General features: G+C 62.1%; 45 protein-coding genes and 1 riboswitch (2 of these 46 running past the window's edge). Of the genes, 32 read left to right on the top strand and 13 right to left on the bottom strand.

The genetic code is table 11. The features are described from left to right. On the top strand, nt 1–24 hold the final stretch of the coding sequence (locus J3P96_RS25530; RefSeq protein ID WP_434626420.1) for a 23S rRNA (adenine(2030)-N(6))-methyltransferase RlmJ. The gene continues 816 nt to the left of window position 1, outside the view; 24 of the gene's 840 nt are visible here — the last part of the coding sequence; the start codon falls outside the window, past its left edge; its stop codon occupies nt 22–24. 87 nt (nt 25–111) lie between these two features. Here J3P96_RS25530 and J3P96_RS25525 read toward each other — a convergent pair whose 3' ends face one another. The 6 genes from J3P96_RS25525 to aceE form a co-directional block, all read right to left on the bottom strand. Then, a complete protein-coding gene (locus J3P96_RS25525; RefSeq protein WP_434658371.1) occupies nt 112–336 on the bottom strand; it encodes a nucleoid-structuring protein H-NS in 225 nt (74 codons plus the stop codon). A 265-nt stretch (nt 337–601) separates the two neighbouring features. Then, nucleotides 602–1,249 carry a peptide-methionine (S)-S-oxide reductase MsrA gene (msrA, locus tag J3P96_RS25520; RefSeq protein WP_434658328.1) on the bottom strand — a complete coding sequence of 216 codons (648 nt, stop codon included), beginning with the start codon at nt 1,247–1,249 and terminating at the stop codon, nt 602–604. A gap of 84 nt (nt 1,250–1,333) precedes the next feature. Beyond that, nucleotides 1,334–4,027, bottom strand: coding sequence for a putative bifunctional diguanylate cyclase/phosphodiesterase (locus J3P96_RS25515; RefSeq protein WP_434653888.1), 2,694 nt, complete (start codon nt 4,025–4,027; stop codon nt 1,334–1,336). A gap of 194 nt (nt 4,028–4,221) precedes the next feature. After that, nucleotides 4,222–5,613 (bottom strand): alkaline phosphatase D family protein, encoded by a 1,392-nt coding sequence (locus J3P96_RS25510; RefSeq protein WP_434653886.1) that lies wholly within the window; start codon nt 5,611–5,613, stop codon nt 4,222–4,224. A 417-nt stretch (nt 5,614–6,030) separates the two neighbouring features. Further along, a complete protein-coding gene (gene aceF, locus J3P96_RS25505; RefSeq protein WP_434653884.1) occupies nt 6,031–7,668 on the bottom strand; it encodes a dihydrolipoyllysine-residue acetyltransferase in 1,638 nt (545 codons plus the stop codon). Between the two features lie 11 nt (nt 7,669–7,679). Beyond that, a complete protein-coding gene (gene aceE, locus J3P96_RS25500; protein WP_434626416.1) occupies nt 7,680–10,325 on the bottom strand; it encodes a pyruvate dehydrogenase (acetyl-transferring), homodimeric type in 2,646 nt (881 codons plus the stop codon). 382 nt (nt 10,326–10,707) lie between these two features. Between aceE and glnE the strand changes: the two genes are divergently transcribed. From glnE to J3P96_RS25440, 12 genes are all read left to right on the top strand, one after another. Continuing rightward, entirely contained in the window at nt 10,708–13,647 is a 2,940-nt protein-coding gene (glnE, locus tag J3P96_RS25495) for a bifunctional [glutamate--ammonia ligase]-adenylyl-L-tyrosine phosphorylase/[glutamate--ammonia-ligase] adenylyltransferase (protein WP_434653882.1), read from the top strand. Between the two features lie 628 nt (nt 13,648–14,275). Next, on the top strand, nt 14,276–15,310 hold the full coding sequence (waaF, locus tag J3P96_RS25490) for a lipopolysaccharide heptosyltransferase II (protein ID WP_434653880.1): 1,035 nt from the start codon (nt 14,276–14,278) through the stop codon (nt 15,308–15,310). Between the two features lies 1 nt (nt 15,311). Next, entirely contained in the window at nt 15,312–16,370 is a 1,059-nt protein-coding gene (gene waaC, locus J3P96_RS25485) for a lipopolysaccharide heptosyltransferase I (protein WP_434602619.1), read from the top strand. Beyond that, nucleotides 16,370–17,491: a glycosyltransferase family 4 protein gene (locus tag J3P96_RS25480; RefSeq protein ID WP_434653878.1), complete on the top strand. Its 1,122-nt coding sequence runs from the start codon at nt 16,370–16,372 to the stop codon at nt 17,489–17,491. The genes waaC and J3P96_RS25480 overlap by 1 nt, the downstream gene beginning before the upstream one ends. Next, nucleotides 17,491–18,297 carry a lipopolysaccharide core heptose(I) kinase RfaP gene (gene rfaP, locus J3P96_RS25475; protein WP_434602621.1) on the top strand — a complete coding sequence of 269 codons (807 nt, stop codon included), beginning with the start codon at nt 17,491–17,493 and terminating at the stop codon, nt 18,295–18,297. The genes J3P96_RS25480 and rfaP overlap by 1 nt, the downstream gene beginning before the upstream one ends. Further along, a complete protein-coding gene (locus J3P96_RS25470; protein ID WP_434653876.1) occupies nt 18,297–19,031 on the top strand; it encodes a lipopolysaccharide kinase InaA family protein in 735 nt (244 codons plus the stop codon). Before rfaP ends, J3P96_RS25470 begins: the two co-directional genes overlap by 1 nt. Next, nucleotides 19,028–19,780 carry a lipopolysaccharide kinase InaA family protein gene (locus J3P96_RS25465; protein WP_434653874.1) on the top strand — a complete coding sequence of 251 codons (753 nt, stop codon included), beginning with the start codon at nt 19,028–19,030 and terminating at the stop codon, nt 19,778–19,780. Before J3P96_RS25470 ends, J3P96_RS25465 begins: the two co-directional genes overlap by 4 nt. Beyond that, on the top strand, nt 19,780–21,237 hold the full coding sequence (locus J3P96_RS25460) for a lipopolysaccharide kinase InaA family protein (protein ID WP_434653872.1): 1,458 nt from the start codon (nt 19,780–19,782) through the stop codon (nt 21,235–21,237). Before J3P96_RS25465 ends, J3P96_RS25460 begins: the two co-directional genes overlap by 1 nt. Nucleotides 21,238–21,314: 77 nt before the next feature. Next, nucleotides 21,315–22,187 (top strand): DUF3800 domain-containing protein, encoded by an 873-nt coding sequence (locus J3P96_RS25455; RefSeq protein ID WP_434653870.1) that lies wholly within the window; start codon nt 21,315–21,317, stop codon nt 22,185–22,187. Between the two features lie 242 nt (nt 22,188–22,429). Next, on the top strand, nt 22,430–24,178 hold the full coding sequence (locus J3P96_RS25450) for a carbamoyltransferase family protein (protein ID WP_434653868.1): 1,749 nt from the start codon (nt 22,430–22,432) through the stop codon (nt 24,176–24,178). Continuing rightward, a complete protein-coding gene (locus tag J3P96_RS25445; protein WP_434653866.1) occupies nt 24,171–25,076 on the top strand; it encodes a glycosyltransferase family 2 protein in 906 nt (301 codons plus the stop codon). The genes J3P96_RS25450 and J3P96_RS25445 overlap by 8 nt, the downstream gene beginning before the upstream one ends. Before the next feature lie 23 nt (nt 25,077–25,099). Then, nucleotides 25,100–26,359 carry a capsule biosynthesis protein gene (locus tag J3P96_RS25440; protein ID WP_434653864.1) on the top strand — a complete coding sequence of 420 codons (1,260 nt, stop codon included), beginning with the start codon at nt 25,100–25,102 and terminating at the stop codon, nt 26,357–26,359. A gap of 16 nt (nt 26,360–26,375) precedes the next feature. Here J3P96_RS25440 and J3P96_RS25435 read toward each other — a convergent pair whose 3' ends face one another. Continuing rightward, on the bottom strand, nt 26,376–27,008 hold the full coding sequence (locus J3P96_RS25435) for a toluene tolerance protein (protein ID WP_434626404.1): 633 nt from the start codon (nt 27,006–27,008) through the stop codon (nt 26,376–26,378). 153 nt (nt 27,009–27,161) lie between these two features. Here J3P96_RS25435 and J3P96_RS25430 point away from each other — a divergent pair, with 153 nt between their 5' ends. From J3P96_RS25430 to hldE, 6 genes are all read left to right on the top strand, one after another. Next, on the top strand, nt 27,162–28,283 hold the full coding sequence (locus tag J3P96_RS25430) for a capsular polysaccharide export protein, LipB/KpsS family (RefSeq protein ID WP_434653862.1): 1,122 nt from the start codon (nt 27,162–27,164) through the stop codon (nt 28,281–28,283). Between the two features lie 77 nt (nt 28,284–28,360). Then, entirely contained in the window at nt 28,361–29,443 is a 1,083-nt protein-coding gene (locus J3P96_RS25425) for an O-antigen ligase family protein (protein WP_434653860.1), read from the top strand. A 73-nt stretch (nt 29,444–29,516) separates the two neighbouring features. Then, a complete protein-coding gene (gene msbA / locus J3P96_RS25420) occupies nt 29,517–31,307 on the top strand; it encodes a lipid A export permease/ATP-binding protein MsbA (RefSeq protein WP_434602631.1) in 1,791 nt (596 codons plus the stop codon). Continuing rightward, nucleotides 31,307–32,203: a GNAT family N-acetyltransferase gene (locus J3P96_RS25415; RefSeq protein WP_434631519.1), complete on the top strand. Its 897-nt coding sequence runs from the start codon at nt 31,307–31,309 to the stop codon at nt 32,201–32,203. Before msbA ends, J3P96_RS25415 begins: the two co-directional genes overlap by 1 nt. Before the next feature lie 37 nt (nt 32,204–32,240). Continuing rightward, nucleotides 32,241–33,674 carry a PIG-L deacetylase family protein gene (locus J3P96_RS25410; RefSeq protein ID WP_434653858.1) on the top strand — a complete coding sequence of 478 codons (1,434 nt, stop codon included), beginning with the start codon at nt 32,241–32,243 and terminating at the stop codon, nt 33,672–33,674. Between the two features lie 115 nt (nt 33,675–33,789). After that, complete coding sequence (gene hldE, locus J3P96_RS25405) at nt 33,790–35,211, top strand: bifunctional D-glycero-beta-D-manno-heptose-7-phosphate kinase/D-glycero-beta-D-manno-heptose 1-phosphate adenylyltransferase HldE (protein ID WP_434570040.1); 1,422 nt, start codon at nt 33,790–33,792, stop codon at nt 35,209–35,211. A gap of 166 nt (nt 35,212–35,377) precedes the next feature. Here the strand turns inward: hldE and J3P96_RS25400 are convergent, their stop codons facing one another. The 4 genes from J3P96_RS25400 to J3P96_RS25385 form a co-directional block, all read right to left on the bottom strand. Next, a complete protein-coding gene (locus J3P96_RS25400) occupies nt 35,378–36,343 on the bottom strand; it encodes a metal ABC transporter ATPase (protein WP_305497250.1) in 966 nt (321 codons plus the stop codon). Between the two features lie 33 nt (nt 36,344–36,376). After that, on the bottom strand, nt 36,377–37,189 hold the full coding sequence (locus J3P96_RS25395; protein WP_434653857.1) for an aldo/keto reductase: 813 nt from the start codon (nt 37,187–37,189) through the stop codon (nt 36,377–36,379). Continuing rightward, nucleotides 37,186–38,361 carry an NAD(P)/FAD-dependent oxidoreductase gene (locus J3P96_RS25390; protein ID WP_305497248.1) on the bottom strand — a complete coding sequence of 392 codons (1,176 nt, stop codon included), beginning with the start codon at nt 38,359–38,361 and terminating at the stop codon, nt 37,186–37,188. The genes J3P96_RS25395 and J3P96_RS25390 overlap by 4 nt, the downstream gene beginning before the upstream one ends. A 217-nt stretch (nt 38,362–38,578) precedes the next feature. Beyond that, complete coding sequence (locus J3P96_RS25385; protein WP_305497247.1) at nt 38,579–38,911, bottom strand: DMT family transporter; 333 nt, start codon at nt 38,909–38,911, stop codon at nt 38,579–38,581. A gap of 103 nt (nt 38,912–39,014) precedes the next feature. On the opposite strand from J3P96_RS25385, the gene J3P96_RS25380 reads away from it, so the two are divergent. Continuing rightward, entirely contained in the window at nt 39,015–39,905 is an 891-nt protein-coding gene (locus J3P96_RS25380; protein ID WP_434653855.1) for a LysR family transcriptional regulator, read from the top strand. A gap of 22 nt (nt 39,906–39,927) precedes the next feature. Continuing rightward, the gene (gene waaA, locus J3P96_RS25375; RefSeq protein ID WP_434653853.1) at nt 39,928–41,202 is read left to right on the top strand and encodes a lipid IV(A) 3-deoxy-D-manno-octulosonic acid transferase; all 1,275 of its coding nucleotides are present in this window, start codon (nt 39,928–39,930) and stop codon (nt 41,200–41,202) included. A gap of 159 nt (nt 41,203–41,361) precedes the next feature. Here the strand turns inward: waaA and J3P96_RS25370 are convergent, their stop codons facing one another. Beyond that, complete coding sequence (locus J3P96_RS25370; RefSeq protein WP_305497244.1) at nt 41,362–42,801, bottom strand: TolC family outer membrane protein; 1,440 nt, start codon at nt 42,799–42,801, stop codon at nt 41,362–41,364. A 157-nt stretch (nt 42,802–42,958) separates the two neighbouring features. Beyond that, nucleotides 42,959–43,064, top strand: a riboswitch (TPP riboswitch). Nucleotides 43,065–43,239: 175 nt separating this feature from the next. Here J3P96_RS25370 and thiC point away from each other — a divergent pair. Further along, a complete protein-coding gene (thiC, locus tag J3P96_RS25365; RefSeq protein WP_434653851.1) occupies nt 43,240–45,129 on the top strand; it encodes a phosphomethylpyrimidine synthase ThiC in 1,890 nt (629 codons plus the stop codon). Nucleotides 45,130–45,320: 191 nt separating this feature from the next. Beyond that, entirely contained in the window at nt 45,321–46,613 is a 1,293-nt protein-coding gene (gene cytX, locus J3P96_RS25360; protein ID WP_434626393.1) for a putative hydroxymethylpyrimidine transporter CytX, read from the top strand. Here the strand turns inward: cytX and J3P96_RS25355 are convergent. Beyond that, nucleotides 46,582–47,328 carry a DUF3298 domain-containing protein gene (locus J3P96_RS25355; RefSeq protein WP_434570027.1) on the bottom strand — a complete coding sequence of 249 codons (747 nt, stop codon included), beginning with the start codon at nt 47,326–47,328 and terminating at the stop codon, nt 46,582–46,584. The two genes, cytX and J3P96_RS25355, sit on opposite strands and share 32 nt — an antisense overlap. Nucleotides 47,329–47,542: 214 nt before the next feature. Between J3P96_RS25355 and J3P96_RS25350 the strand changes: the two genes are divergently transcribed. The 9 genes from J3P96_RS25350 to J3P96_RS25310 all read left to right on the top strand — a co-directional run. Beyond that, on the top strand, nt 47,543–48,160 hold the full coding sequence (locus tag J3P96_RS25350; RefSeq protein WP_434626392.1) for an NUDIX domain-containing protein: 618 nt from the start codon (nt 47,543–47,545) through the stop codon (nt 48,158–48,160). Next, nucleotides 48,151–48,603 carry a DUF1249 domain-containing protein gene (locus J3P96_RS25345; RefSeq protein ID WP_003186471.1) on the top strand — a complete coding sequence of 151 codons (453 nt, stop codon included), beginning with the start codon at nt 48,151–48,153 and terminating at the stop codon, nt 48,601–48,603. The genes J3P96_RS25350 and J3P96_RS25345 overlap by 10 nt, the downstream gene beginning before the upstream one ends. Nucleotides 48,604–48,702: 99 nt before the next feature. Further along, a complete protein-coding gene (cpdA, locus tag J3P96_RS25340) occupies nt 48,703–49,518 on the top strand; it encodes a 3',5'-cyclic-AMP phosphodiesterase (RefSeq protein ID WP_434653848.1) in 816 nt (271 codons plus the stop codon). A gap of 1,242 nt (nt 49,519–50,760) precedes the next feature. After that, the gene (locus J3P96_RS25335) at nt 50,761–51,369 is read left to right on the top strand and encodes a YqiA/YcfP family alpha/beta fold hydrolase (protein WP_305497232.1); all 609 of its coding nucleotides are present in this window, start codon (nt 50,761–50,763) and stop codon (nt 51,367–51,369) included. 41 nt (nt 51,370–51,410) lie between these two features. Continuing rightward, complete coding sequence (gene parE, locus J3P96_RS25330; RefSeq protein ID WP_434653846.1) at nt 51,411–53,315, top strand: DNA topoisomerase IV subunit B; 1,905 nt, start codon at nt 51,411–51,413, stop codon at nt 53,313–53,315. Then, complete coding sequence (locus J3P96_RS25325) at nt 53,315–54,301, top strand: esterase-like activity of phytase family protein (protein WP_434653844.1); 987 nt, start codon at nt 53,315–53,317, stop codon at nt 54,299–54,301. The genes parE and J3P96_RS25325 overlap by 1 nt, the downstream gene beginning before the upstream one ends. Continuing rightward, nucleotides 54,298–54,819 carry a retropepsin-like aspartic protease family protein gene (locus tag J3P96_RS25320; protein ID WP_434653842.1) on the top strand — a complete coding sequence of 174 codons (522 nt, stop codon included), beginning with the start codon at nt 54,298–54,300 and terminating at the stop codon, nt 54,817–54,819. The genes J3P96_RS25325 and J3P96_RS25320 overlap by 4 nt, the downstream gene beginning before the upstream one ends. 10 nt (nt 54,820–54,829) lie before the next feature. Further along, nucleotides 54,830–57,094, top strand: a complete 2,265-nt coding sequence (gene parC / locus J3P96_RS25315) for a DNA topoisomerase IV subunit A (protein ID WP_305497226.1) — start codon at nt 54,830–54,832, stop codon at nt 57,092–57,094. Nucleotides 57,095–57,271: 177 nt separating this feature from the next. Beyond that, nucleotides 57,272–57,671: the 5' portion of a PqiC family protein gene (locus J3P96_RS25310; protein ID WP_305497225.1), read on the top strand. It continues 305 nt past the right edge of the window; the window shows 400 of its 705 coding nt (coding positions 1–400); the start codon lies at nt 57,272–57,274; its stop codon lies beyond the right edge, outside the window.

Below are 57,671 nucleotides of genomic sequence, written 5' to 3'. Positions count from 1 at the left end.
GATTGGTTGATTGCCGAAAGCTGATTGATGGCGCCTGATAGGCCGCCTTCGTCGGATCGCCGCCCGGAGCAGGCTCGCTCCCACAATGAAACCGGGGTACCCCCGCGAGAATCAGGCCGCCTTGCTTTTGATCTTGATCTTGATCTTGATCTTGATCTTGATCTTGATCTTGATCTGAGGCGCCCCGTTAACCACGCTGGCCGAACGCAGGCATTGTGGAGTGGGCATCCCGGCATGGATGCCGGGATAGCCGCGCTGGGCCAGGGATGGCCCTTCGCGGCGGGCCCACGGAGCAATGCCGGAGTGAGGGCACACCGAGCCTGGGCGAGGTGCCAAGTGGTGGGGCAGAGCGTTTTTGGTTACTTTTGGCTGGTCCGGCTCCCGGCTCTTTCCAAAAGTGACCCGCCGTAAGGGCGGAACCCTAGGCAGCCGTTACCGCAGCAACGGATATGTACCCAGTCAACCGCCCCCCTGGCCGACTGTCAGGCCGCATTCGCGAGCAAGCTCGCTCCCACAGGGCTTGGGGTGTACTCACTATATGGGTTCGACCCCGGCCATTGTGGGAGCGAGCTTGCTCGCGATGCTTTTCAGGGCCTGACGATCAGATCGGGCAGGTCACGCCCGTACCGCCAATCCCGCAATAACCTTCAGGGTTTTTCGCCAGGTATTGCTGGTGATACGCCTCGGCAAAGTAGAAGGTCGGCGCTTCGTCGATTTCGGTGGTGATTTCTCCTAGGCCGGCCTTGGTCAGTTCAGCCTGGAATACTTCCTTGCTCTTTTTCGCCGCTTCCAGCTGCTCGGGCGTGGTGCAGTAGACCACCGAGCGGTACTGGGTGCCGATGTCGTTGCCCTGGCGCATGCCCTGGGTCGGGTTGTGCAGTTCCCAGAACATCGCCAGCAGTTCGTTGTAGCTGACTTTCTCCGGCTCGTAGACCACCAGCACCACTTCGCTGTGGCCGGTCAGGCCCGAGCAGACTTCTTCGTAAGTCGGGTTTGGCGTAAAGCCGCCCGCGTAACCCACCGCCGTGCTGACCACGCCTTCACGTTGCCAGAACTTGCGCTCCGCGCCCCAGAAGCAACCCAGGCCGAAGATCGCGAAATCCACATTGGTCACGAATGGGCCCAGCAGTGGTGCGTCGAGGACGAAGTGTTTTTCCGGCACGGTCATCGGGGTTTCACGGCCAGGTAGAGCTTGATCAGGAGTAGGAAGCACGTTTTTGTTCACCAGGATTTCCGAGCGCAAGACCATCATCAGTCCTCTCAGTCAGGTTGAATTGAGCGAAATAGACCGTCAGTGTGCCTCAGAAAAGCCGCTGCTCGCTATAAGCGGCTGTCAGACAAGAGGGCCGCGCGGGTAGCGCTTGAGCTTCTCGACAAGCTCTGCCCCGGGAATTGGCCGGTCGAACAGGTAGCCCTGGCCGACGTCGCAGCGGTGGCGCCGCAGGAACGCCAGCTGCTGGGCGGTCTCGATGCCTTCGGCGACGACCTTGAGTTTCAGGTTGTGGGCCATGGCGATCACGGCGGAGGTGATTTCCATGTCGTCCTGGTTGTCCGGGATTTCATGGATGAAGCTGCGATCGATCTTGATGATGTCGATCGGGAATTTCTTCAGATAGCTCAGGGATGAATAACCGGTACCGAAATCGTCCATGGCCAGGGTCAGGCCCAGGCGCTTGAGCTGGTCGAGTTGCAGGTGCGTGTCTTCGGTGGCTTCGAGCAGCAAGCCTTCGGTCAGCTCCAGTTCCAGCAAGCGGGCCGGCAGTTGCTCTTCCTTGAGGATGCTGGCGATCGAGGCCACCAGGTCCGGGTCGGAGAACTGCTTGGGCGACAGGTTGATCGCCACCTGCAGGTTGCCCAGGCCGGCTGCGGTCAATTGCTTGCTCATGCGGCAAGCCTGGCGGGCGATCCATTTGCCGATGGGGATGATCAGGCCGGTTTCCTCGGCCACGCTGATGAACTGGTCCGGACGGATCATGCCTTTTTCCGGGTGGTTCCAGCGCAGCAGCGCCTCCATGCCCAGCAGGCGACCGCTGCGCAGGCACAGCTTGGGCTGGTAGAAAACGTCCAGTTCATTCTGGGTCAGGGCGCGGCGCAGGTTGTTTTCCACGAACAGCTTGTAGCTGGCCTCGGCGTTCAGCGCCTCGGTGAACACCTGGACCTGATGCTTGCCGTTGGCCTTGGCCTTGTGCAGGGCGAGGCCGGCGTTGCGCATCAGCGTCTGCGGGTCACGCCCATGCAACGGTGCGCAGGCCAGGCCGACCGAACCGGTCACGCTGATCAGTTGGTTGTCGACGAACATCGGCTTGTCGAGCGTCATCAGCAATTGGCTGGCGATCTGCTGGCCGGCTTCCAGGCCGGTGTCATCCAGCAGCACGGCGAACTCGTTACTGGCGAACCGCGCCAGGCTGCCGCTTGGGCTCAGGCTGTTGCGCAAGCGTCGGGCCAGGCTGATCAGCAGCTTGTCGCCGGTCTGGTGGCCGAGGCTGTCGTTGATGCGCTTGAAGTTGTCGATGTCCACCAGCAACAGGCTGATGGGCGAGTCGCTGTCCCGGGCGAAGCGTTCATCGAGATTGCGAATGAACGCCGGGCGGTTGCCCAGGTTGGTCAGGTTGTCGGTGTAGGCCAGGCGTTCGATGCGCTGCTGGGCCAGTTTGGTCTGGGTGATGTCTTCGTAGATGCCGATGTAGTGGGTCAGTTCGCGGTTGTCGCCATAGACCTTGGAAATCGACAGCTGGCCCCAGTAGGGCTCGAGATTTTTGCGCCGGCTCTTGAATTCGCCCTGCCAGCTGTTGCTCTGGGCCAGGGCCGACGGCGCGTCGAAGAGCAGTTCGCTGAGATTCTCCAGGGCCGGCAGCTCGGACAGGCGCTGACCGTGGACTTCTTCAGTGGTGTACTGAGTGATGGCGGTGAAGCTCGGGTTGACGTATTCCACCACGCCGTCGCAGTTGACCAGCAGGAACGCGTTGGCGCTCTGTTCCACCGCGCGCTGGAACAAGTGCAGGGCGCTGGTGGCGGTGCGCCGGTTGTGGTTGTTGATGACCTGGGCGAACTGGTCCGCCAGTTCGCCGGCAAAGGCGATTTCATCCGATTGCCAGGCGCGGGTGGCGCCCACTTGCTCCAGGCACAGGACGCCTACCACCTGGCCGTCGATACGGATACTGGCGTCGAGAATCGCGTTGACGTCGCGGATGCGCAAGTTCTCGGCCATCTCGCGGGTGCGCGGGTCGCGCATCGCGTTGTGGGCATCAATGGCGCGGCAGGTCTGCAACGCTTCCATGTAAGTTGGAAACTCGCTGGCATTGATCACTTCCGGCAGGAAATATCCCTGGGAGGCGCGGTTATAGGCCGAGATCGGCAGCAGTTTGCCGTCCTCCAGATTCCAGATGCTGGCGCTGTCGATCTGGTAGATATCGCAGGCGCTGCGGGTAATCAGCTCGGCGGCTTCCTGCAAGGAATTGTTGGCGCTATAGCGCTGGCGGGTCAGCAGCAGGATCAGGTCTTGTTGGGCGCGCACCCGGTCCAGGTGCTGGAGCTGCTCCTGCTGGGCGCGCTGGTTCAGTTCCAGGGCGATCTGCAGGCGCGAGTTCTGGGTTTCCAGATCGAGCGCCGGCACGGAGGGCTCGGTCGGCAGCAGGCTGTCCACCACCAGCAGATAGCCGCGCAGCAAATGGCGGTTGTGCTGTTTGTAGGTTTCACCTGTTTCCAGGAGGTTCAACGGGCCCCTGGCGGTGTGCAGCGTGTAGCGGATCTGGTAATGAGGGGCCTGGGTCAACTGCTGCTGGATCGCGTCGTGCAACTGGTAGCGTGCTTCCGGCTCCATGAGGCTGGCGTAGGGTGAGCTCACCAGCGAGCACAGCTCGACGGCCGGCAGGCCAAAGTAACGTTCGCAGTTGGGATCGAGAAACAGTAGCGCCCAGCTTGCTTCATTCAGCCGTTCGAAACGCAGCATACCGAGCCGCGAGGGCACCGGTAACTGCGTCACTACCTCGGCCGCCATACGGCTGGCGGCATCGGGTTGGCTTTTCATGAGGGAAACTCGCTTCGAAGATGCTGATCGCGCCGGGCTGACGCCCTCGTTATTACGGATTGCCGCAAGGTTGCATCATTGCGGCACTGGCTGACAAGAGACATGAAGGCCAAGTGCTATAAACCTTTTATCGGCCGATCAGCGGATTTCTCCAGTGGCCAGCCGATCAGAGGCATTCGTGGTGCCACCGCAGGTCAGCGCAACGGTATATCGACGACCTCCAAGGGGCCGCCGTCACGGTCATGAAAGGTCACTTGAATGCTCTGGGTCGTTACTCGCAGCTGAGCGAAATTGTCCTGGCTGATGACCTTGCTGGTCAGTTCATATCGATACTCGCCGTCCGCTGCCTTGGCCATGGGCTCGCCGATAATGAAACTCGAGGCTGTGGCGTAGGGCAGCAGCAGGCTGTTGCACAGTGGCGAGGAAACGATGGTGTGGACTGCGAAATCAGGATCCTGGCTATGAACCAGGCGGCTGGTCAGGGAGCCGTGCACGTCGCCGGACACAAAAATCACGTTTTTGATCCGGTGCGTGCGGATGGCTTCGATCAGGCGCAGGCGTTGGTTCGGGAAAGCTTGCCAGGCGTCTCCGTCATCCAGTTTGCGATCGGGATAGAACATGACGCTCGTTACGACAAGCTTGACCCGGGCAGTGCTACCGATGAGCCATTCAAGCAGCGCCTGCTCCTGTTCCTGATCAAGAATGCGCCGGTCAGCCGCCGACAGGTTGCGTCGGGTCCGGCTGTCGGTGACGAACCATTGGATATCGCCGTGAGCGAACAGGTACCAAAATCGTTGCGGCGATCGGCCTGGGCTTGCGTCGTCCAGGTCTTCGCCAGCCGGGCCATGGCTGGCCTGATACAGCGCATAGGCATCCAGGGCGTTGGCGTATAGACGCTCATCGTCCGGTTCTTTATTGGCGGGCCAGTTGTCCTCGATTTCATGGTCATCGAGGATCATGTAGGTCGGTACGCTGGACATCAACCGCCTGATGTGCGGCAGGGAAAAGGCCGTGCGGTACTTGAACAGAATGTCCCGGGCGCTGCGGTCCGGGGCGACCCTGTTCAGGTCATCGAGGTAGACCTGGTCACCGGTCATCAATACGGCACTGATCGGCGGATCAGCCCGCTTCACGAGGTGGTTGATGCTCGCGAAGATGCGGTCACCGAGCCCGGGCAGCAACGGCACGTCGCCGACGATCTGCAAATAGCGACAGGAGCCTACGATATAACTGCGAGCAGTGTTGTCGGTGCCGGACGGCGTATGCAGGTGGTAAACCTCCCCGGGCCATGGCAATAGCAATTGACCCACGGTCGCCGCGGTATGGGTCGGGCGCATGGGGCTGAACCAGCCCGCCTGGTATTCGTAGGCGGTATCGGCGCGAAGACCTTTGAGCACGATGACAGCGGTCATGTCGCGGTAAGCCTTCAATTGCACGAATTGGCCTTGCGACCAGCGGGTGTCACCTTGGCGCCTGTGGCGAATCCCGGCGAAGACCCTGTTGTTGGCGTGGTCGCCGCGCAGGAATATCCGCGCATGGTGAGTCGTGGTGTGGCCGACGATAGGGCCAACGGTAGGTTTGAACATATTCGAATCCATTCGAAGTTTAATGGGGCACGCATCAAGATGCCTTGGCGGTTCGATGCTAAGGCTTGGCGTGTCGTAAATATCCATAGGGAAGGGGGCGCACGTTGTAGGCAATGACTACAGGGGGTGTAGTTATTTGAATCTTGCGCAGTAGGGAATTACCGCGTCGCCTGACCTGCCGCTATCGCGAGCAGGCTCGCTCCCACAGGGGTCCTCATCAGTTTCAAATGCTGGGCAGCGCCGCAAATCCATTGTGGGAGCGAGCTTGCTCGCGATGAGGTCGGCACATCCTGCACCGATGTACCTGACTTGAATTGCAGACAAAAAAAGCCCCGCCAGACGGGCGGGGTTGAGGTACGAGCGTGGCGCTCGGAAAACGAATCCCAAAGGGCCCTCCGCGAGGAGGGCCATTCGGTGTCACAGCAGGATGGTGCGGATGTCGCCCAGCAGGTCGCTCAAGCGCTTGGTGAAGCGTGCAGCGGCCGCACCATTGATCACACGGTGATCGTAGGACAGCGACAGCGGCAGCATCAGCTTGGGCTGGAAGGCTTTACCATCCCAGACTGGCTGGATGGTGGCCTTGGAGACACCCAGGATCGCCACTTCCGGCGCGTTGACGATCGGCGTGAAGCCGGTGCCGCCAATGTGCCCGAGGCTGGAGATGGTGAAGCAGGCGCCCTGCATGTCGTCGGCGGTGAGCTTCTTGTTCCGGGCTTTTTCGGCCAGGGCAGCGGCTTCGCCAGCCAGTTGCAGCAGGCTCTTCTGGTCGACGTTACGGATGACCGGTACCAGCAGGCCTTCCGGGGTGTCGACGGCAAAGCCGATGTGCACGTACTTCTTGCGGATCACAGCCTTGCCGCTTGGGGCCAGGGAACTGTTGAAGTCCGGCAATTCCTTGAGCAGGTGCGCGCAAGCCTTGAGCAGCAGCGGCAACACGGTCAGCTTCACGCCGGCCTTTTCGGCCACGGCTTTCTGTGCGACGCGGAAGGCTTCCAGTTCGGTGATGTCAGCCTGGTCGAACTGAGTCACGTGTGGAATGTTCAGCCAGCTGCGATGCAGGCTCGACGCGCCGATCTGCATCAGGCGGGTCATCGCGACTTCTTCGGTTTCACCGAAGCGGCTGAAGTCCACTGCCGGAATCGGCGGGATACCCGCGCCGCCAGTGGCGCCTTCGGCCGGTGCGTTCTTGGCCTTCTGCATCATGGCCTTGACGTAGGCCTGCACGTCTTCCTTCAGCACGCGGCCATGAGGACCGCTTGGACCGACGGCCGACAGCTCGACGCCGAATTCACGGGCCAGCTGACGCACGGCTGGGCCGGCGTGCACCTTGGCACCGCTTGGCGCAGGCGCAGCGGCGACAGGGGCGGGAGCCGCTTCGGCCTTGGCGGCAGGCGCGGCGGCTGGAGCCGGAGCCGGGGCCGACTCAGCCTTGGCAGCAGGCGCAGCAGCAGGGGCAGGTGCCGAGGCACCGGCCACTTTCAGCTTGAGGATCAAGTCACCGGTGCCGACTTCGTCGTCCAGCTTGACCTCGACGCTTTCCACCACGCCGGCAGCCGGCGAAGGGATCTCCATGCTGGCCTTGTCGGACTCCAGGGTGATCAGCGACTGGTCGGCTTCGACGGTGTCGCCGGCCTTGACCAGCACTTCGATGATCTTGGCCTTGCCCGAGGAACCGATGTCCGGGACATGAATATCCTGGACGCTGGCAGCGGCAGGCGCCGCAGCGGGCGCGGGAGCCGCTTCGGCAGCCGGCGCGGCGGCAGGCTTTTCAGCCGCTGCCGGGGCAGCAGCGGGCGCTGGCGCTTCAGGTGCCGCAGCGGCGCCTTCGACTTCCAGCTCCAGCAGCTCGTCGCCCTCTTTCAGGCGATCGCCCAGCTTCACTTTCAGGCTCTTGATGACACCGGCCTTCGGCGCGGGCACTTCCATGCTGGCCTTGTCCGATTCAAGCGTCAGGATGCTCTGGTCGGCTTCGATACGGTCGCCGACCTTCACAAACAGTTCAATTACTTCACCTTCACCGCTGCCGATGTCAGGTACGCGAATGAGTTCGCTCACGAAAATTCTCCTCAGCAGTCCAGTGGGTTGCGTTTTTCCGGATCGATGCCGAACTTGACGATGGCCTCGGCCACCACCTTGGGTTCGATATCGCCGCGGTCAGCCAGTGCTTCCAGGGCTGCCAACACAACGAACTTACGGTCGACTTCGAAGAAGTGACGCAGCTTCTTGCGGCTGTCGCTACGGCCGAAACCGTCGGTGCCCAGCACCTTGAACTCCTTGGAAGGAACCCACTGGCGGATCTGCTCGGCGAACAGCTTCATGTAGTCGGTAGAGGCGATGACCGGCCCTTTGCGACCGTTCAGGCATTCTTCGACGTAGCTCAGTTTCGGTTTCTGGCCAGGGTGCAGGCGGTTGCTGCGCTCTACAGCGAGGCCGTCGCGACGCAATTCGTTGAAGCTGGTGACGCTCCAGACGTCGGCGCCGACGTTGAATTCTTCGCGCAGGATCTTCGCCGCTTCACGCACTTCGCGCAGGATGGTGCCGGAGCCCATCAGCTGGACGTGGTGCGCCGCTTCGCGGGTGTCCTCCTCGAGCAGGTACATGCCCTTGACGATACCTGCCTCGACACCGGCCGGCATGGCTGGCTGCTGGTAGGACTCGTTCATCACGGTGATGTAGTAGAAGACGTCCTGTTGCTCTTCGATCATCTTCTTCATGCCGTCCTGGATGATCACCGCCAGCTCGTAGCCGTAGGTCGGATCATAGGTGCGGCAGTTCGGGATGGTCCCGGCCAGCATGTGGCTGTGGCCATCTTCGTGCTGCAGGCCTTCGCCGTTCAGCGTGGTCCGGCCGGCGGTACCGCCGATCAGGAAGCCACGGGTACGGCTGTCGCCAGCGGCCCAGGCCAGGTCGCCGATACGCTGGAAGCCGAACATCGAATAGAAGATGTAGAACGGCAGCATCGGCTGGTTGTGGCTGGAGTACGAAGTACCGGCGGCAATGAACGAGCTCATGGCGCCCGCTTCGTTGATGCCTTCTTCGAGGATCTGGCCCTTCTTGTCCTCGCGGTAGAACATCACCTGGTCTTTATCGACTGGCTCGTAGAGCTGGCCGACGGACGAGTAGATGCCCAACTGGCGGAACATGCCTTCCATACCGAAGGTACGGGCTTCGTCCGGGATGATCGGAACGATGCGCTGGCCGATCTCCTTGTCCTTGACCAGTTGCGCGAGGATCCGCACGAAGGCCATGGTGGTGGAGATTTCACGGTCGCCCGAGCCGTCCAGGATCGCCTTGAGGGTTTCCAGTGGCGGGGTCGGGATGCTGAAGCTCTTGGCGCGGCGCTGTGGCACGAAACCGCCCAATGCGGCACGGCGCTCGGCCAGGTAACGGGCTTCGGCGCTGCCTTCTTCCGGCTTGAAGAACGGCAGGTTTTCCAGCTCGCTGTCCTTGACCGGAATGTCGAAGCGATCGCGGAACAGCTTCAGGCTGTCGACATCGACCTTCTTGGTGTTGTGCGCGGTGTTCTTCGCTTCGCCTGCACCGGTGCCATAACCCTTGATGGTCTTGGCCAGGATAACGGTTGGCTGCTCTTTGTGATTGACCGCCTGGTGGTACGCCGCGTAGACCTTGTACGGGTCGTGGCCGCCACGGTTGAGCTTCCAGATCTCGTCGTCGGACAGGTCGGCAACCATCGCCTTGAGTTCAGGCGAGTTGAAGAAGTGCTCGCGGACGAACGCGCCGTCCTTGGCCTTGTAGTTCTGGTATTCGCCGTCGATGACTTCGTCCATGCGACGCTGCAGGATGCCGTCGACGTCCTTGGCCAGCAGTGGGTCCCAGAAACGGCCCCAGATGACTTTGTTGACGTTCCACTGGGCGCCACGGAACACGCCTTCGAGTTCCTGGATGATCTTGGCGTTGCCGCGAACCGGGCCGTCGAGGCGCTGCAGGTTGCAGTTGATGACGAAGATCAGGTTGTCGAGCTTCTCGCGGCCGGCCAGGGAGATTGCGCCCAGGGATTCCGGCTCGTCGCACTCGCCGTCACCCATGAAGCACCAGACTTTCTGCTTGCCGGCCGGGATGAAGCCACGGGCTTCCAGGTACTTCATGAAGCGCGCCTGGTAGATCGCCTGGATCGGGCCCAGGCCCATGGATACGGTCGGGAACTGCCAGAAGTCCGGCATCAGCCAAGGGTGCGGATACGAGGACAGGCCGTTGCCGTCCACTTCCTGGCGGAAATTGTTCATCTGGTCTTCGGTGATGCGGCCTTCCATGAACGCACGGGCGTAGACGCCTGGCGATGCGTGACCCTGGAAGTAGATCAGGTCGCCGCCGTGTTCGTCGGTCGGGGCCTGGAAGAAGTAGTTGAAGCCGATGTCATACAGCGTCGCGCTGGAGGCGAAGCTGGAGATGTGACCGCCCAGGTCAGAATCTTTCAGGTTGGTTCGCACGACCATGGCCAACGCGTTCCAACGCACCAGCGAGCGAATGCGGCGTTCCATGAACAGGTCGCCAGGCATGCGTGCTTCGTGGGTGACGGGGATCGTGTTGCGGTACGGCGTGGTGATGGCGTAGGGCAGTTGCGAACCGCTGCGGGTTGCGAGTTCGCCCATACGGGTCATCAGGTAATGAGCACGGTCTTCGCCTTCTTTGTCGAGAACCGATTCCAGGGCGTCCAGCCATTCCTGGGTTTCGACGGGATCGAGGTCTTGCATGGCTTGCTCCAGGGCGGAAAGGCTACCAGAATCGGTTGCCTGAGTTTGCGACTGGCCTTGTGGGCAGACGATATAAATTCTTGGATTGCCGAAGGTTGTTTCGGCGGCGTGTAGTTTTACTACAAATCGTTGGCCGTTTCAGCCTTTCGAATGTATAGACGAGTAGTAAAACTACACATGAGCGGCTTATGGCCCCTCGTTTCGTTGTGAGAATAATCGTTACTGTTGGTCTTTAGCCAACTCGAACAGGTAAAAACTTGATGCCGGCTGCCAATAAAATCAGAAAATCAGCTATTTATCATCTTTGTTCGACAGTCGATCAGGTAGTGGCTTTGCAAAAAACACTACATCCAGCCTTTCCCGCGCCGATCAAGGATAGACCATGAGCCTGCCCTCGCTTGCCGAAATTCCGGCAATTCTCCAGTCATTGGTCAGTCGCGCCGAGCAGTCGTTCCGCGCGGCGGTTGCTTCGCTGGACGACGATCACGGGCTGTCCGCCTGGACGCCGCAGCGTTGGGCCGAGTTCAACCGCGTCGCCGCTGCCAGTGACTTTGTCATCGAACAAAGTGTACGGGATCCTGCGATGCTGCTGGAACTGGTGCGCAGCGGTGAGCTGGACCGCAGCCTGGCGGCGGGTGAAATGTGCGGGCAGATCGCCGCTGCCGTACGAGCCGCCGAGAGCGAGGACGAACTGGGTCGCGTGCTGCGTCGCCAGCGCACTCGTCAGCAGGTACGGATCATCTGGCGCGACCTGACCCGCCAGGCCGATCTGGTACAGACCTGTCGTGATCTCTCGGACATGGCCGACACCTGCATCGACCAGGCGTATCAGTGGTTGTACCAGCGCCTGAGCCAGCAATTCGGCACCCCCACCGGCCGGCGCAGTGGCGAGCCGCAGCAGATGGTCATCCTGGGCATGGGCAAGCTGGGGGCGGTGGAACTGAACCTGTCGTCGGACATCGACCTGATCTTCGCCTACCCCGAAGGCGGCGAAACCGTTGGCGCAAAGCGGCCGCTGGATAACCAGGAGTTTTTCATCCGCATCGGCCAGCGCCTGATCAAGGCCCTCGACCCGATGACCGTCGACGGGTTCGTGTTCCGCGTCGACATGCGCTTGCGGCCCTACGGCTCGGCCGGTGCGCTGGTATTGAGCTTCAATGCCCTGGAGCAGTATTACCAGGACCAGGGGCGCGACTGGGAACGCTACGCCATGATCAAGGCGCGGGTGGTGGCCGGCGATCAGGTGGCCGGCGCGCAATTGCTCGACATGCTGCGCCCGTTCGTCTATCGCCGTTACCTGGATTTCTCTGCCATCGAAGCGCTGCGCACCATGAAGCAGCTGATCCAGCAGGAGGTGCGGCGCAAAGGCATGGCCGACAACATCAAGCTGGGCTCGGGCGGCATTCGCGAGGTGGAGTTCATTGCCCAGGCGTTCCAGCTGATCCATGGCGGTCGTGACCTGAGCTTACAGCAACGGCCGTTGTTGAAGGTGTTGGCTACCCTGGAAGGCCAGGGCTATCTGCCGGCCAAGGTCATTGAGGAATTGCGCCAGGGGTATGAGTTCCTGCGATACACCGAGCACGCGATCCAGGCCATTGCCGATCGCCAGACCCAGATGCTGCCGGATAACTCGCAAGACCAGGCGCGCATTGCGTTCATGCTGGGCTTCGTCGATTGGGCGACGTTCCACGAGCAGTTGATGTACTGGCGCGGTCGGGTGGCGTGGCATTTTGGCCAGGTCATTGCTGACCCGGATGAGGACGAGGGCGGCGAAGGCGAAGTGGTGGTTGGCGGCGAATGGTTGCCATTGTGGGAAGACAGTCAGGACGAGGAAGCGGCGTGTCGTCAGTTGGAAGAGGCCGGTTTTGCCGATGCACCCAAGGCGCTCAAGGCCCTCGCTGTCCTGCGAGCCAGCCCGCAGCTGCGCGCCATGCAGCGCCTGGGGCGCGAGCGCCTGGATGCGTTCATTCCGCGCCTGCTCGCCCAGGCGGTGGAACATGCCGACCCGGACCTGGTGCTCGAACGAGTATTGCCGCTGGTAGAGGCCGTCGCCCGCCGTTCGGCCTATCTGGTGTTGTTGACCGAGAACCCCGGCGCCCTGCGGCGGTTGTTGACGCTGTGCGCGGCGAGTCCGTGGATCGCCGAGCAGATCACCCGGTTCCCGCTGTTGCTCGATGAATTGCTCAATGAAGGCCGTTTGTTCAAGCCGCCCCTGGCGCCTGAGCTCGCGGCGGAGTTGCGCGAGCGTCTGACACGAATTCCCGAGGACGATCTCGAGCAGCAGATGGAAGCCTTGCGGCATTTCAAACTGGCGCACCGCTTGCGGGTGGCCGCCTCGGAAATCGCCGGCAGCCTGCCGCTGATGAAAGTCAGCGATTACCTGACCTGGCTGGCCGAAGCGATTCTCGAACAGGTACTGGCCCTGGCCTGGCGCCAGACGACGGCCAAGCATGGGGTGCCACTGCGCACCGACGGCAGCCTGTGTGATCCGGGCTTCATTATTGTCGGTTATGGAAAAGTCGGGGGGCTGGAACTGGGGCATGGTTCCGACCTGGACCTGGTGTTTATCCACGACGGTGACCCGCAGGCCGAAACCGACGGTCCGAAACCCATCGATGGCGCACAGTTTTTCACCCGGCTTGGTCAGCGGATCATTCATTTGCTGACGGCCCAGACCAACTCCGGGCAGCTTTATGAGGTGGACATGCGCCTGCGACCTTCCGGGGCCTCGGGCTTGCTGGTCAGTTCCCTGGGGGCGTTTGCCCGTTACCAGGAAAACGAAGCCTGGACCTGGGAACATCAGGCGCTGGTACGTGCCCGGGTGCTGGTGGGCAGCCAGGATGTGGGCCAGGCGTTCGAAAAAGTCCGCGTTCAGGTATTGGGACGTTCGCGTGACTTGCCGACTTTGCGCCAGGAGGTCAGCGAGATGCGCGCCAAGATGCGCGATAATCTCGGCAGCAAGGCCACCGCCGCCGGAACCGCGCCAAATGCCTTCGAAGCCACGGCACCCTTCGATCTCAAGCAGGATGCCGGAGGTATCGTCGATATTGAATTTATGGTGCAATACGCGGCCCTGGCGTGGTCCGAGGAACATCCATCGCTGGTCCGCTATACCGACAACATCCGCATCCTGGACGGGTTGCAGGAGGTCGGGTTGCTGCCCGCCGAGGACGCCACGCTGTTGCGCGAAGCCTACAAGGCCTTCCGCTCCGCCGCCCACCGCCAGGCTCTGCAGAAAGACGCCGGGGTGATCGCAGGCGATCAGTTCGTCGAGGAGCGTCGACAAGTGATGCGGATCTGGCGGGAGTTGGGGCTGAGCTGAAGGTATATGAGCTGAAGATATAAATGTGGGAGCGAGCCTGCTCGCGAAGGCGGAGTGTCAGGCGCCGTGGATGTTGGATGTGCCGGCCTCTTCGCGAGCAGGCTCGCTCCCACACTGGATGTGTGGTGCTGCGCAGTAATTGAAACGTGTGCAGGACCCTGTGGGAGCGAGCTTGCTCGCGATGGCGGAGTGTCAGGCGATATTGATATTGGATGTGCCGGCCTCTTCGCGAGCAAGCTCGCTCCCACACTGGATGTGTGGTGCTGCGCAGTAATTGAAACGTATGCAGGACCCCTGTGGGAGCGAGCTTGCTCGCGATGGCGGAGTATCAGGCGACATTGTTATTGGATGTGCCGGCCTCTTCGCGAGCAAGCTCGCTCCCACACTGGATGTGTGGTGCTGCGCAGTACTTGAAACGTGTGCAGGACCCCTGTGGGAGCGAGCCTGCTCGCGAAGGCGGAGTGTCAGGCGACATGGATGCTGGATGTGCCGGCCTCTTCGCGAGCAGGCTCGCTCCCACAACAGATCGGTGGTGTGTTGTAGATTAGGGCAACAGGCAGCGACCTAAGCCACAGTGATTCTCGAGGCGGGGAGGCATAGGCCTCCCCGTAGCGTTTTTGGAAAGCTCATGAATATTCTGATCGTTGGACCCAGTTGGGTCGGTGACATGGTGATGGCGCAGACACTGTTCCAGTGCCTCAAGCAGCGTCATCCGCAATGCGAAATCGATGTCCTGGCCCCCGAGTGGAGCCGGCCGATTCTTGAGCGCATGCCGCAAGTGCGCAAGGCCTTGAGCTTCCCGCTCGGTCATGGCGTGCTTGAGCTGGCTACCCGCCGGCGCATCGGCAAATCCCTGGCCGGTCAGTACGACCAGGCGATCCTGCTGCCCAATTCGCTGAAATCGGCGTTGGTGCCGTTTTTCGCCGGCATCCCCAAGCGCACCGGTTGGCGTGGCGAATTTCGCTATGGCTTGCTCAACGATGTGCGCACGCTGGATAAAGATCGTTATCCGCTGATGATCGAGCGCTTCATGGCCCTGGCCTACGAGCCGGGCGCCGAGTTGCCCAAGCCTTATCCGCGACCGAGCCTTCAGATCGACCCGGTGACGCGCGAAACGGCCCTGGCCAAGTTCGGCTTGACCCTGGACCGGCCGGTATTGGCGCTGTGCCCGGGTGCCGAATTTGGTGAGTCCAAGCGCTGGCCGGCCGAGCATTACGCCCAGGTGGCCGAGGCGAAGATTCGCGAAGGCTGGCAAGTCTGGCTGTTCGGTTCGAAAAACGATCACTCCGTGGGCGAGGACATCCGCTCGCGGCTGATCCCGGGCCTGCGGGAGGAGTCGACCAATCTGAGCGGCGACACGTCCCTGGCCGAAGCCATTGATCTGTTGTCCTGCGCTGATTCCGTGGTGTCCAACGACTCCGGCCTGATGCACGTCGCGGCGGCGTTGAACCGCCCGCTGGTGGCGGTCTACGGTTCCACCTCGCCGGGCTTCACGCCGCCTTTGGCCGACAAAGTCGAAGTCGTGCGCCTGGGCATCGAATGCAGCCCGTGCTTCGATCGCACCTGCCGCTTCGGCCACTACAATTGCCTGCGCCAGCTCATGCCGCCGTCGGTGAACGAGGCCCTGGATCGATTGCAGGGCTCACCCGTGGAGGTCCGGTAACTTGCGGGTATTGCTGATCAAGACCTCCTCCCTGGGGGATGTGGTCCACACCCTGCCGGCGCTGACCGATGCGGCGCGGGCGATTCCCGGCATCCGCTTCGATTGGGTGGTGGAAGAGGGGTTCGCCGAAATCCCTACCTGGCACCCCGCGGTGGGCAAAGTCATCCCGGTGGCGATCCGGCGCTGGCGCAAGAATATCTGGCAAACCATCAAGAGCGGCGAGTGGCGGCGATTCAAGCAGAGCATGCGGGCCGAGAAGTATGACTTGGTGATTGACGCCCAGGGCTTGCTGAAAAGCGCCTGGCTGACTCGCTACGTCAAGGCCCCGGTGGCTGGCCTGGATAAGGATTCGGCACGCGAGCCCCTGGCGGCGCGGTTTTACTCCCGGCGCCTGGCGGTGGCCCGTGGTCAGCATGCGGTCGAGCGCGTGCGCCAGCTGTTTGCCGTGGCGCTGGGCTACGACTTGCCGCAGACCCAGGGCAACTATGGCCTCGACATCGACCGCCTGGTGGAACTGCCGCGCCCCTATCCCTATGTGGTTTTCCTGCATGGCACGACCTGGGACTCCAAGCACTGGCCCGAGCTTTACTGGCGCCAGCTCACCGAGCGCATGGGCCAGTACGGCGTGGTGGTGAAACTGCCGTGGGGCAACCCTGCCGAAAAGGCCCGCGCCGAGCGCATCGCCAGCGGGCTGCGCAACGCCCTGGTACTGCCGAAACTGAACCTCGGCGGCATGGGCAAGGTGCTCGCCGGTGCCCAGGCCTGCGTGGCCGTGGACACTGGCCTCGGACACCTGGCTGCGGCCCTGGACGTGCCGACCGTTTCGCTGCTCGGCCCGACCAACCCGGTACTGACCGGTGCCTACGGCAAGGGGCAGATTCACCTCGCCAGTGATTTCCCCTGCGCGCCCTGCATGCAGAAACAGTGTACTTATCCACCGACCGCCGAAGATGCCCGTCGGTTTGACCTTAAACGCGAGCAGCCCCTGTGCTTCACGCGTGTAAACCCCGAGCGTGTTGCCAGCCACCTGAGCACGTTATTGGCTGAGGAGCCGCGCTGATGCAATTGGCTTTTGTCCTTTACAAATACTTTCCCTTCGGTGGCCTGCAGCGTGACTTCATGCGCATCGCCCTGGAATGCCAGCGGCGTGGCCACCGGATCCGCGTCTACACGCTGATCTGGGAGGGCGACGTGCCGCCCGGCTTCGAGGTGCTGGTGGCGCCGGTCAAGGCCCTGTTCAATCACCGTCGCAATGAGAAGCTCAGCGCCTGGATGGAGGCCGACCTGGCCCAGCGCCCGGTGGATCGTCTGATCGGTTTCAACAAGATGCCTGGCCTGGACGTGTATTACGCCGCCGACGGCTGTTTCGAGGACAAGGCACAGAATCTGCGCAATTCGCTGTACCGGCGCTGGGGCCGCTATCGGCATTTCGCCGAGTACGAGCGGGCGGTGTTCGCCAAGGATGCCAAGACCGAAGTCCTGATGATTTCCGAAGTCCAGCAGCCGCTGTTCATCAAGCACTACGACACGCCGCTGGAACGCTTCCATCTGCTGCCGCCGGGCATCGCCCAGGACCGTCGCCGGCCCGCCGACGCCGACGAGATCCGCGCCGCGTTCCGGGCCGAATTCCAGTTGGCCGACGATGACCTGCTACTGGTACAGATCGGCTCCGGCTTCAAGACCAAGGGTGTGGATCGCAGCCTCAAGGCCCTGGCCGCGCTGCCGGCCGAATTGAGAAAACGCACCCGGCTGTTTGTAATCGGCCAGGACGACCCCAAGGTATTCCAACTGCAGAGTGCCGCGCTGGGCCTGGGCGACAATGTGCGGTTCCTCAAGGGCCGCAGCGATATCCCGCGTTTCCTGCTGGGCGCCGACCTGTTGATCCACCCTGCCTACAACGAAAACACCGGCACGGTACTGCTCGAAGCGCTGGTGGCCGGGTTGCCGGTGCTGGTCAGCGCGGTGTGCGGGTACGCCCATTACATCGCCGAGGCCGACAGCGGCCTGGTGCTGGATGAGCCGTTCGAGCAGACGCAACTGACCGAATACCTGGGGCGGATGCTCGGTGATTCCGAGGCAAGAGCGGCCTGGAGCCGCAACGGTCTGGCCTTCGCCGAGACGGCCGACCTCTACAGCATGCCGCAGCACGCGGCCGATGTGATATTGGCGGAGCACGCTTGATGAAATTGATGCTGGCCGAACCGTTCAAGAGCCTTTGGGCTGGACGCGATGCGTTCACCGAGGTCGAGGCGCTCAAGGGCGAGGTCTACCGTGAACTCGAAGCCCGGCGCACCTTGCGCACCGAGGTGGACGGTCGCGGCTTTTTCGTGAAGATCCACCGTGGCATCGGTTGGGGCGAGATTTTCAAGAACCTGCTGACCGCCAAGCTGCCGGTACTTGGCGCGGGACAGGAATGGAAAGCCATCCAGCGTCTGCAGGAAGTCGGCGTGCCGACCATGACGGCCGTCGCGTATGGCGAGAAGGGCAGCAACCCGGCCGACCAGCATTCGTTCATCGTCACCGAAGAACTGGCGCCCACCATCAGCCTTGAAGATTACAGCATCGACTGGGTCAGGCAGCCCCCGCAGCCCAGGCTCAAGCGGGCGCTGATCGCTGAAGTGGCTCGCATGACCGGCATGATGCACCGCGCCGGGGTCAACCATCGCGACTGCTACATCTGCCATTTCCTGCTGCATACCGACACACCGGTGACGGCCGACGGTTTCAAGCTCTCGGTGATCGACCTGCACCGCGCCCAGACCCGCCCGGCCATCACCACGCGCTGGCGCAACAAAGACCTGGCCGCGCTGTATTTTTCGGCGCTGGACATCGGCCTGACGCGCCGCGACAAGCTGCGTTTCCTAAAAGGATATTTCCAGCAGCCGTTGCGCCAGGTACTGGCTGAAGAAGCGTCGCTGCTGGCCTGGCTCGAAGGCAAGGCCAACAAGCTGTATGCGCGCAAGCAGCGGTATGGGGACGCGCTCTGATGTCAGGCTGGACACTGGAACCGGCCTACGCCGAACTGGCGGCGGATTTCGGTAGCCTGGACGCGGTGTTCGCCCTCCAGGGCGAGCGCCTGACACGCGACCCGCTGTCGGAGGTGATTCGTGTGCAGCGCAACGGCGTCAATTATTACGTCAAGCGCTACACCGGCGCCGGCAAGGGCTTGCGGCGTTACCTGGGCAGGCCGCGGGTCAAGTCCGAATGGCAGAACCTCAAGCGCTTCGCCAAATGGGGGATCCCGACCGCGCAAATCATTGCCTGGGGACTGGAGCGCAACGGCGCGGCCTTCGCCCGTGGTGCGATGATCACCCGCGAATTGCCCCGCACCGAGGACCTCTCGGCGCTGGCCGAACGTCGCGACCCCAGGCTGGCGGATCACGCCTGGGTCGACGGTGTGAGCCGGCAGTTGGCGGGTTACACGCGGACCATGCACGAGCAGCGCTTTACCCATAACGATTTGAAGTGGCGCAACCTGCTGATCGACGATCAGTCGCGGTTGTTCCTGATCGATTGTCCGAACGGTGATTTCTGGCGCGGCTTCTGGCTCAAGTACCGGATCATCAAGGACCTGGCGTGCCTGGACAAGGTCGCCAAATATCACCTGTCGGCCACTCAGCGCCTGCGTTTTTACCTGCAATACCGGCAGCGCGACCGGCTGGATGCCCTGGACAAAAAGCGTATCCGGCAAGTGGTGAAATTTTTCGAGGGGCGTGAATGACTGATTTTCTGGCCGATGAAGACCGCGCGTTGCTGCAACGCCATGGCCTGGACAGCTTCGAGGCCTTGTGGGCACGACAACTGGAAGCGGTGGACGAACCCAACACCTCGGGGGAAGGCTGGAGCAGCGTGTTCCGCCTGGAACTGGAAGGGCAGGGGTACTACCTCAAGCGTCAGAGCAATTACCTGACCCGAACCTTGTCGCATCCGTTCGGCGAGCCGAGTTTTTCCCGGGAATTTCGTAATATCAGCCGTTATCGGCAACTGCGCATCCCCGCGCTGCAGGCCGTGTTCTACGGCCAGCGCAAGGTGAACGGCGAGGCCCGTGCGGTTCTGCTGACGCGTGCGCTGGACGGCTGGGATGACCTCGATTCATTGCTGCAGCGCTGGTCGACGCTGAGTGGCGCGCAGCGCACGGGCATCCTGCAGGCCTGCGGGCACCTGGCGCGGCGCCTGCACGATGCGCATCAGATGCATGGTTGTTTTTATCCCAAGCACATTTTCCTGCAAGCCGGCGACAGCGGCTACCAGGCGCAGTTGATCGACCTGGAGAAGACCCGGCCGCTGCTGTTCGGCCAACGTGACCGGATCAAGGACCTGGAGCCGCTGTTGCGCCGGGCAGGCGTTTGGAAGGGTGACGACGTGCGCCAGTTGCTGGCTACTTATCTGGAGCAGCCGCTGGACAGCGCTCTGGTCGACAGCTGGATGACACGCGTGGCCGCCCGCCGTACCGACAAGGAGGCGCGTTGATGCTTTTGTCCGAACTGAAAAACGCCGGCCGTAGCCCTGGCCTGCCCTTGAGCCTGGAACTGGCGGACGCCGCCGGACCGGCGCAATTGCAATTGCTGTCGCTTCTACGCGTTTTACCAGGGCAGCGTTATGTGGGCGCGGGTGTCTGGCGCGGTCGTCCGGTACTGGCGAAATTGTTGGTTGGCGCCAAGGCGGCACGTCACTTCCAGCGTGAGCTGCAAGGCGTGCGTCTGCTGGCGGAGCAGGGCCTGACCACACCGCTGTTGCTGGTGGACGGTTTGAAGGACGGCGAGGGTGGCTGGCTGCTGTTCGAATTGCTCGAAGGAGCCCAAAGCCTGGGCGACGCCTGGAGGCAAGTCGAGCAATTGCCACCGTTGGCCGATGAGCAGGCCGCAGTGCTGGCGGAGGCCCTGGGTGCCATTGCACAACTGCACGCCAAGGGCCTGTGGCAAGAGGATCTGCACCTGGACAACCTGCTGCGCCACGATGGGAAACTCTACCTGATCGATGGCGCCGGTATTCGGGTCGAAACCGCAGGGCAGCCGTTGTCTCGGCAAAAAGTGCTGGAGAATCTCGGCGTGTTTTTCGCCCAGTTGCCCAAGTCCCTGGCGCCGTTCACCGAAGAGTTGCTGGTGCATTATCTGCTTGGCAATGCCGAACATGCGTTGCCGATGGAGGCGTTGCAAAAACAGATCGACAAGGTGCAATCCTGGCGCCTGAAGGATTTCCTCGAAAAGGTCGGGCGAGAATGCAGCCTGTTCAGCGTCAAGCGTGGGGCCTTCGGCCTGCGGGCTATCCGCCGTGATGAAGAGGCCGCGATAGCGCCCGTGCTTGAGCAGGCCGATGCCCTGCTGGACCAGGGACATCTGTTCAAGACCGGCGGCGCGGCGAGTGTCGGCAGGGTGGTGGCGGATGGCCGTACGCTGATCATCAAGCGCTACAACATCAAGGGCTTCGCCCATTGGCTCAAGCGCTTCTGGCGTCCGAGCCGTGCCTGGCATGCCTGGCGCGAGGGTCATCGTCTGGCCTTCCTCGGCATTGCCACGCCCAAGCCGCTGGCGCTGCTGGAAAAGCGTTTCCTGTGGCTGCGCCGTGGTGCGTATCTGGTCACCGAGTACTTGCCGGGCCCGGACATCATCGAACGCTTCGCCCCATACGTGGAGACCGGTGAAGCGCCCGAAACAGAATTGCTGGCGCTGGATCGCTTGTTCGCCGACCTCATCCGCGAACGGATCAGCCATGGCGACTTCAAGGGCCACAACCTGTTCTGGCAACACGACCGCTGGGCGTTGATCGACCTCGACTCCATGTGCCAGCACCGCACCCAGGCGAGCTTCGCCCAGGCCTACGCCCGGGATCGCGCGCGGTTCATGCGCAACTGGCCGCAGGATAGCGCGTTGTATCGGGTGATTGATGAGCGCTTGCCAAAGAATTTAGGGATGCCGACGTCGAGCTAAAAAATAAAGTATTTCAACGGATAAAAATGGGGTGTTCTGGTTCGTGTCGGTACGCCTTGAAAAGGAGTTGTGACGCTATGCCAGATCAGACAATGCCAGCGCAGCAATTTTCACTTTTTGAGATCGAGGCAGACAAAGCCGGTGGCGAAGATAAAGCCGCCACCCCGAGCGGAAAATTCAGCGACTTTATCGTATATGTGGATGAGAGCGGCGATCATGGTATGCAGACGCTTGATCCAAACTATCCGATGTTCGTACTGGCTTTCTGTGTTTTTCATAAGCGCCACTACTGTGAGAAGGTCATTCCTGCGCTGCAAAAATTCAAGTTCAATCATATGGGGCATGATTTGATTGGGCTGCATGAGCTGGAAATTCGTAAGGAGAAAGGTGCTTTCTCTAGCCTATTTGTATCCAGGCAGCACAAGCATGCGTTTCTTGATGAATTGACCAGCATCATTGAGGCGAGCAATTTTATTCTGATCAGCTGCGTTATAGATAAGACGAGACTCCGTGATAGACAAGGCGGAGCAGATAATCCATATCACGTTGCTTTGGGCTTCTGTCTGGAAACGCTTTACGAGTTTTTAAAGGAGAAGACCCAGCATGATGCGTTGACTCATGTGATCGTCGAGCGAAGAGGGAAAAAGGAGGATAACGAGCTGGAGCTAGAGTTTCGTCGTATGTGCGACGGTGCCAATCGCATGGGAATTCAACTTCCGTTTGATATTGTCTTTGCGACCAAGCAGGTTAACTCTACCGGCTTGCAATTGGCAGATCTCGTTGCGAGACCCGTGGGGATGAGCGTGTTACGTGCTGGGCAGGAGAACCGGGCTTTTGACGTACTTAAGCGCAAGTTCTACTGCAGTGGGGGACGTGACAAAGCAGGAGAAGGTTTTGAGAACTGGGGATTAAAAATATTTCCGTATCCAGAAAGCGAAAAGCCCCGGTGAAACTCACCGAGGCTTAGACGCCGACCGGGATCCCCCAGTCCATTTGCGCGAAGTCTATTTCGGTAACCGTCGACTGTCAATGAGCGCGCTGGAGGATGCGCCCATTGAGCTCGCCGCTAGAGGTTTGCCGGCGCTTTTAAGCTATAATCCCGCCCTTTAGCTGCCCAGCGCCCTTGGCGCGCGGCGCATCAATTCTTCGCGGCGCTTGTCGCCCGTATGCAGACATAAGAGGCTAGACCCCTGTGGCATTGACGATTCTTGGCCTGTCCGGCGCCCTTAGCCATGATCCTTCCGCAGCGCTGTACATTGACGGCAAGCTGATCGCGGCGGCCGAGGAAGAGCGCTTCGTACGCGATAAACATGCAAAGAACCGCATGCCCTACGAGTCGGCGAAGTTCTGCCTGGAGCAGGCCGGCATCAAGCCGTCCGATGTTGATGTGGTGGCGATCCCGTTCGCCCCGATCAGCCTGTTCGGCGAAGCGCGCTGGCACTACGCCAAGCGTTACTGGTACGCCCCGGATCGCGCCCTCGATGCGATCCTGATGGGCAACCGTCGCTACAAGCGTTATCGCCGCAAGATCGTCTGGTGCCTGGAGCAACTGGGCTTCGATCCGAAGAAAATCAAGATCGAACCGGTCGAGCACCACCTGGCTCATGCCTCCAGCGCCTACCACTGCTCGGGTTTCCAGGAAAAAACCGCGATCCTGGGTATCGATGGCAAGGGTGAATACGCCACGACGTTCTTCGGCTACGGCGAAAACGGCAAGATCCACAAGATCAAGGAATTCTACGATCCGGACTCCCTGGGTGGTCTGTATGGCGCGATCACCGAGTTCCTCGGCTTTGAAATGCTCGACGGCGAATTCAAGGTCATGGGCATGGCGCCGTATGGCGATGCCAGCAAGTACGATTTCTCGCGCCTGGCCTCGTTCGAAAACGGCGAGCTGGTGATCAACACCGACTACGCCAACGTGATCGGCCTGCGTCGCTATAAAGAGAAAGGCAAGGGCTTCTACTTCTCGCCAAAGCTGATCGAATGGCTCGGTCCGAAGCGTGAAGGCGACATCGCCGACGAGCCGTACATTCATTACGCCGCCAGCATGCAGGCGCTGTTCGAGAAGCTCGCGCTGCAGATGATCGACCACTACCTGGGCGACGTGCTCAAGGAAACCGGCAAGCTGGCCTTCGCCGGCGGCTGCGCACTGAACGTCAAGCTCAACCAGAAAATCATCGCCCGTGACGACGTCAAGGAACTGTTCGTGCAGCCGGCCTCCGGCGACGCCGGCACTGCGGTAGGCGCGGCGGCTTATGTGTCCCATTCCCGTGGCGTGCCGGTGGAAAAGATGGAGCACGTCTACCTCGGCCCGGCCTACAGCAACGAAGACGTGATCGCAGCGTGCGCCCGCCATCCGAGCAAGCCGGTATGGCGCAAGATCGACAACACCCCCGAGCGCATCGCCAGGATCATGGTCGACGGCAACCCGGTGGCCTGGTTCCAGGGGCGCATGGAGTTCGGTCCGCGTGCCTTGGGCGGTCGTTCGATCATCGGTTGCCCAAGCGCCAGTGGTGTGGCCGACCGCATCAACGAGCAGATCAAGTTCCGCGAGCGCTGGAGGCCTTTCTGCCCGTCGATGCTCGACACTGTTGCCCCACAGATGATCAAGGTCGATCACCCGGCGCCATTCATGACCTTTACCTTCGAAGTGGCCGAGGAATGGAAGAACCGCGTGCCGGAAGTGGTTCACGAAGACGGCACTTCCCGGGCCCAGGTGCTCAAGCGTGAATACAACCCGCGCTACTACGACATGATGAAGGCGCTGGAAGTCCTGACCGGCAATGGCGTGTCGCTGAACACTTCGCTCAACCGTCGTGGCGAGCCGATGATCTGCTCGCCGACCGACGCGCTGAACATGTTCTTCGGCTCTGACCTGCAGTACCTGATCATGGAAGACATTCTGGTCGTCAAGGACGGTGTGGACGCTTATGACTGAGGTGCTGATCAGTGTCGTCATCCCGGCCTACAACTACGCCGAGACCTTGCCGCGGGCGGTGAACTCGGTCATCGCGCAGTTGGGCGAAGCCCAGGCCGAGCTGTTGGTGATCGACGATGGTTCCACTGATGCAACGCCGCAGGTCCTGGAGCAATTGCAGGCCGAACATGCCGGGCTCTTCCGGGCCCTGCGCAAACCCAATGGTGGTTTGTCGTCGGTACGCAATCGCGGAATCGAGGAGGCTCGGGGGCAATACCTGATCTTCCTGGATGCCGATGATGAGATGGCGCCGGGCGCGCTTGCCGCCGTGACCCGGCATGTTGCCAGTCATCCCGAAACTCGCCTGGTCATCGGCGGCCACTGGTCGGTGTTTCCTGACGGGCGTCGCGTTCAGCATGCGGTAAAGCCGCTGCCGGCCACGCCGCGTGGGCGCGTCCGGGGCTACCTGCTGGACAAGACGGTGACCCTGTCCAACGGCGCCTGTGCCATGCACCGCGAGGTGTTCGGGCCGGGTAACTATCCCGAGCATCTGCGTAACGTCGAAGACATTCCGGTGTTTGCCCAGGTACTGGCGCGCTTTCCATGCACCGTGCTGGATCAGCCGCTGGCGCTGATCTACAAGCATGGCGACAGCATGCGGCATGACCTCAGGCAAAGCCTGGCGGCGGGCGTGGGCATGGTCGACGAGGTGTTTTCCCCGGCGCGCATGCCGCAGTCGTTGCAAGATTTGCGCAAAGCCTTCATGGCCCAGCGTTGCCTGTCGTTGTTCCGCGATTGCTACAGCGCCGGTGACTATGCCAATGCCAAGGCTTTTTATGCCCAGGCCGTGCGTACCGATGTTCGCTCGATCACGCGCTGGTCCTACACGCGCAAGGCTATCCGGTTGTTGTTCAAGTGAACGCCGCAAGGTCTGACGACAGCATGTTCCAGGCCGACGGAAGCTGGGCTCGAAAGGCTCGTGAACTGGACCGCTACCGCTGGAAACTGCTGCGCGAGCGCCACGGTCGCCTGGGCAGCCTGTTGCGCCTGGTTCGTGACGTGGTGGTGGATGTAGCGATTGGTTTGCGCGCCAAGGCGTGCTTGAAGCATTCGACCGACGCGGTACCTTGCGAAGTGCTGCTGCTGCATTCAGCGCCCAAGTCCATGGCGCTGCAGCGTAAGAACATCCTGATCGATGCCCTGCGCAAGCGCGGTCATCAACTGACGGAAGCTGCGCTGCGTGCTCCCGCCGATGCCTGTGCCCAGCGCTTGCTGGCACCGCCGCCACAGTCCGTGCCGCTGCGTTACCTGGTCTATGCCGCCCACGCCCAATGGCTGGTGATGACCTATCAACCCAAAGTACTGATCAACGAGCGCAATGGCAGTCTCCACGCGCCGTTCCTGCGCCTGGCGCTGGCTGCACGGGGTGCCCGCCTGCTGCACCTGGCGCATGCCACGACACTGGAGTCGTCCCGCCGGCTGGGAATGAACGACTACGATTATTACGGCGTCTTCGGCCGCAGTTCGCTGGAAGCACTGCAAAAGCGGACGTTGCGGTTCGGTGAGTCGACGGTGGTGCTGGTCGGTTCCTACCTCGCCGACGAAACCTATGACCTGCCCGTCGCTGATCCAACTATCAAAACGCTGCTGGTGCTGGGGGTAGGGCCTGATCGGGAGAAAGAAGCCGGTTACCAGGACACTTACCAGTTGCTGCGCGATTGGGCCGGGCGCAACCCGGATTATCGCGTGCTGTTCAAGCGCCATCCGCGCAGCAAGGCGCAGTTCTGGCGCGACGCGGCGACGCGGTTCGCCAACATCGAGTTGCTGGATGTGGAGTGCTCGCTGGCACAGGCGCTCGCCCAGGCCAGCGCGGTCATCAATATCATGTCCAACGCCGGCATCGAGGCAGGGCTGGCGGGGCGTCCGGTAATTCATGTGAATGCCGGCCGCGATGTGGATATCTTTTCCCACGCGTTGTTCTTCGGGCCGCAAGTGCGCGATGAACAGGCGTTTTCCCAGCAGCTGCACGCGCTTGAGCAGGACTATCCGCAGTGCGTGGCCAAGGCTCGGGGCTTCGCCGACTACCATCTGGTGCACGGCTCCAGAGGGTTGGCAAAAACCGTCGAGCTGGTCGATGACTTGCTGTGCGGCAGAGACCCAGCAGAAAATTTCGAAACCTTCAGGCTGCCTGCCGTCGGCTGACGTCGCAGCCTGCCGCTCAAATGCCGAGCGCGAGCTTCAGCTCCCGCTCGTTGCACACCTTCTGATGACTGAGATAATGCTCCAGGAACTGGTTGTCCTGGAGCAGCCATTCGCGGTCCTGTCGATAGCGCAACATGTGTTTGAAATTGCGCAGGCGCAGCCCTTTGCGTAGCGGCTTGCGATAGGCCTTCAGGTCGGCGACATCGATCAGTCCCAGGGTGTTTTCAGGCGTCAGCACCACGTTGCCCAGGTGCGCGGAGCGAAAATAGATGCCGTTCTGATGCAGGCGAGCGATGAACTCACCCAGTCGTGACCGAAGGTCGATAGAGGTGTCCGCGCCGAGCAATTGACGAAGGGTGCTGCCGGGCAGCGGGTCGTAATGCACGGCATCACGCTCGATGGCGGGAATGCGGTAGACCTGGCGAATGCGCGGGCATTCGATGCCGCGCGCCTGCAAGGTCTGGCAGTTGTCGGCAAAGCGCTTGGCATACGGTGACCAGAGCGCGGAGGTCAGCAGGCGTTTGCGGCGAAACAGCTTGAGCATCGAGCCATCGGCCAGGCGCAGCACCTTATCCCCTTGGCGATCGGCCTCAAGGACATCGGCACCTTCGCGCAGGCTGAGGTAAACAGTAGGGTCGAGCGTTTGCATCAAGGCTCCAAGGCTTAGCCCGCTGGGAGGGGCAGCCGGGTATGTTAGCGCAGTGTGCAGGCGGCAAAAACCGCTGTGGTATAGTCGCGTCAATTTTCCCAGGGTGTTCGCCCTGTTTGCGGGCCTGCCTGGCGCCGTCTTTCTGGACATTCCATGACAAAAACGCTGTTCATTTCCCTGGCCAAGCACCAAGGCCTTTATTTCAACCGCTTGCTCAACGAAACCGAGCTGCAGGGTAAAGTCGTTTCTCCTCAACAAATGCCTTGGCCCGGGTTCCGACGGATCTCCAAGGTTGTTTCGCGCATCGATTGGCCGAGTCTGATCGAGGAAAAGTGCGCGGAACGTCGGGTCAAGAACAAGAACAATGGCGCGCTGTATCGCCTGTTGCTGCGCCTCGAACTTCTCTGGATGGCCCTGCGCGCCCAGGCCTTGCTTGATCGGGAACGCCCCGATGCGTTGGCGTTCTGGAACGGTTCCCATCGTTATTGCCGGTTGCTCACGGCGCTGGCACCGAGTGGCTGCAAGACGTTCTTTTTCGAGAACGGCCTGTTGCCCGACACCACCACCGTGGACCCGCGCGGCGTGAACTACCTGAACGCGGTTCCTCGCGATGCCGGTTTCTACCTCGACTACCCGTATCCGGTGCCGGAAAACCAGGCTGCACCGGTGCTGATTCCACGTGCGCCACGCAGCGCCGGCCCGGCGCCGATCGAGCTGCCGGCGCAATTCGTGTTCATTCCGTTCCAGGACGATCGTGACAGCCAGGTCCGGCTATTCTCGCCCTGGATCAGGAACATGCGCGAGATGTTTGCCTTGGGCGAGCGACTCGCCGAGGAGACGGGCCTGACGGTGGTGTTCAAGGAGCACCCGTCCAGCCGCGAGACGTACCCCGAGCTGCACGAACGGACCCATGAGCGCCTGCTCTTCGCCAACGGCAATGCCACGCAGCAGTTGATCGAGGCCAGTCAGTTCGTGATCACGATCAATTCGACCGTGGGCCTGGAGAGCTTGTTGTTGGGCAAGCCGGTGCTGACCCTGGGCCAGGCGTTTTTTAATATCGAGGGGCTGGTGATGCACGCCGACGATGCCGATCAGGTCGTATCATTGGCTCGTGCATTCCCGCAATGGCCGCTTGATGAGCGTTTGCGACGCAACTTCTTCCATTACCTTTCCGAGTGCTATTGCATCAAGGGTGGCTGGAAGAATGCCGATCAGGGTCAGTTGCAACGGGTCGCCGACAGGCTGTTGGGTAAAGACCAATGCCCATCTGCCTGAGGCGGCTGGTCGGTAGAGACAATCTGAGGATATGGGCATCCATCGGCTTCCTTGTGCTGTTGTGTGGAGCATGGGTGTTGCCCAGCAACAAGCTGTACCACCAATTGCTGATTTTCCTGTTGTGGTTGCCCGCCTTGTTGGGATTGCTGCATCGGGATTTTCGCTCGATGCTCAAGCAACCCGAGTGCGCACTCTTCGCCATGTTAGTGGTCTGGACACTGGTGGTGCTGATGGTCGAGGGCGGCGATAACGCCTTGGGCAAGAGCAAGGTGGTTCTCTACGTGACGCTGACCCTGGCAGGCGTGCTGCTGGCTGCGCAGAATCGCCACTGGCGGCTGGAGTCCATGGTGCTGGGGGCGTCGATTCTCGGCGGATTATTCGCAGCCGCGTCCTGGGTGTATTTCTACGGGCTCAGTGCCCGGCCTTTGAGCGACCGGTTGATTGCCATCGGCCTGTGGAACACGCCGATCATGGCTGCCCATGCGGTGGGGAGCCTGGCGATCATGGGCGTTTTCACCTGGCGATCCACGCATCTGAAACCGGCTTTGATGGCGCTGCTGATGATCGCGGCGCTGGGCTACCTGTTATTTCTGGGTTCCAACCAGACCCGTGGGGTGTGGATCGGGCTGGGCGCCTGTCTGCTGGTGATGGCCATGGCGCGACCTTCGCGCCTGGGCGGCGCGCTGGTAGCCCTGGTCGTGGCGGGGGTGGCCCTGGTTGCTGCATTCGAGCCGGAAATCCTTCTGCAGCGGGGCCTGTCTTATCGTCCCCAGCTGTGGCGGGGCGGTATCCAATTGATGCTCGATCACGGGACGATGGGCGTGGGGTTCCATTCCTACCTGATTCCCGTCCCTGAAATTGGCCAGGCTTTCAAGCATCCGCACAATCTGTTCCTGGATACCGGTGTGCGCCTTGGCGTGCCTGGCCTGCTGCTGTTTGGCGGGCTGTGGCTGGTCGCAGGCTGGAGAGGCTGGATGTGCCGCGCGCAACCGCTGGGCCAGGTGTTGTTGGCGCTCTGGGTCTTCGCATCGGTTTCCTTGATGACCGACGGCATTGGCTTGTGGCTCAAACCCAATGCGGACTGGTTGGTCATCTGGCTGCCCATTGCGTTGAGCATCGTGCTGGCTGCCCGAGGTCGCGCTGCAGGGACTTCCTCCTGACTGAACCGATGTAATTGGTTCGCTGTTACAATCCGCAGCTTGTCTGTCTTTTCAAACGTGCGAGGCGCACCGAATGGCCAATTCCGACCAGCAATCGAGCATGAAGATTTACTTGCGATTGCTGAAATACGTTCTCCCGTATTGGGGCGCTTTCGCCGTCAGTATCGTTGGCTTCGTGTTGTTTGCATCCAGCCAGCCGATGCTGGCGGACATGCTCAAGCATTTTCTCGACGCGCTGCAAAAGCCCAATGACACCCGCTTCATGGGGGTCTCGCTGGTGCTCGGGGTGCCGCTGCTGATCGTGCTGATCGCGGTTTACCAGGGGATCGGTTCGTTCCTGGGCAACTACTATCTGGCCAAGGTCGCCCGGGGCGTCGTCCATGACTTGCGTTGCGCGCTGTTCGACAACCTGCTGACCTTGCCCAACCGTTATTTCGACAACCATAACTCCGGCCACCTGATTTCCCGTATCACTTACAACGTGACCATGGTCACCGGCGCCGCCACCGATGCCATCAAGGTTGTCATCCGGGAAGGCCTGACCGTGGTGTTCCTGTTCGGCTACCTGCTTTACAGCAACTGGAAAATGACCCTGGTATTGCTGGCGATCCTGCCGGTCATTGCCGTGCTGGTGAGTAGCGCCAGCAAGAAATTCCGTAAGCAGAGCAAGAAGATCCAGGTGGCGATGGGCGATGTGACCCACGTGGCGTCGGAAACCATCCAGGGCTACCGCGTGGTACGCAGCTTCGGCGGCGAACACTACGAAATCGAGCGGTTTCACAAGGCCAGCGCCGACAACATGAACCGCAGCCTGGGCATGACGCGGACCCAGTCGATCTACACGCCGATGCTGCAACTGGTGATCTATATCGGCATGGCCGTGTTGATGTACCTGGTGCTTTACCTGCGTGGCGATGCGTCGGCAGGGGAACTGGTCGCCTACATCACCGCCGCCGGTCTGCTACCCAAGCCTATCCGCCAGTTGTCGGAAGTCAGCGCCACGATCCAGAAAGGACTGGCCGCGGCGGAAAGCATTTTCGAGCAGCTCGACGAAGAGCCCGAAATCGATACCGGCACCCAGGAAATGGTCCGGGTCAACGGTCGCCTGGAAGTGCGCAACCTGAGCTTCCAATACCCGGGTACGGAAAAGCTGGTGCTCGACGATATCTCCTTCACCGCCGAAGAGGGCCAGATGATCGCCCTCGTAGGGCGCTCGGGCAGCGGCAAGTCGACCCTTGCCAACCTCATCCCACGGTTCTATCACCACGACAAGGGCCAGATATTGCTCGACGGCGTGGATGTCGAGCAGTACCGGTTGACCAATCTGCGTCGGCACATTGCCCTGGTGAACCAGCAGGTCACGCTGTTCAACGACAGTGTCACCAACAACATCGCCTATGGCGATCTTGCCGGCGCACCGTTCGAAGACGTCCGCAGGGCTGCCGAAGATGCCTACGCGGCCGAGTTCATCGAGCAGATGCCCCAGGGTTACGACACCCTGGTGGGCGAGAACGGCGTGCTGCTATCCGGCGGCCAGCGCCAGCGCCTGGCGATTGCCCGGGCGTTGCTCAAGAACGCTCCGCTGCTGATCCTCGATGAAGCCACCTCGGCGCTGGACACCGAGTCCGAGCGGCACATCCAGGCAGCCCTCGACCAGGTGATGAAAGGGCGCACCACGTTGGTCATCGCCCACCGGTTATCGACGATCGAGAAAGCCGACCTCATCCTGCTGATGGACAAGGGCCGCATCGTCGAGCGCGGTACCCACGCCGAGTTGCTGGCGCTGAATGGCTTCTACGCACGCTTGCACGAGAAGGACTTCGTCGAGGCTACCGACGAGGTGGCGAAGGAGACCTTCGTTTGATCCTGAGTTACTGGCGGGCCTGGCGCGAGAACGGTTGGACCCCCATAGACGCAGTGGCTTACGCCCAAGCCTGGCATCAATTCGGTGGCAGCGTGGCGACACACCCTGATGTGGTCGAGCGCCTGGCCGGACTGGTGGGCATTCCGGTGCGCTACCTGGGCTGGCTCGTTGACGGCCAGTTGTGTGCCGCCATGCCTACCTGGGGCCGGCATGTGGCGCTGTCCAAGGATGTGCTCAAGCGTGAAGGCAAGCGTGGCATGCTCGACCTCGGCAATGCCGAGGTCATCCTGCCCGTCAGCCAAGGCGCCCAGGTTCGCCTGCGGCACCGCATGCGGTATGTGTCCGAGCTGAACGCCCCGCACATCATCGGCCTCGCCGAACAACCCGAAGGCCTGGCGCTGGCGCGTGAGCCCGAGGACTACAGCAAGAAGTTTCGCTACAACCAGCGCCGCGAGCAGCGCCTGCTGGAAGACGCCGGTGGCAGTATCCGGCCAATGCTCGACCTGAGCCCCGGCGAGCAGGCTGCGGTGTATGCCGACCTGTTCCAGCGTCGCTGGAATTTCGAAGCCCCCGGCAAGACCCATCTGGCCGAGGTGTTCAGCCTGATGCGCGAATTCATGACCGGCTCGCTGATCTATTTGAATGACGAACCGGTGGCGATCCAGATTCTGTATCGGGTCGAGGCGCCCGGCTGGTTCAGCCTGGAATATATCAATGGCGGAGTTGACCCGCAGAGCCGCGATTTCAGCCCGGGCAGCGTACTCAGCTTCGTCAACACCCAGGCACAATGGGAGCACGCCCGGGCAGCGGGCAAACCGTTACGCTACTCGTTCGGCCGCGCCGATCGCGAATACAAGGATCGCTGGTGCAACCGGGTTCCGGTCTACCAGGTTTGAGCCAGGACACGCAGCTGATGAACGAGGGAACAGCACCGTGAGTGCACGCAAGCAGCAACTGCTCAAACGCCACCGTCAACGCAAGCGCCTGGTTCTGGCCGGCGCGCTGCTGGCGGCGCTGGTGCTCGGCTTCACGGTCTCGTGGTGGTCGTTGCCGGTGTTTCTCCTGTTGGGCTGGGTGGCTCATGAAGCGTGGTTCTCCGACCATCTGTTCTATGCTCCGAGCGATGATTATCGCTATGACTTTCCGCCAGATACCCCGCAATTTCCCGTCACGCTGAGCGGCGGACGCCTGCACGTCACGGGTCAGTTCGATGCCCGGCAGACGCTGATCCTGCAGGTGCGGATAAAAAGTCATTGGCTGGGGCGCTTCCTCGACCCACAGGTGTGGATCGGTGAGGATCGCCAGGATTTTGAACGGGGCGTCTGTGGCGAGCGCTTCCTCAATCTGTCCGGGCAAGGGCCGGCGCTGACGGCCGGAACCCTGGCCTTGCGCGGACGTTTTTGCAGCCTGGCTCCAGGGGCAACGTTGCATGTACTGAGCAACCCGGATTTCGCCCGGCAGCGCCTGCTGATCGTCGCGCCCCATGCCGATGACGCCGAACTCGCGGCGTTCGGGCTGTACAGCCGTGCCAGCGAGGTTGCGATCGTTACGCTGACCCAGGGTGAGATCGAGGCCGAGCGTTATCGCGACATGGGCCTGGATCCCGCCGAGGCCGCTCGTCTCAAGGGTCGCCTGCGCAGTTGGGACAGCTTGGCCGTGCCATTGTGGGGGGGCGTGGCGCAACAGCAGTGCGTGCAACTGGGTTACTACTGCCTGCAATTGGCGGCCATGGCCAAGTCGCCGGACCAGGGCTTTGGCTCGCGGGAGTCGGCCGAGAGCGATATCCGCGAAGCCCGGCGGTTCAATGCCTTGAACCTGCCGGGTGACGCGGATGGCCTGCCGACGTGGCGCAACCTGGTGGCCGACCTTGCGCGGCTGCTCGAACATCACCGGCCCGAGGTGGTGCTGACGCCGCACCCCGAGCTGGACCCCCACAGCGATCATGTCGCCAGTACCCGGGCGCTGATGGAGGCGATCGAACTCAGCACCTGGCGGCCACAGACATTGCTGCTCTATGCCAATCACCTGCACGACAACGACCGCTGGCCGATGGGCCCGGCGGGCCATGGCATTGCGCTGCCGCCGGCCATCGAACCGTTGCCGGCCGATGGGCTGTGGAGCCCGTCGCTGGACGCTTCCACCCGCATGGACAAGGCCATGGCCCTGGGCATGCAGCATGACTTGCAGGGCCGACCTCCATTCAAGCGACGGCTGCGCCGTATCATCCAGCGACTGCTGGCCGGGCGCCGCTGGCCCAGCACCGGAGAAGACGAATTTTTCCGCAAGGCGGTTCGGCGCCACGAGCTTTTCTGGGTCCGGCAGCTGAATGGGACGCCGCCGGAGGACGACCAGGCCCGTCGACCTTGAACCGTCGGGGTGCCTCGGCCAGCCCGTGCAGCTCATCCGATAACCGCCATGGACGAGCCTTCCCCAACCCTGTGCTAATATCGCGCCCCTGTTCATTTTGTATGTGGGATGCTCCATGAAGTTGTCCATGCCGCGATTCGATCAAGCCCCTGTATTGGTGGTCGGCGATGTCATGCTCGACCGCTATTGGCATGGCGGTACATCACGGATTTCCCCCGAGGCACCGGTGCCGGTGGTCAGGGTCGAGCATATCGAGGATCGGCCCGGTGGCGCCGCCAACGTCGCCCTGAACATTGCCGCGCTCGGCGCACCGGCGTCCCTGGTCGGCGTGACCGGCGACGACGAAGCCGCCGACAGCCTGGCCAACAGCCTCAAGGGCGCGGGCGTGCGGGCGATATTCCAGCGCATTGCGCACCAGCCGACGATCGTCAAGTTGCGGGTCATCAGCCGCCATCAACAACTGTTGCGGATCGACTTCGAAGAACCGTTTGCCACCGATCCCCTGGCCCTTGGCGCCGAGGTCGATCAACTGCTCGAAGGCATCAAGGTGCTGGTGTTGTCGGACTACGGCAAGGGCGCCTTGAAAAATCACCAGACGCTGATCCAGGCGGCTCGTGCCCGGGGTATTCCGGTGTTGGCCGACCCCAAGGGCAAGGATTTTTCCATCTACCGTGGCGCGAGCCTGATCACCCCGAACCTCAGCGAATTCGAGACCATCGTCGGTGGCTGCGCCGACGAGCACGAGCTGGTGAGCAAAGGCGCACAGCTGATGCACGACCTGGAGCTCGGTGCGCTGCTGGTCACCCGGGGCGAACATGGCATGACCTTGTTGCGTCCCGATCATCCGGCGCTGCACCTGCCGGCCCGTGCCCGTGAGGTATTCGACGTGACGGGTGCCGGCGATACGGTGATTTCCACACTGGCGGCGGCCATCGCCGCTGGCGAGGAACTGCCTCATGCGGTGGCCCTGGCGAACCTCGCGGCGGGTATCGTGGTTGGCAAACTGGGTACGGCGGCCATCAGCGCTCCGGAGCTGCGTCGCGCCATCCAGCGTGAGGAGGGTTCCGAGCGTGGCGTGCTCGGGCTGGAGCAGTTGCTGCTGGCCGTCGACGACGCCCGCGCGCACAACGAAACAATCGTGTTCACCAACGGTTGCTTTGACATCCTCCATGCCGGCCATGTGACGTACCTCGAACAGGCCAGGGCCCAAGGCGATCGCCTGATCGTCGCGGTTAACGACGATGCCTCCGTGAGTCGTCTCAAAGGGCCGGGCCGGCCGATCAACAGCGTTGACCGCCGCATGGCCGTGCTGGCCGGCCTTGGCGCGGTGGACTGGGTGATCAGCTTCAGTGAAGGCACGCCGGAAAACCTGCTGCGTCAGGTCAAGCCGGACGTGTTGGTCAAGGGCGGTGACTATGGCATCGACCAGGTCGTCGGCGCCGATATCGTCGCGGCTTATGGCGGCACCGTGAAGGTGCTGGGGCTGGTGGAGAACAGCTCGACGACGGCGATTGTGGAGAAGATCCGCAATAACTGAGCTGGCTCAAGCTAACGCACTTGTGAGCGAGGGCTCTTGTGGCGAGGGGATTTATCCCCGCTGGGCTGCGAAGCGGCCCCGTTTTTTTGCGGTTGCTGCGCAACCGAGCGGGGATAAATCCCCTCGCCACAGGTCCTGCAATCGACCATTGTTAGCGCTGCCTTGACTAACGCACCACCTTGCGTGGCACGATCTTCTTGAGCAACTGCCGGGCCTTGCCCTTCAATCGGGTCAGCCCGGATTCTTTTCCTGGCGGCGTCAGCCCTTGCTGGCGCAGCCAGTCCTTCCAGCGAATCCGCTCCTCGCGCACCAGCCAGCCGTCCTGCCGGGCGAAGCTCTCCGCCAGATACAAGCCTCGGGTACTGGCCGGGTATAACTGGTCCTTCTTCAACGTATACAGCTCGGGCAAGGGTTGCCCGTCCTGCAGCGGCATCAGGTAGAGATCGGGCCGCTTGCGGTCCAGGCGCGCGACCAGTTGGTCGCCCTCCAGGCGTTCATCGACATGGAACAGGCTCAGGGACTTGGCTTCCTTGGGTACATCCAGGCGCAAATCGTAGATCAACTGCAGCGATGCCGTGGGCAAATGGACGTAGGCCCTTGGGCGTTCGATCAGTTGCAGGTTGGCGCAGCGCACCGGGCGAGCCGAGCCCGATAGCGGGGCCAGCCGAAACGGCAAGGCCTCACGGTAATGCAGGGCGCTTGAATAGGGCGCCGGCAACCACGTGTCGTTGAAACGTCCGCCGAGCCAGCCTTCAGGGGTTTCCAGCAGGCATTCTTCGGCTATTTCGTTGATCGCGGTGAGCAGTGGCAGGTTCAGTTCATGGGCCGGGACGTAGCCGGAAATCAGCTTGAGCACTACATCGCCGCGATCCTGGCGGCGTTGACGCACGAGCACCCAATAATCGCGGTTCTGCCAATGCAGCGTCAGGCGCACCGAGACGCCCAGGTTCGCCAGCTCCACGGAAAAACGCTCGGCATCGTCGACTGTCACGGGGCGGCGCCGCTGCAAAGTCTGGGCAAAATTCAGCGGCATGCCCACGCTCTGGTATGTCAGGCCTTCGGGCGTTGCTTCGACAGCGAGGGGCAGGGTCTTGAAGTTGCTCGGGTTTTTTCTGATGAGCGTACGCGGCATGTCGGCTCCTTGCTTAAGACCGCGTAGGCGGCGTCAGTTTTTACGCAGGACCTTGGCTACGGTCGCGACGTTATGGGCGAGGTGCAGCGGATTGATGGTGCCGACAATAGCACTGGCAACCCCGGGATGCTCAAACAACAGTTCGAAGCTGGTGCGAACCGGGTCTTCGCCGGGGCTCAGGCAGACGTGACCGCTGGCCAGGGCTTTTTTTACCAGGATCGCCTTGCCGTGCTCGCTTGCGTAGTCAATGACCGCCTTTTCGCTTCGTTCGTTCAGATTGTAGGTGACCATCGCACAATCACCTTGCTCCAGAGCTTTCAAGCCACCGTCGACGGTCTTGCCGGAGAAACCGAAGCCACCGATCTTGCCCTCGCGCTTGAGGGCCGCCAGGGTCGGGTAGACCTCGCTGTCGTTGAGGATCGCCAGGTCGTTGCCGTCCGAGTGCACCAGTACCAGGTCGATATACTCGGTTTCCAGGCGTTTGAGACTGCGCTCCACCGAAAACCGCGTATGGGCGGCGCTGAAGTCGTGGCGCGACTGGCCATCGCTGAACTCCTCACCGACCTTGCTGACGATCACCCAGTCGTGACGCTGGCCGCGCAGCAGTGGGCCGAGGCGTTCTTCGCTGTGCCCATAAGCCGGTGCGGTGTCGATCAGGTTGATGCCCAGCTCGCGGGCCAGCTTGAGTAGCATGCGCGCTTCGCTGTCATCCGGGATGCGAAAACCGTTGGGGTACTTGACGCCCTGGTCGCGGCCAAGCTTGACCGTGCCCAGGCCCAGGGGAGAAACCAGCGGGCCGTTATGGCCCAGCGGGCGATGCAGGTCGTGCAGGGTCGGTAGGCTCATGGCAACAATTGCTCCCAGGCGGGGACGCCCATGGGCGGTTTCGGCAGGGCCGGCAGCGGCGCGGGGTGGCTGGGCTGGATGCCGTCGCGTTGCAGCGCGGTGATGACCCGGTCGGAAAAATCCGGGGCCAGTGCCAGCTTGGTCGGCCAACCCACCAGCAGGCGTCCTTGCTCGGCGACAAAAGCATTGTCCGGACGGGTCAGGCCCGATTGCAGCGGTTCGGCGCGCGCGACCCGCAGCGTGGCCCATTGCGCCGTACTGAGGTCGATCCACGGCAGCAACTGGCTGATTTCTTTCTGGGCGACGGCAATCTGCGCGGCGGGTTCGCGAGCGACGGCATCGCCCTCGGCGAGGTCGCCACCCAGGTACCAGACCCACTGGCCGTCGGCTGCCGGGTGGGTGGTCACGGTGACGCGTGGCTTCGGTCCGCCGCCCAGGCAGTGCGCATACAATGGCTTGAGGCTCGGCCCCTTGACCAGCACCATGTGCAGCGGCCGGGTCTGCATGGCCGGCTGATCCAGGCCAAGGGCCTTGAGCAAGTCGGCAGTACCTCCGCCAGCACTGAGGACAATGCGTTGGGCGCGGATCTCGCGGTCGTCGACCTTCAGCCCGACCAGCTCGCCCTGTTCGTGCAAGGGTTCGATGCGCTGTCCGGCCAGCAGGCTGTCGCCGGCCAGGTCCGCCAGGCGGGCAATCAGGCTGGGAACGTCCACCACCAGCTCGGCGAGGCGGTAGACCTTGCCCTTGAAGCGCTTGTCCTGCAGGGCCGGCGGCAGTTGCTCGCCCTTGACCTGGTCGACGCGACCGCGCACGGCCTTGCTGGCGAAGAAACTGGTCAGGTTGCCGGCCAGGGTGCCGGGAGACCAGAGGTAATGAGCGTCGGACAACATGCGTACGCCGGATAGATCCAACTCACCGTCGCCCTTCAGGGCTTCGCGCCAGCGGCGCGGCATGTCGGCGATGGCTTCCGAGGCGCCGGTCAGGGCTCCGTGCAGCGCGTATTTGGCGCCCCCATGGATGATGCCCTGGGATTTGACACTCTGCCCGCCACCGAGGCTGGCGCTTTCCACCAGCACGGTTGAAAACCCCTGGCGGCGCAAGCGCGCGTTCAGCCAGAGGCCGGCGACTCCGGCGCCGACAATCAGGATGTCGGTGGAAATAACGGATGGCATGCAGCGACCTCAGTGTTCAAGACGAGGGCGCAGTATACAGACTCGGTGCGGGTGGAATTTGCTGATGGTCAAGGTGACGAGTTGCGAAGGGCTTTTGTGGCGAGGAAGCTTGCTCCCGCTGGGCTGCGTAGCGGCCCTGAAGGCTTGGGACCGCTGCGCGATCCAGCGGGAGCAAGCTCCCTCGCCACGATGCATTCCGGTCCATAAACGATGTGTTTCAGTGCCCGGCGGTTTTGGAAAACAACTGAATCACCACCACCCCCAGCACGATCAACGCCATCCCCAGCATCGCCGGTACGTCGAGTTTCTGGCCGTAGATGAATAGCGCCGCCACGCTGACCATGACGATGCCCATCCCGGCCCAGACCGCGTAGGCCACGCCTACCGGTACGGTGCGCACCACCAGCGTCAGCATCCAGAACGCAATGCCGTAACCGGCGACGACCAGCAGCAGGGGCAGCGGTGTGCTCAAGCCTTTGACCGCTTTCATCGAAACGGTGGCGATCACTTCAGCGCAGATGGCGATGGCCAGGTAGTAGTAGGCGTTCATGGGCAGATCCTCATTGGCGGTTGCGTGTTTCGATGGGGACATTCTAGAGAACGAGCAGATGCGGTAAAGTCATTACCTATCTGTTATGGAGATAGGTTGCGCCATGAATGTTCAATGGAATCTGGAGCAGTTGCGGCTGTTTGTCGGTGTGGCCGAGAAACGCTCGTTTTCCGCCGTGGCTAGGGACCAGCGCAAGGCGCAATCGGCCATCAGCAACGCGATTGCCCTGCTCGAAGCCGACCTTGGCGTGAACCTGTTCGAGCGCAGCAGCGGCCGCCAGCCCCGGCTCACCGATGCGGGCGAGACGCTGCTGGAAGAGGCGCGGGAAGTGTTGCGCCAATGCGAGCGGCTCAACGGTCGAGCCCTGGCCTTGATGCGCGGGCAGGAGGCTTCGCTGCGCCTGGCCCAGGATGAAGCCATGCCCTATCAACCGGTAATCGACAGCCTGGTGGCGCTGGCCGAGCAGTTTCCAACGCTCGAAGTGCAACTGGCCAGCGCCGCCCAGGGCGACGTGGCGCGCAAACTGGTGGAGCGTCGCGCCGATCTCGGCTTGCTGTTCTATCACGATCAGATCCCAGAGGCGCTGGAGCGGCGGGTGCTGGGCAGCGTCGAGATGGTCACGGTGTGTGGCCGGGGCCATTCACTGGCGCACCATGGTTATGTGTCGTGCCGGGAAATGGCCCGGCACCGGCAGTTGCTGATGGCGACCCAGACCAGCGTCTACCCCGGCAGCGAGCAGGCCAGCCCGCAGGTCTGGCGCGCCGACAGCTTCTATGTGCTGGCCGAATGGCTCAGAAGTGGCCTGGGCTGGGCCTGGCTCCCTCGCCACGTTGTGCAATACCCGGCCTATCTGGGAGAGATGGTCGAGCTGAGCAGCGAATGGACCCCGCCGGCCCTGGTGGTGGAGCTGGTCTGGCGTCGCGATGAACCGCTGGGCCCGGCCGCGCGCTGGCTGGCGGAACGTTTTGCCGTGCAGTTGCAGGCGATTGGCTGAAAAACCGATAAACTCCGCCGCCATGAACAGAACTCTCTATAGCGCATTGTTTTATCTGGGGCTGCCGCTGGTGGCGATTCGGCTGTGGTTGCGGGCACGCAAGGCGCCGGCGTATGCCCGGCGCATCGGCGAGCGGTTTGCGTGGGGCTTGCCGACGCTGGTGCCGGGCGGCATCTGGGTCCATGCGGTGTCGGTGGGCGAGAGCATTGCCGCCGCGCCGATGATCCGCGCCTTGCTGCAACGTTATCCACAGCTGCCGATCACGGTGACGTGCATGACGCCCACCGGTTCGGAGCGGATCAAGGCGTTATTCGCCGAGGAGTCGCGCGTCCAGCACTGCTATCTGCCTTATGACCTGCCTTGCGCGGCCAGGCGTTTTCTCGACCAGGTCCGGCCGAAACTGGCGGTGATCATGGAAACCGAGCTGTGGCCCAACCACATCCATCAGTGCGCCAGGCGCGGTATCCCGGTGGCGTTGGCCAATGCCCGGCTGTCGGAGCGTTCGGCGCGCGGTTATGCGCGCTTCCCCAGTCTCACCCGGCCAATGCTCGGCGAAATGAGCCTGTTTGCCGTGCAAACCGAAGCCGAGGCCGAGCGGTTTCGCCAACTCGGTGCCCGAGCCGGAACCGTCGAGGTGACGGGCTCGATCAAGTTCGACCTGACCATCGACCCGCAACTGCTCGAAACCGCCAGCGCCTTGCGCCGCCAATGGCAAGCCGTGGACCGCCCGGTGTGGATCGCCGCCAGCACCCATGACGGCGAGGATGAAGTGGTATTGGCAGCCCACCAACGGCTGCTCGCCAGTTATCCCGATGCGTTGTTGATCCTGGTGCCGCGGCATCCGGAACGCTTCGATTCGGTGGCGCAGTTGTGTGAGCGTGAAGGTTTCGCCACGGTCCGGCGTTCCAGTGCTCAGCCGGTTACTGCGCAGACGTCAGTACTGCTGGGCGACACCATGGGCGAGCTGCTGTTTCTCTACGCGCTGGCCGACAGTGCTTTTGTCGGCGGCAGCCTGGTGCCCAACGGCGGGCACAATCTGCTTGAACCGGCGGCGCTGGCAAAACCGGTCCTCAGTGGGCCGCACCTGTTCAACTTCCTTGAAATCGCCGCGCAACTACGGGCGGCCGGGGCGTTGCAGGAAGTCGAAGATGCCGAAAGCCTGGCCCTGGCGGTACAGCGCCTGTTCGAACTGCCCCGTGATGCCCAGCGCATGGCCGAGGCGGGGTTGAAGGTGATGCGCAGCAACCAGGGCGCGTTGCAGCGATTGCTGGACGGGTTGGGGCGGTTGCTCGATTGAGCTTTTGTGGCGAGGGAGCTTGCTCCCGCTCGGCTGCGAAGCAGTCGTAAAATCGGCACTACCGTTCTGGCTGGCGGAACGCGGTGACTGGCCTTGGGCCTGCTTGGCAGGCCAGCGGGAGCAAGCTCCCTCGCCACAGGGGGATTGCTTGCAGGTGTGCTACTGCGCCGGCCGCGAGCGCAACTGCTCTGCTGCCGCCTGTGCCAGGTCCGGCGGCAGGAAGTCTTTGTCCGGGTTGTAGTCGGGCTTGAGGTAGCGTGACAGGGCCTGCAGGTCTTCCGGGCTCAACGTCCCGGCGGCCTGTTTGAGGCGCAGATTGTCGAGGATGTAGTCGTACCGGGCGTTGTTGTAATCGCGCACCGAAGTGTACAGCTGGCGCTGGGCGTCGAGCACATCGACGATGTTGCGGGTACCCACCTGATAGCCGATCTCCGTGGCATCCACCGCACTCTGGTTGGAAATGATCGACTGGCGCCGGGCCTGGACCTGTTCCACATCGGTGTTCACCGCGCGATGCAGGTTGCGGGTGTTCTCCACCACCTGGCGGCGCAGGCCTTCGCGCTGCTGTTCGGTCTGGGTGAGTTGCGAGTAGGACTCGCGCACCTGGGAGCTGGTCAGCCCGCCGCTGTAGATCGGAATGCTCAATTGCAGGCCGATGGTGCGTTGCTCGGCGTCGCCACCGTAGCGCTGGCCGGTGGGGTTCGGGTTGGTAAAGCCGAGGCCGTCGTTGTCACCTTTGCGGTATTGCGCGATGGCGTCGAGGGTTGGCGCGTGGCCGGCCTTGCGCTGGCGCAGGGTGTCTTCGGCGGCGGTGACGGCGTAGTTGCTGGCCAGCAGGTTGAGGTTCTGCCTGGCGGCGGTGTCGACCCAGGCCTTGGCGTCGTTGGGCGCCGGCGGCAGGATCGGCAGGGTGTGGACGACGCCCTGGATCGCATTGTATTGGCGGTTGGTCAGGGTGATCAACGCTTCAAAGGCATCTTCGACCTGGCGCTGCGCGATGATCCGGTTGGCCCGGGCGGTATCGTAGCTGGCCTGGGATTGCAGCACGTCGGTCTTGTCCGAAAGACCGACGTCGAAGCGTTCGTTGGACTGGTCGAGCTGGCGCTTGAACGCGGCTTCCTCGGCCTTGGTCGAGGCCAGGTTGTCCTGGCTGCGCAGCACATTGAAATAGGCTTCGGCGCTTTGCAGGATCAGGTTCTGCTCGGTGGCCGACAACTGCAGCGACGCTTGTTCGTTGACCGATTTGGCGGCCTGCAACTGGAACCAGCGGTCGGCGCGGAAAATCGGCTGGGACAAGGTGGCCTGGTACACCGTCGAGCTGCGGGTGGCGGTCATCGCCGGCTGGTCGAGCTCGGTGCGGGTATTGTTCAGGTCGGCTCCGGCCGAAAGATTGGGCAACAGCCCGGCGCGGGCCTGGGGCACCACTTCTTTCTGGGCGCCGTATTGGGCGCGGGCGGCGGCCAGGTCGGCGTTGTTGTCCACCGCTTCCTGGTACACGCTGACCAGGTCGGTTCGGGTGGATAACGGGGCTTCGGCGGCCCAGGCCATTCCATTGGTCGCACAAGACACGGCAAGGGCCAGTGAGAGTTTGCGCAGCATGAGGCGATCCCTACGTTCAAGATTGAATGCGCATAACAGGCGCGCGGCGTAGCGAGTGTAGTTGCGCCTACGCACGGCAACAATCCTGTATATGCGCCATTCATCACGGCTTTTGCCCTGGCGATGGCGTTCTGCGCCGGTTGTGTCTAGACTGGCCGGGTTCTTGTCGGGGTGCCTTGCTATGAGGCTGAGATCGAATAATTTCGGATCCCGTTGAACCTGATCAGGTTAGCGCCTGCGTAGGGAACAAGATTTCTCGTCACCCGGCGAGTCCTCTTGTGCTTCGTCCGGGATGTTGTTCGACAATCGACTTTCGATCTTCGAACAGGCTCGAGCAGCAAGCACAGCGTTCGCACTTTCGTGCAGGGACGCGTCCATTCGCCACAGGTTCGCTCCGACAAAAATCCACTGCCTGGATGTGTGTCTGGAGAGCCCGTGATGACGACAAAATCAAAAAACGCGACCAACCTCAGTGAATCGGCCCAGGTCGATCAGCAATCGGTCCAACCGTTTACCCGCTCGCAAAAAATCTACGTCCAGGGCAGTCGCCCGGATATCCGCGTGCCGATGCGCGAAATCAGCCTCGACGTGACCCCCACCGACTTCGGCGGCGAAATCAACGCGCCAGTGGTGGTGTATGACACCTCGGGGCCCTACACCGACCCGAACGTGGCCATTGATGTGCGCAAGGGCCTGGCCGATGTGCGCTCGCCGTGGATCGAAGCCCGTGGCGACACCGAGCGTCTCGCCGGCCTGAGTTCCAATTTCGGCCAGGAACGCCTGGCCGATCCCGAGCTGACCAAGCTGCGCTTCGCCCATGTGAACAACCCGCGTCGCGCCAAGCCAGGCGCCAACGTCAGCCAGATGCACTACGCGCGCCAAGGCATCATCACCGCTGAGATGGAATACGTCGCCATCCGCGAAAATATGAAGCTGGAAGTGGCCCGCGCCGCCGGCCTGCTGGACCAGCAACATGCCGGTCACAGCTTCGGCGCCAGCGTGCCGAAAGTCATCACCCCGGAATTCGTCCGTGACGAAATCGCCCGTGGCCGTGCGATCATTCCGGCCAACATCAACCACACCGAACTGGAACCGATGATCATCGGCCGTAACTTCCTGGTGAAGATCAACGGCAACATCGGCAACAGCGCGCTGGGTTCGTCCATCGAAGAAGAAGTGGCGAAGCTGACATGGGGCATCCGCTGGGGTTCGGACACGGTCATGGACCTGTCCACCGGCAAGCACATCCACGAAACCCGCGAGTGGATCATCCGCAACTCGCCGGTGCCGATCGGCACCGTGCCGATCTACCAGGCCCTGGAAAAAGTCGGCGGCGTGGCCGAAGACCTGACCTGGGAGCTGTTTCGCGACACGCTGATCGAACAGGCCGAGCAGGGCGTCGACTACTTCACCATCCATGCCGGCGTGTTGCTGCGTTATGTGCCGATGACCGCCAAGCGCGTCACCGGTATCGTCAGCCGTGGCGGTTCGATCATGGCCAAGTGGTGCCTGGCGCACCACAAGGAAAACTTCCTCTACACCCACTTCGAAGACATCTGCGAAATCATGAAGGCCTACGACGTCAGCTTCTCGCTGGGCGACGGCCTGCGTCCGGGCTCGATTGCCGACGCCAACGACGAAGCGCAGTTCGGCGAGCTGGAAACCCTCGGCGAGCTGACCAAGATCGCCTGGAAGCACGACGTGCAGTGCATGATCGAAGGCCCCGGCCACGTGCCGATGCAGTTGATCAAGGAGAACATGGACAAGCAGCTGGAATGCTGTGACGAGGCGCCGTTCTACACCCTCGGACCGCTGACCACCGACATCGCGCCGGGCTACGATCACATCACCTCCGGCATCGGCGCGGCGATGATCGGCTGGTTCGGGTGCGCGATGCTCTGCTACGTCACGCCGAAGGAACACCTCGGCCTGCCGAACAAGGATGACGTCAAGACCGGAATCATCACCTACAAGATCGCCGCCCATGCGGCCGATCTGGCCAAAGGGCATCCGGGCGCGCAGATCCGTGACAACGCCTTGAGCAAGGCGCGGTTCGAGTTCCGCTGGGAAGACCAGTTCAACCTCGGCCTCGACCCCGACACCGCCCGCTCGTACCACGACGAAACCCTGCCGAAGGACTCGGCCAAGGTCGCGCATTTCTGTTCGATGTGCGGGCCGAAATTCTGCTCGATGAAAATTACCCAGGAAGTGCGTGAGTACGCGGCCAACCAGCGCATTGAAGCGGTGGATGTGGATGTCGCCCAGGGCTTGGCGGAGCAGGCGGAGCGGTTCAAGAAGGAAGGTAGTCAGCTTTACAAGAAAGTGTGATTTGAGCGGCGCTCACCCCGTGGCGAGGGAGCTTGCTCCCGCTCGGCTGCGAAGCAGCCGCAAATCCAGTCACCACCATTCTGGCTGCCAGAACGCGTTGACTGGTTTTGGGCCTGCTACGCAGGCCAGCGGGAGCAAGCTCCCTCGCCACATCAGCGACCCAAAACAATAATCTCCCCTGAGATATCTCTGTGAACATCCAACCCAGCACCTATTCCCCAGACACCGCCGTGCCCCTGGACAAACGCGTCTTCGGCGCCCGCGATCTGTTTTCCCTGTGGTTCTCCCTGGGCATCGGCCTGATGGTCTTGCAGGTCGGCGCCTTGCTTGCGCCGGGCCTGGGCTTGAGCGGTTCGTTGCTGGCGATTTTCCTCGGCACGCTGGTGGGCGTCCTGCTGTTGGCGGCGGTCGGGGTGATTGGCAGCGACACCGGCCTGTCGGCCATGGCCGCGCTCAAGCTCAGCCTCGGTGGCAAGGGCGCGAGCGTGCCGGCGCTGTTGAACCTGCTGCAATTGATCGGCTGGGGTTCGTTCGAAATCATCGTCATGCGCGACGCCGCCAGCCTGCTCGGCGCGCGGGCCTTCAGCGAAGGCAGCCTGGGCTCGAATCCATTGTTGTGGACGCTGTTCTTCGGCGCCCTGGCGACCCTGCTCGCGGTGAGCGGGCCGCTGACCTTCGTACGCAAAATCCTGCGCAAATGGGGCATCTGGTTGCTGCTGGCGGCGTGCATCTGGTTGACCTGGAACCTGTTCGCCAAGGCCGATCTGCCGGCGCTGTGGGCCCAGGCCGGCGACGGTTCGATGTCGCTCGCGGTGGGTTTTGACATCGCCATCGCCATGCCGCTGTCCTGGTTGCCGCTGATCGCCGACTACTCGCGTTTCGGCAAACGCGCCAGAAACGTCTTCGGCGGCACGGCCGTGGGGTTCTTCATCGGTAACGTCTGGCTGATGAGCCTGGGCGTGGCCTACACCCTGGCGTTCGCGCCGAGCGGTGAAGTCAATGCGTTGCTGCTGGCCCTGGCCGGTGCCGGGTTGGGCATTCCGTTGCTGCTGATCCTGCTGGACGAGTCGGAGAACGCCTTCGCCGACATTCATTCGGCGGCGGTGTCGACGAGCATGTTGTCGGGGCTGAAGGTCGAGCACCTGGCCTTGGCGATTGGTGTCATCTGCACCGTGATCGCCTGCTTCGCGCCGCTGGCTCAGTACCAGAACTTCCTGTTGCTGATCGGCTCGGTGTTCGCGCCGCTGTTCGGCGTGGTGCTGGTGGATCACTTCATCCTGCGCAAGCGCAGCAGCCAGGTGCGCTCGGTCGCGTTGCGCTGGCCGGCGTTGTTGGCCTGGCTGGGCGGGGTGAGTACCTACCACCTGCTGGCCAACTTCTATCCGGACATCGGCGCTACCCTGCCGTCGCTGATCCTGGCAGGGGTGCTGCAATTGTTGCTGGGCCGGGCTTTCAGCTACGGCCGGGAAACAGCTCGGGCTTGAGGATGCCGTTGAGGCGGGGGTAGGCGATCTTCAATTCGATGTGGCCCAGGGCGTACGGCGCGATGGTGCTCACTTCGTATTTGAGGATCACCCCGCCGTAGGTCAGCGCGATGTGCGGGGTTTTCTGGAAGGACCACTGCTTCAGGAATTCCGGTTCCTGATCCAGCTTGGTGCTGATCAGCCAGCTGTTGTGGGCCACTTGCGCGGCTTTCCAGAAGGCTTCTTCCTGGCCCGGCAGCAGCATGTCCGACAGCGTCAGCACTTTTTGCTGCTGGCGCGAATAATTGATGAAACCGCGACCAGGGGTGCCGTGAGCGCCGCCGGTGTCCAGATAGCTGGACAGCTCGATGATCACCAGGCCGTCATGTTGCTCACGTACCTTGGCCTGCAGATAGCTGCTGTTGCGCGGCGCTGCGCTGCGCAGAAACTGCTCGCGATAGGCGGCCAGCGTCGGCGCCAACGGGGCGTCCGGGGTGGTGCGGGTCATTTGCAGCAGACGTTTTTCGATGATGCCATCCAGCGCGGGCTCGGTAGGGAAATGCAGGGTGTCGATGTTGACCAGCGGGCAGTCGGCGCTGGCGCAGCCAGGCTGCAATTGCTCCGACGCATCGCGAGTGGTCTCCAGCGGGGCGCGGTAATTGGGTTGGAACAGGCTCTGGCAAGCGCCCAGGATCAGGGCGATGGCGGCCAGCGAAGCAATCTTGAAAAGCGACATGGGCGTCCTTCGTGAAACAGGGAAAGGCAAAAAGTTACCCGCTTCGACTGTCGGCAGGGCAATCAGTTCGCCACTAAGCTCATTAGAGTTCTTTCACCTTCTGCCGTCCATCCCGATCAGTGGAAAGGGGCTGCATCAAACGGTACGGGCGCGTTAGGATGGCGCGAAGCCGAGGTTGGAACCTCGCATCGTTCCACTGCACACGAGGATTGTCATGACCGATTTCGCCAACGCCACACCGAGCAACGTGGACATCGTCAAGCGTGAAACCTGCTTCAAGGGTTTCTATAAGCTCGACCGCCTCGTCTTGCGCCACGAGCTGTTTGCCGGTGGCATGAGCCGTGAGATCAGTCGTGAACTGTTTGTACGTCATGACGCGGTGTGTGTGCTGCCCTACGATCCGCAGCGCGACGAAGTGGTATTGATAGAGCAGTTTCGCGTGGGTGCCATTGGCAAGGCCGCCAATCCCTGGTTGGTTGAACTGGTGGCTGGTCTGATCGACAAGGACGAGCAACCGGAAGAAGTTGCTCATCGCGAAGCGCAGGAGGAAGCTGGGCTGGTCTTCGCTGCGCTCTGGCCGATGACCAAGTATTTCCCGTCGCCGGGCGGCAGCAATGAGTTCGTGCATCTTTACCTGGGGCGTTGCGACAGTACGGGGGCCGGCGGCCTGCATGGCCTGCTGGAAGAGGCTGAAGATATCCGCGTGAAGACCTGGGCTTTCGAAGACGCCCTGCAAGCGGTGCGCGACGGACGTATCTGCAACGCGGCCAGCATCATTGCCTTGCAATGGCTGGCCTTGAATCGAGATGAAGTGAGGGGGCTATGGTCCTGAACAAGCTGCGCGATCGTTATCGCGTCGACCTGGTGGGGTTGCAGGCCGCCTGCGAGGCCAACTATGCCCGCCTGATGCGCTTGTTGCCGGACATGCGCAACGACCCGGCACCGCGCCGCATCGCCGTGACCCACGGCGACCAGATGCTCGGCGTATTGGCCCTGGAAGTGCTGCAGACCTGTCCCTACACCACCACATTGCAGGTGCGCCAGGAGCACAGCCTGCCCTGGTTGCCGGTGCCGCAGCTGGAAGTGCAGGTCTATCACGATGCACGCATGGCCGAAGTGGTCAGTGCCGAGCATGCACGACGCTTTCGCGGCATCTATCCTTACCCCAATGCGTCAATGCACCAGCCGGACGAAAAGGCCCAGTTGAACCTGTTCCTGGGCGAGTGGCTGAGTCATTGCCTGGCGCTGGGCCACGAGTTCGAAGTCGTACGGTAGTTGTGAACCGGTTCCGGTTCGCGGGTTTCCCCTTTCGATCATCCCCCAGCATAATTGCCGCTTCATGCAACGGCGTGATTGCGCCTGGGAGAAAGCGATTTGCCGAGCGTATCCAGCTTGACCACTGCCGACGCGGCGCTGCTGGTCCAACTGTCTGACAGCCATTTGTTCGCCGAGGCCGATGCTTCGTTGCTGGGTATGAACACCCGTGACAGCTTGCGGGCGGTCGTTGACCTGGTACTCCAACAGCAACCGAACATTGACCTGATGCTTGCCACCGGCGACTTGTCCCAGGACGGTACGCTGCAATCCTACGAGGCATTTCGGCAACTGACTGCGCGTATCGATGCGCCGGCGCGGTGGATTCCGGGCAATCATGATGAGCCGCAGGTGATGCTTGAGGCGGCGGTCCAGAGCACGTTGCTCGATCCGGTGGTGGACATCGGCAACTGGCGAGTCACTCTGTTGGATTCAGCCGTGCCAGGTTCGGTGCCGGGTTTTTTGGCCGAGGAGCAGTTGATTCTGTTGGCCAATGCCTTGAGCGAGGCGCCGGAGCGGCATCATCTGGTGTGTCTGCATCATCATCCGGTGTCGATTGGTTGTGCGTGGATGGAGCCGATCGGGTTGCGCAATCCGGAGGCGCTGTTTGCGGTGTTGGATCGGTTTCCGCAGGTGCGGGCGGTGTTGTGGGGGCATGTGCATCAGGAAATAGACCGGGTGCGCGAGGGGGTTCGTTTGTTGGCTTCGCCTTCGACCTGTATCCAGTTTGAGCCGGGGAGTGAGGATTTTGCGGTGGGCTCGCAGGCGCCAGGGTATCGGTGGTTGCGGTTGTTACCGGATGGGCGGTTGGAGACGGGGGTTGAGCGGGTGGTTGGGTTTGCGTTTACGCCTGACTACGGATCCAACGGCTATTGAGTTCGATCAAGCTGGACTGACCCCAAATTGTGGGAGCGGGCTTCTCGCGAAGGCGGCCTTGCAGCCGGCCAGGGGTTTGTTGACCGGGTACATATCCATTTCTGCGGTAACGGCTGCTTAGGGTTCCGCCCTTACGGCGGGTCACTTTTTTCAGACGCCAAAAAAGTAACCAAAAAGGCTTTGCCCCACCACTCCGTGCCTCGCCAAGGCTCGGCATGCCCTCACTCCGGCATTGCTCCGTAGGCCCGCCGCGAAGGGCCGTCCCTGGCCCAGCGCGGCTATCCCGGCATCCATGCCGGGATGCCCACTGCGCAATGCCTGCGTTCGGCCAGCGTGGTTAACGGGGCGCCCCAGATCAAGATCAAGGTCTAAAGCGAGGCGGCCTGGCAGCCGGCCTTATTCTCGCGGGGGTACGCCGGTTTTAATGTGGGAGCGAGCCTGCTCGCGAAGGCGGCGGCACATTCAATGCTGATGCAGGCTGACCCACCGCTTTCGCGAGCAGGCTCGCTCCCACAGGGGGATTTTTGCCGTGCCGGAAAAATCTAATGACCACGGATTTGTGTGGGAGCGGGCTTGCTCGCGATGGCGGCGGTAGTCAGCCAGGGTTGTGGGAAGGGGCGGAAGACCTTTCTGACGCAAGCGGATTTTTCCGGCGAGTGCTGGCGGTTGCCGGGTGGGAAGGGGCGTCGCTAGTCTTTTCCCGTCGCTGCAAAATTCAGCGGCCGGGCCTGGAAACCCGATAGTAAGGATGCTTCAGCGCGCCACATGAGATACTGCAGCGCTTTTTTTGCGTGTGCAGTTCTGCGTTATGGCGGCTATGCGCGGGAGACTTCGAGTCTGCCGGGTTTTGCTCCTTTACTCTGGTTTTCCAGCCCGCGCATAGCTGCCACCCTCTCGCCTGGAAACGGGAGATGGCGGTTCCCCTACGGAAAAAGGAACTGCACCATGTTCAAAGCCACGCCCAACCCCCCAGAAACAATCGTTGAGCCGAGACAATGAAGTTTTAACGGCTGACAAAGCCCCCCGTGGCGAGGGAGCTTGCTCCCGCTGGCCTGCGAAGCAGGCCCAAGACCAGGCACCGTGTTCTATCAGTCGGAACGGGTGTTGCTGCTCCAGGGCTACGGCGTAGCCCAGCGGGAGCAAGCTCCTTCGCCACGAAGACGGAGGGGTATTCGAAACCGCCCAAACTTCCACAAACTCCCTGTAAACTCCGGCCTTTGCCCAGCACCCAGGGAGTTACCCATGTCGGGTTCGATCCTTTATATCCATGGCTTCAACAGTGCCCCGGCATCGACCAAGGCCTGTCAACTGACCGAAGTGATGACGCGCCTCGGGCTGGGCGACCAGTTGCGGGTGCCGGCCTTGCATCACCATCCGCGCGAGGCGATTGCTCAGTTGGAGCAGGCGATCACAGAACTGGGGCGGCCGCTGCTGGTCGGCAGCTCGCTCGGCGGCTACTATGCGACTCACTTGGCCGAGCGCCACGGCCTCAAGGCCCTGTTGGTCAATCCGGCGGTCAGCCCGCATCGGATGTTCGACGGTTATCTGGGCACGCAGAAGAATTTGTACACCGACGAGACCTGGGAATTGACCCACGACCACGTGACGGCCCTGGCCGAGCTGGAAGTGCCGGCGCCCCGGGATCCGCAGCGGTTTCAGGTATGGTTGCAAACCGGTGACGAAACGCTGGATTATCGCCACGCCCAGCAGTATTACCGTGCCTGCGCGTTGCGTATCCAGGCCGGCGGCGACCACAGTTTCCAAGGGTTTGCCCAGCAGTTGCCGGCGCTGTTGAGTTTTGCCGGCATTGGCGCCGATTTGTACCAGGCGATCGACTTCACCTCACTGTGAACCATTGCCTCTATTTCACTGAACACTGACGACGAGACCCCATGGCCACTCCCAGCGCTAGCTCCTATAACGCAGACGCCATCGAAGTCCTCTCGGGCCTCGACCCGGTGCGCAAGCGCCCCGGCATGTACACCGACACCAGTCGGCCGAATCACCTCGCCCAGGAAGTCATCGACAACAGCGTCGACGAAGCCTTGGCCGGGCACGCGAAATCGGTGCAGGTCATCCTGCACGCCGATCATTCATTGGAAGTCAGCGATGACGGCCGTGGCATGCCAGTGGACATTCACCCTGAAGAGGGTGTGTCGGGGGTCGAGCTGATCCTCACCAAGCTCCACGCCGGCGGCAAGTTTTCCAACAAGAACTACCAGTTCTCCGGCGGCCTGCACGGGGTGGGTATCTCCGTGGTCAACGCCTTGTCGACCCAGGTGCGGGTGCGGGTCAAGCGTGACGGCAACGAATACCAGATGACCTTCGCCGATGGCTACAAGGCCACCGAGCTGGAAGTGGTCGGCACCGTCGGCAAGCGCAACACCGGCACCAGCGTGTATTTCGCGCCGGACCCGAAGTACTTCGATTCACCGAAGTTTTCCGTCACTCGCCTCAAGCACGTCCTCAAGGCCAAGGCGGTGTTGTGCCCGGGGCTGCTGGTGAGTTTCGAGGATAAGGCCACCGGCGAGAAAGTCGAGTGGCATTACGAGGACGGCCTTCGCTCGTACCTGGTCGATGCGGTCAACGGTTTCGAACGCCTGCCCAACGAGCCGTTCTGCGGCAGCCTGGCCGGTAACAAGGAAGCGGTGGATTGGGCGCTGCTGTGGCTGCCCGAGGGTGGCGAAAGCGTCCAGGAAAGCTACGTCAACCTGATCCCCACCGCCCAGGGCGGCACCCATGTCAACGGCTTGCGCCAGGGCCTGCTCGATGCGATGCGCGAGTTCTGTGAATTCCGTAACCTGCTGCCCCGTGGCGTCAAGCTGGCGCCGGAAGACGTCTGGGAGCGCATCGCCTTCGTATTGTCGATGAAGATGCAGGAGCCGCAATTCTCCGGCCAGACCAAGGAGCGCCTGTCGTCCCGCGAGGCGGCGGCGTTTGTCTCCGGGGTGGTCAAGGATGCGTTCAGCCTGTGGCTCAATGCCAATCCGGAAACCGGCCTGGCCCTCGCCGAACTGGCGATCAACAACGCCGGCCGTCGCCTCAAGGCAAGCAAGAAGGTCGAGCGCAAGCGCATCACCCAGGGGCCGGCACTGCCGGGCAAGCTCGCCGATTGTGCGGGGCAGGACCCGATGCGCTCCGAGCTGTTCCTGGTGGAAGGTGACTCCGCCGGCGGCTCGGCCAAGCAGGCGCGGGACAAGGAGTTCCAGGCGATCCTGCCGCTGCGGGGCAAGATCCTCAACACTTGGGAAGTCGACGGCAGCGAAGTGCTGGCCAGTCAGGAAGTGCATAACATCGCGGTGGCCATCGGCGTCGATCCGGGTGCCGAGGACATGAGCCAGTTGCGTTACGGCAAGATCTGCATCCTCGCCGACGCCGACTCCGACGGCTTGCACATCGCTACCTTGCTTTGCGCCTTGTTCGTCCAGCATTTCCGCCCGCTGGTGGATGCCGGTCACGTCTATGTGGCGATGCCGCCGCTGTACCGTATCGACCTGGGCAAGGAGATCTACTACGCCCTGGATGAAGCCGAGCGCGACGGCATCCTTGATCGGCTGGTGGCCGAGAAAAAACGCGGCAAGCCGCAGGTCACCCGATTCAAAGGCCTGGGCGAGATGAACCCGCCGCAGTTGCGCGAAACCACCATGGATCCGAACACCCGTCGGCTGGTGCAGTTGACCCTGGATGATTTCGAAGCGACGTCGGAAATGATGGACATGTTGCTGGCGAAAAAACGCGCCGGCGACCGCAAGAGCTGGCTTGAATCCAAGGGCGATCTGGCCGAGGTTCTGGCCTGATGCGCAACGGTTTCGCCCTGGCGTTGTTGCTGTGGGCGGGGGTGGTAGTCGCAGGGCCGGTGCCGGAACTGAAGTTGCTGTCCGAGCATGTCGTCGATGGCATGCGCGGCGGCAATCTGTCCGGGCTGGCCCTGTGTGGCAACGAGATGTGGACGGTATCCGATCGCGACGATGACCGGATTTATCGGCTCCAACCCTCCGATGCCCGGGCCTGGCAGGCCGAGGCTGTCGGTATCGAGGTGCCGGCCGTGCCGGAGAATGATTTGCCTTGGGGCTTGCAGTCGCGGACCTGGGCGGCATCGTTCGTGCGCGGGGGCGAACTGGACTACGAAGGCATCAGTTGCGACAGCGCCGGTCAGCGTTATGTGGTCAGTGAGTCCCACGCCGCCGTGCTGAGAATATCGCGGGCAGGCGAAGCGTCCTGGCTGAAAATCAGCCCGACCATGCTCCGCCAGGCCCGGGGCAGCGGCATGCTGCTGCATTTTAATGCCCTGTTCGAAGGCGTGGCGGTCAACCCGCCTGGCGATCAGCTATGGCTGGCCGCCGAACGGGAGCGTCGTGGCCTGGTGTTGCTCAAGCGCCAGCAAACGGTGTGGGACTGCGACGGCAATTGCGTATTGTTGAGCGAAGCGGGGCAGGAGATGCAGCCGGCGCAGTTTCCCAAGGCCAAGGCGGTTTCCCGGGATTTCGCCGATCTGTCGTTGTTCAACGGCAAGCTGTTCACCCTGGAGCGAAACGCCTATCAGATCTGCCGGCGTGACCCGCAGACCGCCAAGGTCGAGCGCTGCTGGTCGTTTGCGGGGGAGGCGTTGCAGGAAAATCGCCGGTATCCACAGCCCTTCGGCCTGGTCGAAGCGCTCATCGTCGACGCCGACGGCGCCTGGATCGGCGTGGACAACAACGACGGTGCGCGGGCTGACGGCGAGCAGCGGCCGGTTATCTGGCGCTTCGCCGCGCCCGAGGGTGGCTGGGGTGCTGCGCCATGAGCCAGCAACCACCGGGCAAGCGCGCCGGCCGGGTACTGATGATCCTGGCCTGGTGCGCGGCACTGTTTCTGGCAACGCGGTTTTTTGCCCAGTGGGAGCAGCGAGAGCTCAACCCCAATGCCGAGGTGCATTCGCAGAAGGGCGAAGGTTTTATCGAGGTAAAGCTGATCGGCAACCGGCAGGGACATTTCGTCGCCAGCGGCCAGATCAACGGCCAGCCGGTGGATTTCATGCTCGATACCGGGGCCACCGACGTGGCGATCCCGGAGGAATTGGCCGAGCGCCTCAAGCTGGAAAAAGGTCTTGGCGTGAGGTTGAGCACCGCCAATGGTTTGAGCGAAGGCTACCGCACCCGTATCGACCGGCTGCAATTGGGTGACATCGTGTTGCGCGATGTCCGTGCCCTGGTGGCGCCAGGCCTGGAAGGCACGCAAGTGCTGCTGGGCATGAGCGCCCTGAACAAACTTGAATTTACCCAGCGCGACGGCACCATGCTGCTGCGCCAGACAACGAACTGATGAGGCCCGCATGAGCGACATTCTTGCAGACAGCTTGGACGGCGTAGAGCGCCGATCGCTGGCTGACTTCACCGAAAATGCCTACCTCAATTACTCCATGTACGTGATCATGGACCGCGCCTTGCCGCATATTGGCGACGGTCTGAAGCCGGTCCAACGGCGGATCATCTATGCCATGAGTGAGTTGGGGCTGGACGCCGATTCCAAGCACAAGAAGTCGGCGCGTACCGTCGGTGACGTGCTCGGCAAGTTTCACCCCCACGGCGACTCGGCCTGCTATGAAGCCATGGTGCTGATGGCCCAGCCGTTCAGCTATCGCTACACGCTGGTGGATGGCCAGGGTAACTGGGGTGCGCCGGATGATCCCAAGTCCTTCGCGGCCATGCGGTACACCGAGGCGCGCCTGTCACGTTATTCCGAAGTGCTGCTCAGCGAGCTGGGCCAGGGCACTGCGGACTGGGGGCCGAACTTTGACGGCACCCTCGATGAACCCCTGGTGTTGCCGGCACGTTTGCCGAACATCCTGCTCAATGGCACCACCGGCATTGCCGTGGGCATGGCCACCGACGTGCCGCCGCATAACCTGCGGGAAGTCGCCACAGCGTGCGTGCGCTTGTTGGACGAGCCGAAAGCCACGGTGGAACAGCTCTGCGAACATATCCAGGGCCCGGACTATCCGACCGAAGCGGAAATCATCACGCCGCGTGCCGACCTGCTGAAAATCTATGAGACCGGTCGCGGTTCGGTGCGCATGCGCGCCGTCTATCACGTTGAAGACGGTGACATTATCGTCACCGCGCTGCCGCATCAGGTTTCCGGGGCAAAAGTCCTGGAGCAGATTGCTGCGATGATGCAGGCAAAACCGTCGAAAGCGCCGCAGGTTGCTGACTTGCGCGACGAATCCGACCACGAGAATCCCTGCCGCATCGTGATCATTCCGGTGAACAGCCGGGTCGATCACGACGCGCTGATGCAGCACTTGTTCGCCAGCACCGATCTGGAATCCAGCTATCGGGTGAACATCAACATCATCGGCCTGGACGGCAAGCCGCAGCTGAAAAACCTGCGGGCATTGCTCGTGGAGTGGCTCGAATTCCGGGTCAAGACGGTGCGTCGGCGCCTGCAATTTCGCCTGGACAAGGTCGAGCGTCGCCTGCATCTGTTGGACGGCTTGCTGATTGCCTACCTCAACCTCGATGAGGTGATCCACATCATCCGCACCGAGGAGCATCCCAAGGCCAGCCTGATCGAGCGCTTCGCCCTCAGTGAAATCCAGGCCGACTACATCCTCGACACGCGCCTGCGCCAACTGGCCCGCCTGGAAGAAATGAAGCTGCGTGCCGAGCAGGATGAATTGCTCAAGGAACAGGCCAAGCTGCAAGCCTTGCTGGGCAGCGAAGCCAAACTGAAGAAACTGGTACGCACCGAGTTGCTCAAGGACGCCGAAACCTACGGCGATGACCGTCGTTCGCCGATTGTCGAGCGTGCCGAGGCCAAAGCCTTGAGCGAGCACGACCTGTTGCCGAACGAGAAAGTCACCGTTGTACTGTCGGAAAAAGGCTGGGTGCGCTCCGCCAAGGGTCATGACATCGACGCTGCCGGGCTTTCCTACAAGGCCGGGGACGGCTTCAAGGCCTTGGCGCCGGGGCGCTCGAACCAGTTCGCAGTGTTCATCGACTCTACCGGGCGCAGCTATTCGGTGCCGGCCCACACCTTGCCATCGGCGCGTGGCCAGGGTGAACCGCTGACCGGACGATTAACACCTCCGCCGGGTGCAACTTTTGAATGTGTGCTGATGCCTGATGATGACGGGCTGTACGTTATCGCGTCGGACGCCGGCTACGGGTTCGTCGTCAAGGGTGAAGACCTGCAAGCCAAGAACAAGGCGGGCAAGGCGTTGTTGAGCCTGCCGAACAACGCCAAGGTCATTGCCCCGCGCCCGGTCAGCGATCGCGATAACAACTGGCTGGCTTCGGTGACGACCGAAGGTCGGTTGCTGGTCTTCAAGATCAGCGACCTGCCACAGCTTGGGAAAGGCAAAGGCAACAAGATCATCGGGATTCCTGGCGAACGGGTGGCGAGTCGCGAGGAATTTGTCACGGATATTGCAGTGTTACCTGAAGGTGCCACGCTTGTGCTGCAGGCTGGAAAGCGTACGCTTTCACTGAAAGCGGACGATCTTGAGCATTACAAAGGTGAACGCGGTCGGCGGGGCAACAAGCTTCCAAGGGGTTTTCAACGGGTGGATGCACTGCTCGTCGAAAACCTCAATTGACCGTGCTAGAGGGCTCGGTCTGCGATTAAAAGCCGCAGATCGGAACTTTGGCGCTGGAGTCGGAACGCATATTCACGGATGATAGGCCCTTTCAAGCGCCGGCGTAGCCGAGCGTTCTTCATAATGACCGAGTATTTTCACTGTGGTAAGCCTTGTGGCTGCCACCTGGACGGGACGATGACTGCTCTGCGCCTACCTATTTTGTGGCTCGCCGGCCTGCTTGGCCTGGCGGGTTGCAGCATGCACCAGCCGGTGTCGCTGTATCAGCTGGACAGCGGTACCCCGGCCCAGCCTGCGCAAAGCACAGGCATGGCGGTTTTGCTGGGCCCTGTATTGATTGCCGACTACCTGCAACGCGAAACTCTCCTCCAACGCCAACCGGACGGCAGCCTGCAAGCCGCCACGGACGGTCGTTGGGCCGGCAGCCTGTCCTCGGACATCGACCAGCTGCTGCTGCGCCAGGTCGCCGGTCACCTGGACAGTCAGCGCGTGGTGCTGGCGCCGGCTACCCAAGGCTTCACCCCGGATGTGCAGGTCCTGCTGTCGATTACCCGCCTGGACTCGGGTGAATCACAAC

The sequence above is a fragment of the Pseudomonas sp. R3-56 genome (assembly GCF_051132075.1).
GTDB lineage: Bacteria > Pseudomonadota > Gammaproteobacteria > Pseudomonadales > Pseudomonadaceae > Aquipseudomonas.
This window is presented reverse-complemented; position numbering and strand designations above follow the sequence as displayed.

What these genes read in the sequence shown, in the direction of transcription:
- glnE (WP_434653882.1), top strand. Translation starts at nt 10,708, where the DNA reads ATGAGCCTGCCCTCGCTTGCCGAAATTCCGGCAATTCTCCAGTCATTG.
- parE (WP_434653846.1), top strand. Translation starts at nt 51,411, where the DNA reads ATGGCCACTCCCAGCGCTAGCTCCTATAACGCAGACGCCATCGAAGTC.
- parC (WP_305497226.1), top strand. Translation starts at nt 54,830, where the DNA reads ATGAGCGACATTCTTGCAGACAGCTTGGACGGCGTAGAGCGCCGATCG.
- J3P96_RS25430 (WP_434653862.1), top strand. Translation starts at nt 27,162, where the DNA reads ATGACAAAAACGCTGTTCATTTCCCTGGCCAAGCACCAAGGCCTTTAT.
- J3P96_RS25395 (WP_434653857.1), bottom strand. Translation starts at nt 37,189, where the DNA reads ATGAGCCTACCGACCCTGCACGACCTGCATCGCCCGCTGGGCCATAAC.
- J3P96_RS25435 (WP_434626404.1), bottom strand. Translation starts at nt 27,008, where the DNA reads ATGCAAACGCTCGACCCTACTGTTTACCTCAGCCTGCGCGAAGGTGCC.
- J3P96_RS25470 (WP_434653876.1), top strand. Translation starts at nt 18,297, where the DNA reads ATGTCAGGCTGGACACTGGAACCGGCCTACGCCGAACTGGCGGCGGAT.
- J3P96_RS25345 (WP_003186471.1), top strand. Translation starts at nt 48,151, where the DNA reads ATGGTCCTGAACAAGCTGCGCGATCGTTATCGCGTCGACCTGGTGGGG.
- J3P96_RS25335 (WP_305497232.1), top strand. Translation starts at nt 50,761, where the DNA reads ATGTCGGGTTCGATCCTTTATATCCATGGCTTCAACAGTGCCCCGGCA.
- J3P96_RS25400 (WP_305497250.1), bottom strand. Translation starts at nt 36,343, where the DNA reads ATGCCGCGTACGCTCATCAGAAAAAACCCGAGCAACTTCAAGACCCTG.
- J3P96_RS25445 (WP_434653866.1), top strand. Translation starts at nt 24,171, where the DNA reads ATGACTGAGGTGCTGATCAGTGTCGTCATCCCGGCCTACAACTACGCC.
- msrA (WP_434658328.1), bottom strand. Translation starts at nt 1,249, where the DNA reads ATGGTCTTGCGCTCGGAAATCCTGGTGAACAAAAACGTGCTTCCTACT.
- rfaP (WP_434602621.1), top strand. Translation starts at nt 17,491, where the DNA reads ATGAAATTGATGCTGGCCGAACCGTTCAAGAGCCTTTGGGCTGGACGC.
- J3P96_RS25390 (WP_305497248.1), bottom strand. Translation starts at nt 38,361, where the DNA reads ATGCCATCCGTTATTTCCACCGACATCCTGATTGTCGGCGCCGGAGTC.
- J3P96_RS25460 (WP_434653872.1), top strand. Translation starts at nt 19,780, where the DNA reads ATGCTTTTGTCCGAACTGAAAAACGCCGGCCGTAGCCCTGGCCTGCCC.
- J3P96_RS25515 (WP_434653888.1), bottom strand. Translation starts at nt 4,027, where the DNA reads ATGAAAAGCCAACCCGATGCCGCCAGCCGTATGGCGGCCGAGGTAGTG.
- J3P96_RS25455 (WP_434653870.1), top strand. Translation starts at nt 21,315, where the DNA reads ATGCCAGATCAGACAATGCCAGCGCAGCAATTTTCACTTTTTGAGATC.
- J3P96_RS25350 (WP_434626392.1), top strand. Translation starts at nt 47,543, where the DNA reads ATGACCGATTTCGCCAACGCCACACCGAGCAACGTGGACATCGTCAAG.
- thiC (WP_434653851.1), top strand. Translation starts at nt 43,240, where the DNA reads ATGACGACAAAATCAAAAAACGCGACCAACCTCAGTGAATCGGCCCAG.
- J3P96_RS25325 (WP_434653844.1), top strand. Translation starts at nt 53,315, where the DNA reads ATGCGCAACGGTTTCGCCCTGGCGTTGTTGCTGTGGGCGGGGGTGGTA.
- waaF (WP_434653880.1), top strand. Translation starts at nt 14,276, where the DNA reads ATGAATATTCTGATCGTTGGACCCAGTTGGGTCGGTGACATGGTGATG.
- J3P96_RS25510 (WP_434653886.1), bottom strand. Translation starts at nt 5,613, where the DNA reads ATGTTCAAACCTACCGTTGGCCCTATCGTCGGCCACACCACGACTCAC.
- J3P96_RS25465 (WP_434653874.1), top strand. Translation starts at nt 19,028, where the DNA reads ATGACTGATTTTCTGGCCGATGAAGACCGCGCGTTGCTGCAACGCCAT.
- J3P96_RS25320 (WP_434653842.1), top strand. Translation starts at nt 54,298, where the DNA reads ATGAGCCAGCAACCACCGGGCAAGCGCGCCGGCCGGGTACTGATGATC.
- J3P96_RS25355 (WP_434570027.1), bottom strand. Translation starts at nt 47,328, where the DNA reads ATGTCGCTTTTCAAGATTGCTTCGCTGGCCGCCATCGCCCTGATCCTG.
- J3P96_RS25380 (WP_434653855.1), top strand. Translation starts at nt 39,015, where the DNA reads ATGAATGTTCAATGGAATCTGGAGCAGTTGCGGCTGTTTGTCGGTGTG.
- J3P96_RS25385 (WP_305497247.1), bottom strand. Translation starts at nt 38,911, where the DNA reads ATGAACGCCTACTACTACCTGGCCATCGCCATCTGCGCTGAAGTGATC.
- aceE (WP_434626416.1), bottom strand. Translation starts at nt 10,325, where the DNA reads ATGCAAGACCTCGATCCCGTCGAAACCCAGGAATGGCTGGACGCCCTG.
- J3P96_RS25440 (WP_434653864.1), top strand. Translation starts at nt 25,100, where the DNA reads ATGTTCCAGGCCGACGGAAGCTGGGCTCGAAAGGCTCGTGAACTGGAC.
- J3P96_RS25370 (WP_305497244.1), bottom strand. Translation starts at nt 42,801, where the DNA reads ATGCTGCGCAAACTCTCACTGGCCCTTGCCGTGTCTTGTGCGACCAAT.
- J3P96_RS25480 (WP_434653878.1), top strand. Translation starts at nt 16,370, where the DNA reads ATGCAATTGGCTTTTGTCCTTTACAAATACTTTCCCTTCGGTGGCCTG.
- waaA (WP_434653853.1), top strand. Translation starts at nt 39,928, where the DNA reads ATGAACAGAACTCTCTATAGCGCATTGTTTTATCTGGGGCTGCCGCTG.
- hldE (WP_434570040.1), top strand. Translation starts at nt 33,790, where the DNA reads ATGAAGTTGTCCATGCCGCGATTCGATCAAGCCCCTGTATTGGTGGTC.
- msbA (WP_434602631.1), top strand. Translation starts at nt 29,517, where the DNA reads ATGGCCAATTCCGACCAGCAATCGAGCATGAAGATTTACTTGCGATTG.